This window comes from Nonomuraea sp. GTA35 (assembly GCF_041950525.1).
In the GTDB taxonomy this organism is placed as follows: domain Bacteria; phylum Actinomycetota; class Actinomycetes; order Streptosporangiales; family Streptosporangiaceae; genus Nonomuraea.
On the sequence record NZ_JBGNUV010000003.1, the window covers coordinates 284,190 to 340,160 of the forward strand.

General features: G+C 71.0%; 52 protein-coding genes (2 of these 52 running past the window's edge). 21 read left to right on the forward strand and 31 right to left on the reverse strand.

Features of this window, described 5'->3' with window-relative positions; all coding sequences use genetic code 11:
• A protein-coding gene (locus tag ACBJ32_RS14465; protein ID WP_375127140.1) for an RHS repeat domain-containing protein crosses the window boundary here: on the reverse strand, positions 1–3,754 show its 5' portion. The gene continues 2,324 nt to the left of window position 1, outside the view; the window shows 3,754 of its 6,078 coding nt (coding positions 1–3,754); its start codon is at positions 3,752–3,754; its stop codon lies beyond the left edge, outside the window.
• 536 nt (positions 3,755–4,290) lie between these two features.
• Here ACBJ32_RS14465 and ACBJ32_RS14470 point away from each other — a divergent pair.
• The 4 genes from ACBJ32_RS14470 (at position 4,291) to ACBJ32_RS14485 (ending at position 7,507) form a co-directional block, all read left to right on the forward strand.
• Entirely contained in the window at positions 4,291–4,563 is a 273-nt protein-coding gene (locus ACBJ32_RS14470) for a DUF1876 domain-containing protein (RefSeq protein ID WP_375127141.1), read from the forward strand.
• 120 nt (positions 4,564–4,683) lie between these two features.
• Positions 4,684–5,028: a hypothetical protein gene (locus ACBJ32_RS14475; RefSeq protein ID WP_375127142.1), complete on the forward strand. Its 345-nt coding sequence runs from the start codon at positions 4,684–4,686 to the stop codon at positions 5,026–5,028.
• A 38-nt stretch (positions 5,029–5,066) separates the two neighbouring features.
• Positions 5,067–5,936 carry a UTP--glucose-1-phosphate uridylyltransferase gene (locus ACBJ32_RS14480; RefSeq protein WP_375127143.1) on the forward strand — a complete coding sequence of 290 codons (870 nt, stop codon included), beginning with the start codon at positions 5,067–5,069 and terminating at the stop codon, positions 5,934–5,936.
• Positions 5,937–5,968: 32 nt separating this feature from the next.
• Positions 5,969–7,507, forward strand: coding sequence for an aldehyde dehydrogenase family protein (locus ACBJ32_RS14485; RefSeq protein WP_375127144.1), 1,539 nt, complete (start codon positions 5,969–5,971; stop codon positions 7,505–7,507).
• Positions 7,508–7,556: 49 nt separating this feature from the next.
• On the opposite strand, the gene glnII is transcribed toward ACBJ32_RS14485, so the two are convergent.
• The 3 genes from glnII to ACBJ32_RS14500 form a co-directional block, all read right to left on the reverse strand.
• Positions 7,557–8,576, reverse strand: coding sequence for a glutamine synthetase (gene glnII / locus ACBJ32_RS14490; protein WP_375127145.1), 1,020 nt, complete (start codon positions 8,574–8,576; stop codon positions 7,557–7,559).
• 112 nt (positions 8,577–8,688) lie between these two features.
• Positions 8,689–9,159 carry a hypothetical protein gene (locus ACBJ32_RS14495; RefSeq protein ID WP_375127146.1) on the reverse strand — a complete coding sequence of 157 codons (471 nt, stop codon included), beginning with the start codon at positions 9,157–9,159 and terminating at the stop codon, positions 8,689–8,691.
• A 31-nt stretch (positions 9,160–9,190) separates the two neighbouring features.
• The gene (locus ACBJ32_RS14500; protein WP_357869079.1) at positions 9,191–10,282 is read right to left on the reverse strand and encodes an FAD-dependent oxidoreductase; all 1,092 of its coding nucleotides are present in this window, start codon (positions 10,280–10,282) and stop codon (positions 9,191–9,193) included.
• Between the two features lie 108 nt (positions 10,283–10,390).
• Here ACBJ32_RS14500 and ACBJ32_RS14505 point away from each other — a divergent pair, with 108 nt between their 5' ends.
• The gene (locus ACBJ32_RS14505; RefSeq protein ID WP_375127147.1) at positions 10,391–11,563 is read left to right on the forward strand and encodes a TerC family protein; all 1,173 of its coding nucleotides are present in this window, start codon (positions 10,391–10,393) and stop codon (positions 11,561–11,563) included.
• 61 nt (positions 11,564–11,624) lie between these two features.
• Here ACBJ32_RS14505 and ACBJ32_RS14510 read toward each other — a convergent pair whose 3' ends face one another.
• Both ACBJ32_RS14510 and ACBJ32_RS14515 read right to left on the reverse strand, forming a co-directional pair.
• A complete protein-coding gene (locus ACBJ32_RS14510; RefSeq protein ID WP_375127148.1) occupies positions 11,625–14,822 on the reverse strand; it encodes an AAA family ATPase in 3,198 nt (1,065 codons plus the stop codon).
• A gap of 10 nt (positions 14,823–14,832) precedes the next feature.
• The gene (locus ACBJ32_RS14515; protein ID WP_375127149.1) at positions 14,833–15,510 is read right to left on the reverse strand and encodes a lipoprotein; all 678 of its coding nucleotides are present in this window, start codon (positions 15,508–15,510) and stop codon (positions 14,833–14,835) included.
• Positions 15,511–15,758: 248 nt separating this feature from the next.
• On the opposite strand from ACBJ32_RS14515, the gene ACBJ32_RS14520 reads away from it, so the two are divergent.
• Positions 15,759–16,094 carry a carboxymuconolactone decarboxylase family protein gene (locus ACBJ32_RS14520; RefSeq protein WP_357869067.1) on the forward strand — a complete coding sequence of 112 codons (336 nt, stop codon included), beginning with the start codon at positions 15,759–15,761 and terminating at the stop codon, positions 16,092–16,094.
• Here ACBJ32_RS14520 and ACBJ32_RS14525 read toward each other — a convergent pair.
• The gene (locus tag ACBJ32_RS14525) at positions 16,054–17,226 is read right to left on the reverse strand and encodes a PQQ-dependent sugar dehydrogenase (RefSeq protein WP_375127150.1); all 1,173 of its coding nucleotides are present in this window, start codon (positions 17,224–17,226) and stop codon (positions 16,054–16,056) included. The two genes, ACBJ32_RS14520 and ACBJ32_RS14525, sit on opposite strands and share 41 nt — an antisense overlap.
• A 26-nt stretch (positions 17,227–17,252) precedes the next feature.
• Between ACBJ32_RS14525 and ACBJ32_RS14530 the strand changes: the two genes are divergently transcribed.
• The gene (locus ACBJ32_RS14530; RefSeq protein ID WP_357869062.1) at positions 17,253–17,999 is read left to right on the forward strand and encodes an SDR family oxidoreductase; all 747 of its coding nucleotides are present in this window, start codon (positions 17,253–17,255) and stop codon (positions 17,997–17,999) included.
• Positions 18,000–18,122: 123 nt separating this feature from the next.
• Here the strand turns inward: ACBJ32_RS14530 and ACBJ32_RS14535 are convergent, their stop codons facing one another.
• Positions 18,123–19,337 (reverse strand): ABC transporter ATP-binding protein, encoded by a 1,215-nt coding sequence (locus ACBJ32_RS14535; RefSeq protein WP_375127151.1) that lies wholly within the window; start codon positions 19,335–19,337, stop codon positions 18,123–18,125.
• Between the two features lie 202 nt (positions 19,338–19,539).
• On the opposite strand from ACBJ32_RS14535, the gene ACBJ32_RS14540 reads away from it, so the two are divergent.
• Entirely contained in the window at positions 19,540–20,631 is a 1,092-nt protein-coding gene (locus ACBJ32_RS14540; protein WP_375127152.1) for a LacI family DNA-binding transcriptional regulator, read from the forward strand.
• 31 nt (positions 20,632–20,662) lie between these two features.
• On the opposite strand, the gene ACBJ32_RS14545 is transcribed toward ACBJ32_RS14540, so the two are convergent.
• Entirely contained in the window at positions 20,663–21,208 is a 546-nt protein-coding gene (locus ACBJ32_RS14545) for a TetR/AcrR family transcriptional regulator (RefSeq protein ID WP_375127153.1), read from the reverse strand.
• Positions 21,209–21,327: 119 nt separating this feature from the next.
• On the opposite strand from ACBJ32_RS14545, the gene ACBJ32_RS14550 reads away from it, so the two are divergent.
• Positions 21,328–22,509: a serine hydrolase domain-containing protein gene (locus ACBJ32_RS14550; protein WP_375127154.1), complete on the forward strand. Its 1,182-nt coding sequence runs from the start codon at positions 21,328–21,330 to the stop codon at positions 22,507–22,509.
• Here ACBJ32_RS14550 and ACBJ32_RS14555 read toward each other — a convergent pair.
• The gene (locus ACBJ32_RS14555) at positions 22,491–23,621 is read right to left on the reverse strand and encodes a hypothetical protein (RefSeq protein ID WP_375127155.1); all 1,131 of its coding nucleotides are present in this window, start codon (positions 23,619–23,621) and stop codon (positions 22,491–22,493) included. The two genes, ACBJ32_RS14550 and ACBJ32_RS14555, sit on opposite strands and share 19 nt — an antisense overlap.
• A 114-nt stretch (positions 23,622–23,735) precedes the next feature.
• Here ACBJ32_RS14555 and ACBJ32_RS14560 point away from each other — a divergent pair, with 114 nt between their 5' ends.
• Both ACBJ32_RS14560 and ACBJ32_RS14565 read left to right on the forward strand, forming a co-directional pair.
• The gene (locus ACBJ32_RS14560) at positions 23,736–26,819 is read left to right on the forward strand and encodes an AAA family ATPase (RefSeq protein ID WP_375127156.1); all 3,084 of its coding nucleotides are present in this window, start codon (positions 23,736–23,738) and stop codon (positions 26,817–26,819) included.
• 14 nt (positions 26,820–26,833) lie between these two features.
• The gene (locus tag ACBJ32_RS14565) at positions 26,834–27,718 is read left to right on the forward strand and encodes an alpha/beta fold hydrolase (RefSeq protein ID WP_375127157.1); all 885 of its coding nucleotides are present in this window, start codon (positions 26,834–26,836) and stop codon (positions 27,716–27,718) included.
• Here the strand turns inward: ACBJ32_RS14565 and ACBJ32_RS14570 are convergent.
• On the reverse strand, positions 27,715–28,200 hold the full coding sequence (locus tag ACBJ32_RS14570) for a glutathione peroxidase (RefSeq protein ID WP_357869041.1): 486 nt from the start codon (positions 28,198–28,200) through the stop codon (positions 27,715–27,717). The genes ACBJ32_RS14565 and ACBJ32_RS14570 overlap by 4 nt on opposite strands.
• Before the next feature lie 187 nt (positions 28,201–28,387).
• Here ACBJ32_RS14570 and ACBJ32_RS14575 point away from each other — a divergent pair, with 187 nt between their 5' ends.
• Together ACBJ32_RS14575 and ACBJ32_RS14580 are read left to right on the forward strand one after the other, a co-directional pair.
• Positions 28,388–28,783, forward strand: a complete 396-nt coding sequence (locus tag ACBJ32_RS14575; RefSeq protein ID WP_357869038.1) for a transglycosylase SLT domain-containing protein — start codon at positions 28,388–28,390, stop codon at positions 28,781–28,783.
• Positions 28,784–29,119: 336 nt separating this feature from the next.
• The gene (locus tag ACBJ32_RS14580; RefSeq protein WP_375127158.1) at positions 29,120–29,614 is read left to right on the forward strand and encodes a lytic transglycosylase domain-containing protein; all 495 of its coding nucleotides are present in this window, start codon (positions 29,120–29,122) and stop codon (positions 29,612–29,614) included.
• Positions 29,615–29,641: 27 nt separating this feature from the next.
• Here ACBJ32_RS14580 and ACBJ32_RS14585 read toward each other — a convergent pair whose 3' ends face one another.
• Positions 29,642–30,289, reverse strand: coding sequence for a TetR/AcrR family transcriptional regulator (locus tag ACBJ32_RS14585; protein WP_375127159.1), 648 nt, complete (start codon positions 30,287–30,289; stop codon positions 29,642–29,644).
• Between the two features lie 65 nt (positions 30,290–30,354).
• On the opposite strand from ACBJ32_RS14585, the gene ACBJ32_RS14590 reads away from it, so the two are divergent.
• On the forward strand, positions 30,355–33,444 hold the full coding sequence (locus tag ACBJ32_RS14590; protein WP_375127160.1) for an NACHT domain-containing protein: 3,090 nt from the start codon (positions 30,355–30,357) through the stop codon (positions 33,442–33,444).
• Here ACBJ32_RS14590 and ACBJ32_RS14595 read toward each other — a convergent pair.
• Both ACBJ32_RS14595 and ACBJ32_RS14600 read right to left on the reverse strand, forming a co-directional pair.
• On the reverse strand, positions 33,340–34,653 hold the full coding sequence (locus ACBJ32_RS14595) for a sensor histidine kinase (RefSeq protein ID WP_375127161.1): 1,314 nt from the start codon (positions 34,651–34,653) through the stop codon (positions 33,340–33,342). The genes ACBJ32_RS14590 and ACBJ32_RS14595 overlap by 105 nt on opposite strands.
• A gap of 36 nt (positions 34,654–34,689) precedes the next feature.
• On the reverse strand, positions 34,690–35,169 hold the full coding sequence (locus ACBJ32_RS14600) for a nucleoside deaminase (RefSeq protein ID WP_375127162.1): 480 nt from the start codon (positions 35,167–35,169) through the stop codon (positions 34,690–34,692).
• Positions 35,170–35,356: 187 nt separating this feature from the next.
• Here ACBJ32_RS14600 and ACBJ32_RS14605 point away from each other — a divergent pair, with 187 nt between their 5' ends.
• Together ACBJ32_RS14605 and ACBJ32_RS14610 are read left to right on the forward strand one after the other, a co-directional pair.
• Complete coding sequence (locus ACBJ32_RS14605) at positions 35,357–37,081, forward strand: ABC transporter ATP-binding protein (RefSeq protein WP_375127163.1); 1,725 nt, start codon at positions 35,357–35,359, stop codon at positions 37,079–37,081.
• On the forward strand, positions 37,078–38,922 hold the full coding sequence (locus ACBJ32_RS14610; protein ID WP_375127164.1) for an ABC transporter ATP-binding protein: 1,845 nt from the start codon (positions 37,078–37,080) through the stop codon (positions 38,920–38,922). The genes ACBJ32_RS14605 and ACBJ32_RS14610 overlap by 4 nt, the downstream gene beginning before the upstream one ends.
• A gap of 6 nt (positions 38,923–38,928) precedes the next feature.
• Here ACBJ32_RS14610 and ACBJ32_RS14615 read toward each other — a convergent pair whose 3' ends face one another.
• From ACBJ32_RS14615 to ACBJ32_RS14640, 6 genes are read right to left on the reverse strand one after another with little or no spacing between them, the layout of a single operon-like run.
• Positions 38,929–39,438 (reverse strand): hypothetical protein, encoded by a 510-nt coding sequence (locus tag ACBJ32_RS14615; RefSeq protein ID WP_375127165.1) that lies wholly within the window; start codon positions 39,436–39,438, stop codon positions 38,929–38,931.
• A gap of 56 nt (positions 39,439–39,494) precedes the next feature.
• Positions 39,495–39,797 carry a hypothetical protein gene (locus ACBJ32_RS14620; protein ID WP_357869013.1) on the reverse strand — a complete coding sequence of 101 codons (303 nt, stop codon included), beginning with the start codon at positions 39,795–39,797 and terminating at the stop codon, positions 39,495–39,497.
• A gap of 59 nt (positions 39,798–39,856) precedes the next feature.
• Positions 39,857–40,192 carry a DUF202 domain-containing protein gene (locus ACBJ32_RS14625; RefSeq protein ID WP_375127166.1) on the reverse strand — a complete coding sequence of 112 codons (336 nt, stop codon included), beginning with the start codon at positions 40,190–40,192 and terminating at the stop codon, positions 39,857–39,859.
• Positions 40,193–40,196: 4 nt separating this feature from the next.
• A complete protein-coding gene (locus ACBJ32_RS14630; protein WP_357869007.1) occupies positions 40,197–40,523 on the reverse strand; it encodes a DUF202 domain-containing protein in 327 nt (108 codons plus the stop codon).
• Positions 40,524–40,581: 58 nt separating this feature from the next.
• Complete coding sequence (locus tag ACBJ32_RS14635) at positions 40,582–40,968, reverse strand: hypothetical protein (protein ID WP_357869004.1); 387 nt, start codon at positions 40,966–40,968, stop codon at positions 40,582–40,584.
• Between the two features lie 21 nt (positions 40,969–40,989).
• Positions 40,990–41,943 carry an alpha/beta fold hydrolase gene (locus ACBJ32_RS14640; protein ID WP_375127167.1) on the reverse strand — a complete coding sequence of 318 codons (954 nt, stop codon included), beginning with the start codon at positions 41,941–41,943 and terminating at the stop codon, positions 40,990–40,992.
• Between the two features lie 118 nt (positions 41,944–42,061).
• On the opposite strand from ACBJ32_RS14640, the gene ACBJ32_RS14645 reads away from it, so the two are divergent.
• The 3 genes from ACBJ32_RS14645 to ACBJ32_RS14655 all read left to right on the forward strand — a co-directional run bounded on the left by ACBJ32_RS14645 (position 42,062) and on the right by ACBJ32_RS14655 (position 45,734).
• A complete protein-coding gene (locus ACBJ32_RS14645) occupies positions 42,062–42,532 on the forward strand; it encodes a hypothetical protein (protein ID WP_375127168.1) in 471 nt (156 codons plus the stop codon).
• Positions 42,533–42,651: 119 nt separating this feature from the next.
• Positions 42,652–43,596, forward strand: a complete 945-nt coding sequence (gene bla / locus ACBJ32_RS14650; RefSeq protein WP_375127169.1) for a class A beta-lactamase — start codon at positions 42,652–42,654, stop codon at positions 43,594–43,596.
• Positions 43,596–45,734: a transglycosylase domain-containing protein gene (locus tag ACBJ32_RS14655; RefSeq protein WP_375127170.1), complete on the forward strand. Its 2,139-nt coding sequence runs from the start codon at positions 43,596–43,598 to the stop codon at positions 45,732–45,734. The genes bla and ACBJ32_RS14655 overlap by 1 nt, the downstream gene beginning before the upstream one ends.
• Before the next feature lie 106 nt (positions 45,735–45,840).
• On the opposite strand, the gene ACBJ32_RS14660 is transcribed toward ACBJ32_RS14655, so the two are convergent.
• Both ACBJ32_RS14660 and ACBJ32_RS14665 read right to left on the reverse strand, forming a co-directional pair.
• Positions 45,841–46,395 carry a PIN domain-containing protein gene (locus ACBJ32_RS14660; RefSeq protein WP_375127171.1) on the reverse strand — a complete coding sequence of 185 codons (555 nt, stop codon included), beginning with the start codon at positions 46,393–46,395 and terminating at the stop codon, positions 45,841–45,843.
• Between the two features lie 3 nt (positions 46,396–46,398).
• Positions 46,399–46,854, reverse strand: a complete 456-nt coding sequence (locus ACBJ32_RS14665; RefSeq protein WP_375127172.1) for an excisionase family DNA-binding protein — start codon at positions 46,852–46,854, stop codon at positions 46,399–46,401.
• A gap of 127 nt (positions 46,855–46,981) precedes the next feature.
• Here ACBJ32_RS14665 and ACBJ32_RS14670 point away from each other — a divergent pair, with 127 nt between their 5' ends.
• Positions 46,982–47,377, forward strand: coding sequence for a hypothetical protein (locus ACBJ32_RS14670; protein ID WP_375127173.1), 396 nt, complete (start codon positions 46,982–46,984; stop codon positions 47,375–47,377).
• Positions 47,378–47,416: 39 nt separating this feature from the next.
• Positions 47,417–48,229: an endonuclease/exonuclease/phosphatase family protein gene (locus ACBJ32_RS14675; protein ID WP_375127174.1), complete on the forward strand. Its 813-nt coding sequence runs from the start codon at positions 47,417–47,419 to the stop codon at positions 48,227–48,229.
• A gap of 1 nt (position 48,230) precedes the next feature.
• Here the strand turns inward: ACBJ32_RS14675 and ACBJ32_RS14680 are convergent, their stop codons facing one another.
• The 9 genes from ACBJ32_RS14680 to ACBJ32_RS14720 form a co-directional block, all read right to left on the reverse strand.
• The gene (locus ACBJ32_RS14680; RefSeq protein ID WP_375127175.1) at positions 48,231–48,758 is read right to left on the reverse strand and encodes a DinB family protein; all 528 of its coding nucleotides are present in this window, start codon (positions 48,756–48,758) and stop codon (positions 48,231–48,233) included.
• 54 nt (positions 48,759–48,812) lie between these two features.
• A complete protein-coding gene (locus tag ACBJ32_RS14685; protein ID WP_375127176.1) occupies positions 48,813–49,361 on the reverse strand; it encodes a GntR family transcriptional regulator in 549 nt (182 codons plus the stop codon).
• A 222-nt stretch (positions 49,362–49,583) separates the two neighbouring features.
• Complete coding sequence (locus ACBJ32_RS14690; protein WP_375127177.1) at positions 49,584–50,198, reverse strand: hypothetical protein; 615 nt, start codon at positions 50,196–50,198, stop codon at positions 49,584–49,586.
• Positions 50,195–50,419, reverse strand: a complete 225-nt coding sequence (locus ACBJ32_RS14695; protein WP_375127178.1) for a hypothetical protein — start codon at positions 50,417–50,419, stop codon at positions 50,195–50,197. Before ACBJ32_RS14695 ends, ACBJ32_RS14690 begins: the two co-directional genes overlap by 4 nt.
• 130 nt (positions 50,420–50,549) lie before the next feature.
• On the reverse strand, positions 50,550–51,695 hold the full coding sequence (locus ACBJ32_RS14700; RefSeq protein WP_375127179.1) for an ABC transporter substrate-binding protein: 1,146 nt from the start codon (positions 51,693–51,695) through the stop codon (positions 50,550–50,552).
• A gap of 165 nt (positions 51,696–51,860) precedes the next feature.
• Positions 51,861–53,024, reverse strand: a complete 1,164-nt coding sequence (locus tag ACBJ32_RS14705; protein ID WP_375127180.1) for a branched-chain amino acid ABC transporter permease — start codon at positions 53,022–53,024, stop codon at positions 51,861–51,863.
• Entirely contained in the window at positions 53,021–53,908 is an 888-nt protein-coding gene (locus ACBJ32_RS14710; protein WP_375127181.1) for a branched-chain amino acid ABC transporter permease, read from the reverse strand. Before ACBJ32_RS14710 ends, ACBJ32_RS14705 begins: the two co-directional genes overlap by 4 nt.
• The gene (locus ACBJ32_RS14715; RefSeq protein WP_375127182.1) at positions 53,905–55,752 is read right to left on the reverse strand and encodes an AMP-dependent synthetase/ligase; all 1,848 of its coding nucleotides are present in this window, start codon (positions 55,750–55,752) and stop codon (positions 53,905–53,907) included. The genes ACBJ32_RS14710 and ACBJ32_RS14715 overlap by 4 nt, the downstream gene beginning before the upstream one ends.
• A protein-coding gene (locus ACBJ32_RS14720) for an ABC transporter ATP-binding protein (RefSeq protein ID WP_357868961.1) crosses the window boundary here: on the reverse strand, positions 55,749–55,971 show its 3' end. 542 nt of this gene lie beyond the right edge of the window; the window shows 223 of its 765 coding nt (coding positions 543–765); its start codon lies beyond the right edge, outside the window; its stop codon occupies positions 55,749–55,751. Before ACBJ32_RS14720 ends, ACBJ32_RS14715 begins: the two co-directional genes overlap by 4 nt.

Below are 55,971 nucleotides of genomic sequence, written 5' to 3' on the forward strand. Positions count from 1 at the left end.
TGACGCCCTTGTCCGGGTCCTCGGTCTTGATCTCCCGGCCGCGGAAGTCGTAGTGGTGGCGCCAGACGTTGCCCGCCGGGTCGGTCACCGTGGACAGGCGTCCCGCGTGGTCGTAGGCGTACTTGGTGGACTCGTACTCGCCGGTCGGGGTCGCGCCCTTGTACTGGCGCAGCTCGATCAGCCGGTCCTCGGCGTCGCCGATGCGGGTCGTCGCCGTGCCGCCCGGCGGCGGGGTGATGTGGATCCGGTCACCCTCCTCCTTGGCGGTGACGCGGTACTTCTCCGCGCCCTTCACCTTGAAGACCTCGGCGTTCTTCTCGCCCGTGCCGTCGAACAGCGACACGACCTGGCTCGGCACGGCGGCGTCGGCCACCGCCAGCAGCGCGGTGGACGGCGTTCCCGTGGCGAAGTAGCCGGTGTTCTGCTTGTACTCCTCGCCCTGGGAGTTGTAGAAGGTGTCGGTGATCGTGCGGCCGTCGCGCAGCGCCGGGTCCTGCGTCTGGTCGTCGGTGGGCGCGGGTTCCTGGGTCTGGCGCTCGCGCATCAGGCCGTCGTACAGCTCGTGGCTGACGGTGTAGCCGCCGTCCGCGCGCAGCGTCCTGGTGGTGACGACGCTGGGCCCGTCGGAACGCACCGTGTAGGAGTACTCGGTGCTGGGCGACTGCCCTGCCGCCTTGCTGCGGTCGGGCTGCCAGACCTTGATCAGGCGGCCCAGCGCGTCGTACTCCAGGTCGACGCGGCGGTTGTTGGCGTCGATCTCGGAGACGGGCTCGCCCCAGGCCGGTTCGAGCTGGGTGCGCTCCAGGTGGCCGAGCTGGTTCGTCTCCGTGGTCTCCCTCGCCGGGGCACCGGCGGCGGGACTGTAGGCGGTCACGGACTTGGTGCCGACCGGGTCGGTCTCGCTGGTCTCCCGGCCGTAGGCGTCGTAGGTGTGGGTGCTGCCGGTGATCGTCTGGCCGTCGGCCGAGACGACCTCCTGGACCGCGGTCACGTCGCCCTTGGTCGGGGGCTGGCCGTTCGCCTGGCCGTCGTACTGGACCTTCTCGTCGGAGAGCACCTCACCGGCGGCCAGCGTGGAGACCGCGGTGCCGCAGCCGGCCGCGACCTTCTGGACACGGCTGGGGTAGTCGAGCATCCAGGACGTGTCGTTGCGGGCGTAGGTGTAGCGGGTGCACTCGTCGTCGTCCGTGCTGGCCAGGTCACCCTTCTCGTCCACCTGCAGGAGCAGGCCCTTGGTGTCGTACTCGCGTTCCTCGCCGGTGCGCCGCCACTTGCCGCCGGGCATCGCGGCGCGGGTGACCATGGACTTGGGCTGGACCACGTACGCGGCCTTGGTGACGCCGCCCTGCGTGGACTCGGCCGTCTTGACCGACCACGGCTGCTGCGCGGTCGCGGTCAGGAGCGTTCCGCCGTCGCCGTCGAAGAGGATCTCCTCCCGCTCGAACCCGGCGAGCTGGTCCAGGTCGTCCAGCTTGACGCCCTCGGAGTCCTCCACCTGCGCGACGCGCTTGGAGCCGTCGGCCTGCTTGTCGCCGTGCATGCCGCGGAAGTAGCGGAACTCCGTCAGCGTGCGCTTGGTGTCCTGCCCGTCACCCTCGCGCACCCGTACCCTGCCGAACCCGCGGAAGTCCGACCACGTACGGTGCTCGGGCTTGACCAGGACGTTCTCGGCGTAGCGCCAGGCGGCGCCGTCCAGGTACTCGTAGTCGGTGACCACGTTCGGGGAGCCGGCGACCCGGTCGACCTCGACGGTCTGGGTGACCAGGTACTTGTGGAACCAGTCGGTGACCTCGGCCTCGTTCGGCGGGGCCCAGCGCTGCGGGAAGCAGCGCCTGGTGTTCTTGTCCGCCGCCGGTACGTCGCCCGGCTTGCAGTCGGCCGCCGAGTAGTTGATCCGCAGCTCGCCGCCGGACTCGTTGTTGATGGCCTGCACCCGCCACTTGACCAGCGGGGCGCGGCCCTCCAGGGCGTCCACCCGGTTGGGCAGCTGCACGCCGGTGAACTTCACCGGGGGCAGCGTGATCGTGCCGCCCACGTGGCCGGTCTGCTGGATCGAGGCCAGCCACAGCGCCGGGCTCATGCCGTCACCCGAGGCGGGGAACTGGTGGGCCAGCGCCCAGGAGTCCACCGGGTAGTACTGCCCGGCGGCGTTGAGCACCTGGGTGGTGACCTTGGTCAGCCGCTTGCGCGTGAAGAACGTCGGCGCCAGGCGGTCGACGCACTTCACTCCCGCGTCGCAGATCTGGTCGAACGGGACGTCCGGCCAGTGGCTCGCGGTCTCCTTCTTCAGCTCGGCGGGCGCGCAGGTGACGGTGCCGCTGGGCAGGCAGCGCTCGGCGGTCTCGAACAGCACCCGGGCGGCCGGCGTCCTGGTGAACAGCTCGTTCTTCAGGTAGCCGTAGTCGATGCGGGTGAGGTAAGCGCCGCGCACGTACGGGGTGCCCAGCTCCGGCTTCATGTTGCGGCCGTAGTGGTTGGTCTCCTGGGCGTACCAGTAGGTGGTGGCGTTGCCGTGGGTGTCCACCTCGGAGTCGAGGTTCCACCGGTAGGCCTGCTGGCACCAGGCGTTGGCCGGGGTGCTGCTGTAGCAGGGCTCACCGCTGTTGTTGCCGAACACCGGCACCGTCTGCACCGACTTGGTCTCGGCCTTGCCGCTCACCCAGCCGGGCAGGCGGTTGAGGCCGAAGGTGTACTGGGTGCCGTCCGGTGTGGTCACCCGCCAGTGCTCGCCGTTGTTGTCGCCGTTCGTGGCACCGGTCAGCGCCTCGATCCGGGTGCCGTCGTCGCGCTTGGGCCGCCACTGCTTGGTCGTGGCGTCCTTGACCAGCTCGACCGACGAGTCGCCCATGGACATGATGGCGTTGTCCTGGTCCCAGCACAGGTCGCCGGTCTTCTTGCCGTCGATCATGCAGGACTTGTAGCGGCGCTCGATGTAGCCGCCCGGGTTCAGCTCGAAGCCCTCACCGGCCCAGGACGCCTGGTTGTTGGTGGAGGCGGTGCGCCCGTCCACGCTCTGCGAGGAGTAGCCCAGCGACACGCCCGGCTCCTCGCCGCCCAGCGACGGAGGCGTACGCAGGTCGTAGCTCCAGGTGAAGTCGCCCGACTGGGTGCCGACGCTCCAGTCCGACGAGGCCGCCAGGGAGGTGGCCGCGTGGTCGCCCGACGGGCCGGACGCCGCCGCGGTCAGCGCGTACAGGCCGCCCGTCTCGACCTCGGCGGTCACCGTGCCGCTCGTGGCGTTGTTGTCGCTCTTCACCGGCTGCGGCGCGGCGCAGCCGGCCGCGCCGGTCAGCGCGCACTCCTCCAGCTTCACCAGGCGCAGCCGGGAGCCGTAGTCACCGCCGTAGGCGTACCGGAAGCCGGAGTAGTCCACCTCCAGGCGGGTCTTGACCGGCTTGGCCGCGGCCGCCGCCGCCACCCCCTGCCCCGGCGTGACGCGCATCGCCAGGCCGAGACGGTCGGTGTCGAGCAGCTCGACGCTGATCGGGGCCGTCGCCTGCGCCGCCTTGGCCGTCCCCGGCGCCAGCTTCACCGGGAAGCCGGCCTTCAGGGTGGTGACCGAGCCGCCCAGCTCCGCCTTCTGCGGCTTGGGCCAGGTGACGGCGGGCGCCGCCTTCCAGGCCTGCTTGGCGACGGGATCCGCCAGCGGCGGCTTGACGGGCACCTTCCCGCCCGTCACCGGCGTCTCCTTCTGCACGGCCGGCGCCGAGCGCGGGGCCGCGTAGGCGGGCATGGCGTACGCCATCTCCACCATCAGGACGATCGAGAGAACAGGGGCCAGCCTGCGGGGCCAGCGCGATTCGGGTTTGGCTTCCCGCGTCGCGAAACGATTCCACGACGAGTCGGGGCGATCCGGTTCCTGGGGGGTTGGTTGCAGGCCGTTCCATCGGGAGTCAGGCAGGTCTAACTCACTCGGCTGATCCATTGAGCTCCTCCGGGGGTTACGGGGAGACCGGCTGAGCGAGCTGTGCGGTGCTCAGCCAGCCGTCGACAGTCGCGAGAGCCCGGTGGGGTCTCGCTGCTCGAGGAGACGATCTTGACGGCGCGGCCAGCCTTTCCCTGGCTCCATGACACGATCACCGCCGATGATCGAATCGTCACCTCCGGGCCCCCGTTGGTCCAGACTTTTGCGCTTTCTGCTCAAATCTTCTTCAGAGGTAAGGCCCTCTCTGAAATTTTTCGCCCGGCCCGGCCTTCCCGAGCGGAGGAGCGAACGCGGTCAGCCGGGCATCACCGTCCTGACCGGCTGATCGCCAGGTTTACCGGCGGCCTGCCGGTAAGGGGCGGGACATGGACACCAAGGAATGGACCGTGCGCATCGCGCTCACCGAGGCCGGTGACGACACCTCGGCGCAGGCGACGCTGACCACCGCGAAAGGCGAGCAGGTGACCGGGACCGGCCGGGCGCGCCGCAATCCGGCGGACCCGTCGAAGCCGGTGATCGGGGACGAGCTGGCCGCCTCGCGCGCGCTGGCCGACCTGGCACATCACCTGGCGGTCATCGCAAATCACGATATTTCGGAGTCGGCCGCGGAATCCCCGCCTCCCACCCGCTCGTGGTGATCACGGTGCTCGACGCGTACGGCGCGCGCCGCCCACCTCGCGGGCGCCCCGCCCGGCGGCGCGGTCGCCCAGTGGCCGGTGCTGCGGCACACGGCCGGCTGAACCTGCCATTGACCCTTCATGGGCAAGATGCACGCCGACGAGGCGGAAATCGACGTTTCTCTGGTACGCCGCCTGCTGGCCGCGCAGTTCCCGCAAGGGGCGGATCTGCCCGTCGAACCGTTCCCCTCCTCCGGGACGGTCGACGCGGTCTACCGGCTGGGCGAACACCTGTCCGTACGCCTGCCGCGCATCGAGAACGGCGTCGGCGACGCGACGTGGGCGCGCGGCAGGGGCTGGGCGCTGTCGATGGCGCTCATCCAGCTCCCCTACTACCTGCACACCAGCCCGGGGATCGCGGCCAACGCCAGGTACGTGATCGGCCAGGTACCGGCCGGCAGGATCACGGACCGGCCCCTGGGGTAACGTCCGTCCCGTCGCGCCGACCGCACAAGGAGAGACCCATGATCCGCAAGGCCGTGATCCCGGTGGCCGGGCTGGGCACCCGGTTGCTGCCCCTGACGAAGGCGCTGCCCAAGGAGATGCTGCCGATCGGCGACAAGCCGGTCATCGAGCACACCATCCGCGAGCTCGTGGACTCCGGCATCGACGAGATCACCATCGTGACCTCGGCCCGCAAGGAGCTCGTCCAGCGGCATTTCGCCCCTGACGGCGACCTGGAGCGGGAGCTGCGCGCGTCCGGCAAGGACGACCTGGCCGACGCGGTGGCCGAGCTGTCGTCGCTGGCCCACATCACGTACCTGTACCAGCGCGGCCCGTACGGCAACGGCACGCCGGTGCTGAACGCCGCGCGGGTCATCGGCGACGAGCCGTTCATGGTGTTGTGGGCCGACGACGTGTTCGTGGCCGAGGTGCCCCGCGCCAGGCAGCTCAAGGCCGCCTACGCCGCCACGCGCGCCCCGGTGCTGGCCCTGATGCCGATGGCGGTCGAGGACGCCGCCCGCTACGGCGTGCCGATCGTCGAGGAGGACCTCGGCGGCGGCCGCCTGCGCATCTCGGGGCTGGTGGAGAAGCCGCGCCCGGAGGAGGCCCCCTCCCAGTACGCCGCCATCGGCGGTTACGTCGTCACCCCCGGGGTGGTCGCCGAGCTGGAGGCCGCCACGCGCCGCTGGCACGAGCATCCCGAGGGCGAGATCTACCTCACCGACGCCCTGCACCGCCACGCCGCGGCCAACCCGGTGTACGGCCAGGTCATCGACGGCACCTGGTGGGACACCGGCTCGCCGCTCAACTACCTGCGGGCGCAGTTCGCCGCGGCGCTGGCCGATCCGGTCTACGGGCCGGAGCTGCGCAAACTGGCGCGGGAGAGCTAGCGTCTACGAAAGAACTTACGAGGAGGGCACCGGTGAGCCGACAAATCGTTTCCATCGTGGGCGGCAAGGACGCGCAGGCCGCGAGCACGTACGAGTCGATCAACCCCGCCCGCACGGGCGAGGTCGTGGCGCGGGTCGGCCTGGCGGACGCGGAGACGTTCGCCGCGGCCTGCCGCACCGCCAAGGAGGCGCAGCGCGAGTGGGCCAAGGTGCCCGCGCCGGTGCGCGGCCGGGTGATCGCCTCGATCGGGCGGCTGGTGGAGGCCAACACCGAGCGGCTGGCCAGGCTGGTGACCGAGGAGATCGGCAAGCCGTACGCCGAGGCGCTGGGCGAGGTCAGGGAGATCGTGGACACCTGCGACTTCTTCCTGGGCGAGGGCCGCAGGCTGTACGGGCAGACGGTCCCGTCGGAGATGCCGGACAAGAACCTGTTCACGTTCAGGAACCCGATCGGCGTGGCGGCGGTGGTGACGGCGGGCAACTTCCCGGTGGCCGTCCCGTCGTGGTACCTCGTCCCGGCGCTGCTGTGCGGCAACGCCGTGGTGTGGAAGCCCGCCGAGTACGCCGCCGCCTCCGCGCACGCCCTGTTCCGGCTGTTCACGGCGGCGGGCCTGCCCGACGGCGTGCTGAACGTCGTCTTCGCCGGCGGCGCCGACACCTTCAGCGGCCTGGAGCGGGCGCTCGGCGAGGGCACGGTGCAGAAGGTGGGTTTCACCGGCTCCAGCGAGGTGGGCAGGAAGATCGGCGAGCTGACGGGCCGCCACCTGCAGTCGGCCTGCCTGGAGCTGGGCGGCAAGAACCCGATGGTGATCATGCCGGACGCCGATCTCGACCTCGCCGTCGAGGGCGCGCTGTTCTCCGGCTTCGGCACCGCCGGCCAGCGCTGCACCAGCCTGGGCACGGTGATCGTGCACGAGAGCGTGCACGAGGCGTTCGTGGAGCGGTTCGCGCGGGCGGTCGGCGCGGCCAGGATCGGCGACCCGGGCCAGGACGTGCTGGCGGGGCCGCTGCTGGACCACAAGTTCGCCGAGCGGTACGAGGAGTACCTGACCTGGATCGAGCCGCACCACCGGGTCGTCACCGGGGCGACCGGCCGGATCACGAAGGACAACCCGCGCGGCGGCTTCGACGGCGGCGACGGGCTCTACTACCACCCGGTCGTGGTGGACGGCGTGCGCCCTGGAGACCGGCTGTTCATGGAGGAGACGTTCGGCCCGATCGTGGGCGTGACCGCGTTCTCCACCATGCGGGAGGCGCTCGACCTGGCCAACCTGCCCGGTTACGGCCTGTCGAGCTCCATCTACACCACGAACCCGCAGCACGCCTTCCGCTTCAGGGAGGGCATCTCGGCGGGCATGGTCAGCGTCAACAACTCCACCTCGGGTGCCGAGGCGCACCTGCCGTTCGGCGGCAACGGCAAGTCGGGCAACGGCAGCCGCCAGTCGGGCATGTGGGTGCTCGACCAGTTCACCCGCTGGCAGGCGATGAACTGGGACCACTCGGGGCGCCTGCAGAAGGCGCAGATGGACGTGGCGGACATCGTCCCCGACCTGGACTTCCGCCTGGCATGAGCGAAGCGGGGCCCCTCTCGCGAAGGGCCCCGCTCCCGCCGCAGGACGATCAGACCTGGCCGGCCTTCTCCAGGGCGGCGCAGCAGGTGTTCACCAGCAGGCGGGTGACCACGTACGGGTCCACGTTGGCGTTCGGGCGGCGGTCCTCGATGTAACCCTTCTTGTCCACCTCGACCTGCCACGGAATGCGCACGGAGGCGCCGCGGTTGGAGACGCCGTAGCTGTACTTGTTCCACGGGGCGGTCTCGTGGTGGCCGGTGAGGCGCAGCTCGATGTCGGCGCCGTACTGGGTGACGTGCTCCATCGGCTTGTCACCCTCGCCGAGCGCCTCGCAGGCGGTGATGATGGCCTCGTAGCTCTCGCGCATGGCCTTGGTGGAGAAGTTGGTGTGCGCGCCGGCGCCGTTCCAGTCGCCACGGGCGGGCTTGGGGTCGAGGGTGGCCTCGACGCCGTACTCCTCGGCGGTCCGGTAGAGCAGGTAGCGGGCGACCCACATGTGGTCGGAGACCTCGAGCGGGCCCGCCGGGCCGATCTGGAACTCCCACTGGCCGGGCATGACCTCGGCGTTGATGCCGGAGATCGCGAGGCCGGCGGCGAGGCAGCGGTCGAGGTGCAGCTCGACGATCTCGCGGCCGAACACGGCCTCGGCGCCGACACCGCAGTAGTAGTGGCCCTGCGGGGCGGGGAAGCCGCCCTCGGGGAAGCCGAGCGGGCGGCTGCCCTTGAAGAAGGTGTACTCCTGCTCGATGCCGAACCAGGACTCCTGGGCGGCGTACTGCTCGGCGATCGGGCGCAGCAGGGCGCGGGTGTTGCTGACGTGCGGGTCGCCGTTGATCTCCTCGACCTCGCACAGGACCAGCTTGTTGTCGCCGCCGCGGATCGGGTCGGGGCAGACGAACACGGGGCGGAGCACGCGGTCCGACGAGTGACCCTCGGCCTGGTTGGTGCTGGAGCCGTCGAAGCCCCAGACCGGAGGCTCGGCTCCGTCGGCAAGGATCTTGGTCTTCGAGCGCAGCAGAGCCGTGGGCTCGGTGCCGTCGATCCAGATGTACTCAGCCTTGTAGCTCACGGCGGTCCTTTCGGGGTTTTTCTCAGCCACGCCGAGTCTTATGGATGGCCGTTTCCCGGTTTTTGCCCGAATGTGAACGCCGTGTTAAGCGGAACGTTTTACCTCGCTGAGGTCACCGCTCCCGCACGGTTCCGTCGGCCGCGACTGTGAGCGTCACCTGGGGAGCGCCTTCCCCGCAGTCGGGCCCGTTGGGGAAGGTGGCCCTCGGCGTCACCCTGATCGTACGGGTCAGCACCGGCTCGGAGCCGCCGTCGCCGAGCGTCAGCCGTACCTCGACCGGCCGCTTCGGCAGCCCGCTGATCGTGCCGAACCCGAACTTGCCGCCCGTGCGCACCGCCGTCGCCGAGCAGGCCTCGCCCTCGCAGGTATGCCCGGTCACCCGCGTGGACGGCATCAGCTCACCGCTCGATCGCCTGCACGCGCCGTCCCAGCAGACCTCCATCGCCAGGTGACGGGCGCGAGCCGCGACCGCCCGGTCCACCTCGACGTGGACGCCCTCCAGGCCGGCTCTCAGCGTGCAGGGCGCCTGGCCGTACGAGCAGGCGGTCAGGCAGGCGAGCAGGAGGAGGGTGAGTCTGAGCACACCCGTAAGACGTGCGGCGGCCGTGCCCGGTTCAGGGGGCGAAGGGGGCCAGCTCCGGCACCGTCGTCCCGTCCAGGATCGAGCGGGCCAGCGCGTCCCCCGTGAACGGCGCCATCGTCAGCCCCGCCGCGCCGAACCCCGTCACCACGTGCAGCCCGTCCTCCCCCGGCAGCGGCCCGGCGATCGGCACCTGCTCCGACGGCAGCGGCCGCAGCCCGACCCGCGTCTCGATGAGCGTCGCGTCCGCCAGCCCCGGCGCGATCCGCAACGCGTCGGACAGCACCTGCCACTGCCCGCGCGCCGTCACCCGCGCGTCGAACCCGCTGCCCGTCTCCCTGGTCGCCCCCACCGCCACCCGCGAGTCGTCGAAGGCCACCATGTAGTGGTGCGACAGCGGGTGCACCGACGGCCAGCCGCTGGTGTCGACGCCGTCGAGGCGCAGGTGGGTGATCTGGCCGCGCTGCGGCTCGACCGCCAGGCGCAGGCCGCGGGGCTCCAGCAGCTCGTTGGCCCAGGCGCCGGAGGCCACCAGCACGGCGTCGGCCTCCAGCACGCCGGAGTCCACCTCCACCAGGGGCGGGCCCTGGGGGCGCAGCCTGGCCCGCCCGCGCACCTGCCGGGCTCCGTGGTGCACCGCGCCCTGGAGCAGCGCGTCGCGCATGGTGCGCCCGTCCACCCGGCCGCCGCCGGGGACGAACACGCCCTCCAGGGTGTCGGCCAGCACCGGGAACAGGGCGCGTACCTCGTCGTTGCCGATGCGCCGCACCTCGCCGACGATCCCGCCGGCGTCGCGGGCGCGCGCCTCGACCAGGGCCTGCGCCTCGTCCAGCCGCGCCGGGTCCTCGTGCACGAGCAGCTCGCCGGTGCGGCGGTAGTCGGTACGCTCCACGCCCGCCTCGGCCAGCAGCCCGATGACCTCGGGGTAGTAGGCGGCGCCGGCCGCGTACAGGTCGTAGAAGGGCCCCTCAACGGCGGAGGCCCACGGCGCGATGATGCCGGCGCTGGCCGCCGTGGCCTGCCCGGCCTCGCCCGAGTCGACGACCGTGACGGCCGCGCCCCTGCGGGCCAGCGCGAAGGCGGCGCTCGCGCCGGCGATGCCGCCGCCGATGACGATCACATGCATGATCTCCTTCCTACCGCACGGCGCATGGGCTCCGGCCCACCGGGTACCACCTGCGACGACACGCGTCCGCAGTCGCCTCCCCCACGACGGCCGGCACAGGGAGCCTTGGTGCACGTTTCCGCCGCGGTGTGGTGGCTGACGATCCTGGGGATCGTCGGGCTGCTGCTGTTCGACTTCTTCTTCCACGTCCGCAAGTCGCACGTGCCCACGCTGCGCGAGGCGTCGATCTGGTCGGCCCTGTACGTGGGGATCGCCCTGCTGTTCGGCGCCGGGGTCTGGATCTTCGGCGGCTCGGACCCGGGGGCGGAGTACTTCGCCGGTTACGTGACCGAGAAGGCGCTGTCGGTCGACAACCTGTTCGTCTTCCTCGTCATCATGTCGAGCTTCAAGGTGCCGCGCGCCGACCAGCAGAAGGCGCTGCTGTTCGGCATCGCCTTCTCGCTGCTGGCCAGGAGCGGGTTCATCCTGGTCGGCGCGGCCCTGATCAACATGTTCTCCTGGGTGTTCTACCTGTTCGGGCTCATCCTGCTGCTCACGGCGGGCAACCTGCTCAAGCCGGAGGGCGAGGAGAGCCACTCCCCCGACAACCTCATGGTGCGCGTGGCCCGGCGGCTGCTGCGCACCAGTGACACCTATGACGGCGACAAGCTGTTCACCGTCCAGGACGGCAGGCGGGTCATGACGCCCATGCTGCTCGTCATGATCGCCATCGGCGGGACCGACATCCTGTTCGCGCTGGACTCGATCCCGGCCATCTTCGGCCTCACCCAGAACGTCTACCTCGTCTTCACCGCCACCGCGTTCTCCCTGCTGGGGCTGCGGCAGCTCTACTTCCTCATCGACGGGCTGCTGGACCGGCTGATCTACCTCTCCTACGGCCTGGCCTTCATCCTCGCCTTCATCGGGGTGAAGCTGATCCTGCACGCGCTGCACGAGAACAACGTGCCGTTCGTCAACGACGGCGAGCCGGTGCCGGTGATGGAGATCAGCACGGGCCTGTCCCTGTCGGTGATCATCGGCGTGCTGGCGGTCACGGTGGTGGCCTCGCTGGCCAGCGCCAGGGGCCGGGCGCAGAACACGGTGTCGACGGTGCGCCGGCACGCCCAGCAGTACCTGGACGTCGAGCACGACCCCGAGCTGCGCGCGGAGCTCTTCGCCAGGCTGCTGGCCGGGGAGGAGCAGCTCAGGCGGCTGCCGGAGAAGTTCAGGAGGCAGATCCGCGATGAGGACAAGCTGATGGCGCTGCTGCGCCGCGCCCACGAGGAGCACGACCGCGAGTGAGGCCGGCACGAGCGGGCCGGGGCGCTCGCTGGAACGCCCCGGCCCGCACGCGGCCTTCCGGTCAGGTACGGCGGTCGGTGCCGTTGCCGTCGTAGCCGAGCAGCCGCATGGCCGTGTCCGGGTCCATGGCCGCGGCCAGGAGCTGGGCGCGGGCGTGGGCCTGGTCGCGTTCGTGCTCCGCCTTGGCCTGCGCCGTACGGATGCCCTTGATCGCGACGAACGCCAGCCCCGCGCCCACGATCCCCGCGACGACCACGACGAACAGCAGGAGCAGCAGCCCCGGCGAGGCCACGCCGGACGCCGCGGACCCGGAGCCGTTGCCGTTACCGCCCGCCAGCGTGCCCGTCACCGCGAGCGCCGCGATGATCGACAGCACCACGAGCCCGAGCAGGCTGGCGATGACCAGCCAGATCCGGCCCACGGCCCGCCGCGTCGCAGGCGGCGCGGCGGCGGGGGCGGGGGCGCCCACGACGACGGACACCGGCGGCTCCGCCGGCGCGGGCGGCTGGGCGGGGCCGGCCCAGGGCACGAACTCCGGCCGATCGGACTGCTCGGCGGGCAGGCCCGAAGCGGCGACCTGGCCCGAAACGGCAGCCGAGCCCGAAACGGCAGCCGGGGCCGAGGCCGCGGGCGGCGCGAAGGTGACAGGCGGCCCGGAGGCGGCAGGGGGTTGCTGCGCGAGCGGCACGGGCGGCCCCACGGGCGGGGTCAGGGGAAGAGGCGCGCCCGCAGGCGACGGCGGCGGCCCCTGGGCCACCGCCGCCGAACCGGGCCCGGGTGCCTGCAGCACAGGCGGCGAACCGAGCCCAGGAGCCTGGAGCACCGTCGGCGCGGTCTGGACGATCACGGCGCCGGGAGCGCTACCGAAGGCGGCCGGCACCGCCTCGACCGGCTCCTGGTGCCCCGGCAGCTCGCGGTCGATCCGGCTGTGCTCCTTGTGCGCCCTGACCGCGTCCCGGTGGTAGTCCTCCAGCTCCTGGTAGAGCTCGTCGGAGGCGTAGATGCTGCCGTCGAGCAGCGGCCCCGGCTCCCCGCGGATGATGGCGACCACGTCGTCGCCGTTGAGCGTCTTGTGCGTCTCCAGCGCGTGCGCCAGGCAGAGCACCTGCCTGCGGTGCTCCTGCAGCAGTTCCTCGGTCTTCTCCAGCAGCCGCACCAGGTTGAACTCGATGCGCTCGCCCAGCACGTCGGGCGTCATGTCGGGCTGGTTCCTGCTCGGCTCCCTGTCGGTGATGCCGATGGCGCCGCCGCCACCGGCCTTGCGCACGGCCTTGCCGCCCATGATCTCCAGCTCCTGGAGCGCGGGCAGCGACGTGACGCCCGAGCCCATGCCCCAGTACGACTCCATCATCGCCGTCAGGTACGTGGCGGAGTACAGGTCGCCGGAGACGCCCGAGGAGTTGTCCTCGCCGAAGAACATGCGCTCGCCCGCCAGCGAGGCCAGGGAGACCATGATGTCCGCCTCGTGCTCGGACTTCCACCGGGTGAACTGGTCCTCGGGCTTGATCGAGGCGACCATGCCCAGGTAGTCGGCGCCCTTCTCGATGGTGGCGATGTCGATCTCGAGGTGGAAGCGGGTGACGTAGGCGACGACGGCGTGGCAGGCCTCGTGCACGGCCACGGCGTGCCGCTCGCGCTCGATGTACTCGACGTCCTCGGGCGGGCCGAGCTGCTTGAGCCGCTTGGCGCGCAGCACGTCCGACCAGGTGATGACCTCGCGGCCGTCCCTGATGGCGGTGATGAGCGACTCGTTGACCAGGTCCTTGATGGTGGCGCCGGTGGCGTACGGGGTGATCGTGGCCAGCTTGTCGATCTGCTCGGGGGTGAGCTCGTGCTCGACCTTGTCGAAGTAACCCTGGTAGGTGCGCACCCGCCCGGCCTTGGACGGGTAGCCGACCTTGTAGATGCGGTCGATGCGGCCCGGCCGCAGCAGCGCCTCGTCCAGCGCGTCGGGCCGGTTGGTGGCCATCATGACGAGGATGCGGTACTTGGGCGGCGGCTTGGGCCGCATGCCGAGCAGCCGGCGCACCAGCCGGTTGAAGAACCCGCGCGGCTTCTTGAGCCCGGACAGCTCGGTGAGCAGCGCCTGCAGCGTGCCGGGGTCGCCGCTGTTCATCATGCCCCCGCCCATGAAGAAGCGGTCGCGCAGCCCCGGCTCCTCCTCGGCGTGGCGCCCGCCCTTGAAGGCGAGCACCTGGCGGGTGGCCTCGGACAGGTAGTTCATGCCGTGGCAGCCGTCGAGGCCGGAGTGGCCGGCGAAGCCGCCGCCCTGTCCGGGCGGGCCCTGCTGGGCCAGCCTGCCGCGCTTGCCGAGCGAGTCGGCCTCGTCGAAGAAGACGATCACGCCGCCGTACCGCAGGGCCAGCTTGCGCAGCTTCCTGAACAGCGACTTGACCTTGAGGATGCCGATGCCCATGAACATGTTCGTGAACGCGCCCGGATCCACGAACACGTACGGCTTGCCGGTCTCACCGGCGACGGCCTCGGCCATGAGGGTCTTGCCGGTTCCCGGCGGGCCCCACAGCAGCAGGCCGCTGGGGACGTACCCGCCGCGCCTCTCGATCTCGTCGGGCCGCTCCAGGAACACGATGTTCTCCTGGACGCGCTCGACCACGTGGTCCTGGCCCCACACGTCGTGGAAGCGGGTCTTGATGTCGTCGGGAAAGTACGTCTCGACGCCGCCCCTGGACAGGAACCAGAACAGGCCCACGAACTGGATGATGATGACGAAGAACAGGAAGACGATCTGCAGGAGGAACGGCAGCGCCTGCCAGAGCAGCGCGGGCGCCTGGAGCAGCGCGGTGAACGGGCTGACGTCCAGCACCGCCCCCAGCACCAGGGCGATCAGCGTGACGAAGAACACGATCTTGAGCGCCCGCGCCAGGCGGAACCGCGTCCAGTCGTCGAAGCGGCGGTGCGTCCAGCGTTCGAACCCGCCGAAGACCTTCTGGCTCCAGAAGCGGTGGTAGCCCGACCAGTGCTCGCTGACGAAGAAGTGCAGCTGCCTGATGATCTCCGCGCCGAGCAGCCAGAAGATCCACTGGTAGGCGATCGCGATCTGCTGCGCGGCCTCGGGGAAGGAGATGACGCCCTCGAAGTCGGCCATCACCTTCCAGGTCAGGACGAGGTAGGCCAGCACGAGGACGACGAGGAACTTGCTCCGGTCCCAGAGCTGCATCTTCTTCCTGGTCACGGATTCGGGATCATTGGGCCCGCTGCCGGGGGCGCGCAGCCCTTCATGGTGAATCGTGGTGGTCAATGATGCTCCCTCATCCGGGCAGCCGGAGCAGCTTGAACGAACTCGCGATCTTGTCGAACTCGGCGGTGCGCTTCGCGAAGCAGACCGACTGGCAGCCGATGAGCATGACGGAGACCGTGGCGCCCTTCTCGTCGAGGATGGCGGTGTGGTCGAACGTCTGGACGTCGTTGCCGATCTGGTAGTTGAAGCGGACGCGGACTCCCCTGGCGCCGCCGTCGAGGGTCAGCACCTCATCGCTGATGGGCTCGAAGCGGTTGAACATGGGCGGCTGGTTCATGGCCATCGCCTGCTGCAGGTAGGCGGTGCGCATCTCCTCGGTCACCGGAAGGATGAAGTCGCGCAGCCTGTTCAGGGAGATCGAGTCCCGTTGCTCCTCGGTGAGCTGGTGCACGGTGGCGTAGACGAACGGCTCCGTCGAGCCCAGGAGATGGTTGACCGATGGATCCGCTGACTGGTCGAAGGCCGTCGACCAGACCCGCTGCGCCCGCAGCAGCGCGGCCTGCGAGCGGGGATGGTCGCCGGACAGGTACAGCTCGATGGGATGGGCGTCGAGCTGCGTGAACGAGGCGGGCACCCTGAAGTAGGTGGTGCCGCTCTTGTCGCGTACGTAGGTGAACTCCGGCTGTCCGCAGGCGGACAGCATCAGGACCGCGGCCATGAGCGCGATCAAAGCCCGTGTCTTTTTCACCAGGGCTTACCTCCGCATGACGGACCGACGGAGTTGTTGTGCCCGCTTTGGAGGGAAATCAGCTCGCCGTGCGGTGAGAAATCTTGACCAAATCTTGGCCAAGCATTGGCTTTACTTGTTACAGACCAAAACGGCGTCCGCGCAGGGGCTGCGGCGCTCCGCTACAACGTTCATGCAACCCCCATTGGTACATCCCGGTAAGTAGCGAAAGATATGAGGATCCCTATCGACCACCCCTGGAGCGGACCATGACAGAACCCGCGATGGAGACCGTGGACTCCTTCGGCATCACGGCCGAACGTCAGTTCGCCGACCTGTGGTCACGGTCGGTGCTGACGGTGCGGGAGCGCCGCCTGCTCCTCCTCGGGCTGCTCGTCGGCCAGGGGCTGCACGAGATGACCGACGTCCAGCTCGACGTGGCGCTGCGCGCCGGCGAGCTGAGCGAGGCCGAGCTGCGGGAGGTGGCGGTCTTCCTCACCCACTACGCGGGCTGGGCCAGGGGCGCCAAGCTGAACGACCAGGTGGAGTCGCTGATCGAGCGGGTCAGGCGGGCTCGATCCGATAGATCGGACCCTGCAGGCTGAGCGCGTACAACTCGCCGTCGGGGCCCTCCCCGAACGACGAGAGCTGATCCACCCGGCCGACCTCGGCCGAGTCCGCCACGTCGGCCGCGGGCGCGGCCCTGACCCATCCGGCGCAGAAGTCGCCGTACAGGAACTGCCCCTTCAGCCAGGGGATCCGCTCGCCGCGGTAGACGTACCCGGCGATCACCGAGCAGTTGCCGCCCTCGTTCAGCGGGTAGACGATCACCGGCTCGACGAGGTCGCGGGCCTGGCCGTCGCGGAAGCGCGCCCTGCCCTCGCGCAGGTTCCAGCCGTAGTTCTCGCCGCCCTTGGAGCTCGCGGGCTGGTGGTCGACCTCCTCCCACGCGTTCTGCCCGACGTCGCCGATCCACAGGTCGCCGGTGCCGCGGTCGAAGCTGAACCGCCAGGGGTTGCGCAGGCCGTAGGCCCAGATCTCGCCGCGCGCGCCCCGCCTGCCGGCGAACGGGTTGTCCTCCGGGATCTCGTACGGGTCGCCGCGCGGGTCGATGCGCACGATCTTGCCGAGCAGCGTGCCCAGGTCCTGGCCGTTGCCCTCGGGGTCGCCCGCGCTGCCGCCGTCGCCGAAGGCGATGTAGAGGTAGCCGTCGGGGCCGAAGGCGAGCTGGCCGCCGTTGTGGTTGGCGAACGGCTGGTCCTGCTTGAGCACGTCGCGCCTGCCGGTCGCGCGCTCGCCGTCGTAGGCCCACTCGGTGATGTGGGTGTGGCCCTGCGCGTCGGTCCAGTCGAGGTAGACCCAGCGGCCCGTGGGGTGGAACGCGACGCCGAGCAGCCCCTGCTCGTTGCCCGTGCTCACCTCGCGGGACAGGTCGATCACGGTCCTGCCGTCGGTGGTGCGCAGCCGGCCCGTCTGCTCGGCCACGTAGAGCCGGTCGTCGCCCTCGCGCACGGCGAACGCCACCGGCTGCTCCAGCTTGGCGATCTCGGTGAAGCGCAGCTCGCCCCGCTCGGGCGCGGGCGTGCTCGTCTGCGGCTCGGGCAGGCCGGTGCGCGGCGAGGGCGCGGGGGCGGTGGCCGTGGGGGCGCGGGTGGCCGACCCGGCGGGTTGCTCGGGCGTGCATGCGGTGAGGGCCATGAGGAGCATCCCGGCCACGACGAGGCGCACGTTGCCCATCCTGCCATGACCGTTAAGGTGCAGGCATGCCAACCGCACTGATCACTGGCGCGACGGCCGGCATCGGCGCCGCCTTCGCCCGTCACCTGGCCGCCGAGGCCTACTCGCTCGTCCTCGTGGCGCGCGACGAGCTCCGCCTCGCCAAGGTCGCCGACCAGCTCAAGCTCAGGTACGGCGTGGGCGTCGAGGTGCTGCCCGCCGACCTGTCGACCGAGGAGGGCCTGGCCAGGGTCGAGTCGAGGCTGCGCGAGGGCGTCGATCTGCTGGTCAACAACGCCGGCTTCGGCAACGCGGGCAACTTCCCGCACGTGCCGGTCGAGAACGAGGTCCGCATGCTCAAGGTGCACTGCGAGGCCGTGCTGCGGCTGACGCTGGCGGCGCTGCCCGGCATGCGGGAGCGGGAGCGGGGCGCGATCGTGAACGTCGCGTCCGTGGCGGCGTTCTTCACGCGGGGCACCTACAGCGCGTCCAAGGCGTGGGTGGTGAACTTCAGCGAGTCGGCCGCGAGCACGGTCGGCCCGCGCATCAGGGTCATGGCGCTGTGCCCCGGCTTCGTCCGCACCGAGTTCCACCAGCGGGCCTCGATGGACGCCTCGGGCATCCCCTGGTTCCTGTGGCTGAAGGCCGACGACGTGGTGCGCGAGGCGATGCGCGACCTGGCGCTGGGCAGGCGGGTGTCGGTGCCCGACTTGCGCTACAAGCTCATCGTGGCGATCGGCCGGCTCGTGCCGCGCCGCCTGCAGGCCATGGTGTCGCAGCGGATCGGCCGCTGACGGCCGTACGGGAAGGCCCGCGGACGGCCGTACGGGAAAAAGGGACGGGCCCCCGCCGCGGGAGGGGGTCGCGGTGGGGGCCCAGGCGGTCGCGGGCTCACGCCCGCGGCCGGGAATGTGGTGTCAGCGGTTGGCCTCGTGGCCGATCGACAGGCCGGAGGCCGGGTCGAAGAAGTGCAGGTTGTGCGTGTCGACGACCAGGTCGATGCTCTGGCCGGGGCGCACGTGGCTGCGGGCGTTGACGCGGGCGGTCCACAGGGACTTGTCGCCCGACAGCGGCAGCGTGGCGTCCTCTTCGTCACCCGCGTCGGCGGCGGCGACGGTGTCCTTGTGCTCGACCGGCGGGGCGTCGATCAGGAACAGCACGTTGATCTCGGAGCCCAGCTCCTCGGTGACCTCCGCCTTGACCGGGAGCGTGGCCCAGCCGTTGGCGTGGTTGCCGGCGGAGGCGGCGTCCTCGAAGTCGGAGGGGCGGATGCCGAGGATGATCTTCTTGCCGATGTACTGGTCGAGGCCCGGCTTCTCGGAGAAGGTCGCCTCGGGGATCGACAGCTTGATGTCGGCGAAGGTCACGGCGGCGCCGCCGTCGCCGCGGACCAGCTCGGCGGTCACGAAGTTCATCGACGGCGAGCCCATGAAGCCGGCGACGAACAGGTTGACCGGCTTGTCGAACAGGTTCTGCGGGGTGTCGACCTGCTGCAGCAGACCGTCGCGCAGCACGCAGACGCGGTCGCCGAGGGTCATGGCCTCGACCTGGTCGTGCGTGACGTAGACGGTGGTGACGCCGAGGCGCTCGTGCATCTGGTTGAGCGAGGCGCGCATGGAGACGCGGAGCTTGGCGTCCAGGTTGGACAGCGGCTCGTCCATGAGGAAGGCCTGCGGCTCACGGACGATGGCGCGGCCCATGGCGACACGCTGGCGCTGACCACCGGACAGGGCGGCCGGCTTGCGCTTGAGGTAGGTCTCCAGGCCGAGCATCTTGGCGGCCTCGTTGACCCGCTTCTGGATCTCCGGCTTGGGCATCTTGCGGAGCTTGAGGCCGAAGGCGAGGTTCTCCTCGACCGTCATGTGCGGGTAGAGCGCGTAGTTCTGGAAGACCATCGCGATGTCGCGGTCCTTCGGCGGGAGGTGGTTGACCACCTTGTCGCCGATGGCGATCTCGCCACCGCTGATGTCCTCCAGACCCGCGATCATCCGGAGCGCGGTCGACTTACCGCAACCGGACGGGCCGACCAGCACCATGAACTCGCCATCCTTGATCTCAAGGTTGAGCCCGTTCACGGCCTTCACGCCACCGGCGTAGATCTTGTCGACGTTCGTCAGAACGATGGATGCCATGACATTCCTTCGCGCTCCAGGGCGGATGGCCCGGATGGTCCCGTCAGATTCGCCCGCACGGAGCGAATCTCCCCACTCGGCGTGGATACGTTTTCAAGCATCTCACCCGAAACGGACATCGGTGTCAAGGGTTACGGCATGACCAGCCCTTGTACTCACAGGCGACTTCCAGTTTCCCGGAAACCATGATGGAATCGTTTCCATGGAGAGGCGGGCGACGATCAAGGATGTGGCCGAGGCGGCCGGCGTGGGCGTCGCCACCGTCTCCCGGGTGCTGTCGGGCGGCTCGGCCAGCCCGCAGACCAGGGAGCGGGTCCTGGCCGTGGCCGCCCAGCTCGACTACCGCCCCAGCGCGCTCGGCCGCAACCTGCGCCAGCGCCGCACCGGCGGCATGGGCCTGCTCGTCCCCGACCTGACCGACACCTTCTACGCGCAGCTCGCCGAGGGCGTGCTCGCCTGCGCCCGCTCGGCCGGCGAGCCCGTCGTGCTCGGCTCCACGGCCGGCGACCCCGAGCAGGAGGCCGAGCTGATCGGCATGCTGCTGGAGCAGAGCGTCGACCGCCTCATCGCCGTCCCCTCGGGCGAGGAGGACACCTGGGCCCCGGCGATCCGCGCGGGCATGACGGTGGTCTTCGCCGACCGCCTCCCTGCCCGGCCGTCCCCCGAGGAGGAGGACCCCGCCGCCGCGACCGTCAGCGACCTCATGCTCCTGGACGGGATCGCCGCTCCGCCGCCCGCCCCCCTGCCCGCTCCCGGCCGCTCGCCCGAGCCGCCGTCGCTGCCGTCCGTGCTGGCCGACGACCGGGCGGGCATCCGCACGGCGGTCCGCTACCTGCGCGGCCTGGGCCACAGGCGCATCGCCTTCCTCGGCGGCCCCGGCCACGACCGGCGGGTGTCGGCGTTCAGGGAGGCGGTGGGCTCGCCGGTGGACGAGGAGCTGGTCGTGTTCGGCACGGGCAGCCGCGACTCGGCCTACGCCGCCGCCTCGGGCCTGTTCCAGAGCCGCCCCGACCTGTCGGCGGTGGTCGCCGGGGGGAACGTGCTCGGCGAGGCCGCGGTGCTGGCGGCCAGGGAGCTGGACCTGCGGGTGCCGCGCGACGTGTCCCTCGTGATGTACGACGACGTGCCCTGGGCCGAGCTGTGCTCGCCGCCCCTGACCGTGATCGCCCAGCCGGGCCGCGACATGGGTTACCGGGCGGCCGAGCTGGTGCTGCGGTCGGCCGGCCGCAGGGCGCGCTCCATCGTGCTGCCCACGGAGCTCATCGTCAGAGGGAGCTGCGGCCCGCGCCGCTAGCCGGGGCCGACGCCCGCGGACCGCGGAGCCGTCAGCCGGGGGCCAGGATCGCGCCCGCGCCGCGCAGGAGCTCGGCACGCAGGTCGGCGGCCGGGACGTCGGGGAGCTGACCGATCGGGTCGGCGACGGCCGCCAGCGCCTGGGCCGCGCGTACCCGTTGCCGCCAGTCAGGGCTGGGCCCCGCCAGCAGCTCCACGGCCCGGTTCATCAGCCCCACCACCCGCGACATGATCTCGGTCGTCTCGTCGCCGTACACGGAGGCGTCGCGGAGCAGCAGGGCCATCGTCTCCCGGTGCGCCAGGATCACGTCCAGGCAGCCCTCCAGCACCGCCCGCCGCACCTCCTCCGGTTCGGCGCGGGACGACGCGGCCCCGATCACCGCCTCCAGCTCGTCGATCGGGGGCCCCACCAGGCTCGCCAGCAGCTCGCTCTTGCTGCGGAAGTGGTGGTACAGCGACGGCTTGGTGATCCCGACGCGCTCGGCGATGTCACGCATGGAGGCGGCGCGGTACGTCTGCGCGGTGAACAGCTCCCGCGCCGTCTCGATGATCCGCGACCTGGTGTCGTCCCCGGCCAACGATGCCCCTTCCCTCACGAGAGCCGTCAGCATAGCAGCGGTTGCCTACCTTCCGGTCGGTAGGCTACCGTCGCCTTCACCCTACCGACCGGAAGGTAAGGAGAAGGGAGAGCGGAACCATGACGACGATCGAGGGCACGGTGGCACCGGGCCTCGAACCGGTGCGGGAGGCGTTCGAGCGCAACTTCGCCGACGGCGGCGAGGTGGGCGCGGGGCTCACCGTCTACCGGTACGGCGAACCGGTGGTGGACCTCTGGGGCGGCCTCGCGGACCCCGCCACCCGCCGCCCCTGGCGGCGCGACACCATCGCGCCCCTCGCCTCCACCTGCAAGGCCTTCGCGTCCGGCGCGCTCCTCCTGCTGGCCGAGCGCGCCGAGATCGACCTGGAGGCCCCGGTGGCGCGTTACTGGCCGGAGTTCGCGCAGCAGGGCAAGGGCCGGATCACCGTACGCACGCTGCTCAGCCACCGCGCCGGCCTGCCGAGCCTGCACATGCGGCCCATCACCTGGGAGGACCTGCGGGACTGGACGCCGATCACCGAAGCGCTCGCGGCGGCGGCCCCCGAGTGGCCGCCGGGCACCGCGCACGGCTACCACGGGGTCAGCATCGGCCACCTCGCGGGCGAGCTCGTCCGCAGGGTGTCAGGAGTGACGCTGAGCGAGTTCCTGGCGCGGGAGATCACGGGGCCGCTCGGGCTCGACTGCTACGTGCGGGTGCCCGACGCCGCGATGTCGCGCCTGGCCACGGTGGTGGTCCCCGACGCCGAGTCCGTCCGCCTGGGCATGGAGGTGCCGGAGCTGGCCGGGTTCGTCGAGGCGCTGCACGATCCCGGCTCGTTGTCCTACCGGGCCCTGTACGGCAGCGTCGCCCTCGGCTGGGACGCGGCGAACGAGCGGCGCACGTACCAGGTGGAGAGCCCCTCCATGGACGGCGTCGCCTCCGCCCACTCCCTGGCCCGCTACTTCGCCGCGCTGATCGGCCCCGTCGACGGCGTGCGGCTGCTGGGCCCGGACCTGCTCGACCGGGTGCGCACGCCACAGGCCGACGGCATCGACCAGGTGCTGCGCGTGCGGACCGCCTGGGGCATCGGCTTCGCCGTGCCCGGCGGCCCGTTCTGGCCCGCGCCCGAGCGTCTCACCGGCCTGTTCGGGCAGAGCGGCGCGACCGGCTCGTTCGCCTTCGCCGACCCCGCACGCGGCCTGGCCTTCGGGTACGTGCCCAACCGCGGCTCCGAGCTGCTGGAGGGCGGTGACTTCCGGGTGCGCTCGCTGGTCGAGGCCCTCTACCGGAGCCCGGTGTAGCGGCGCGGCAGGATCATCACGGGGTTGTCGTCGAGGATCACCTCGGGCGGCCCGAACCGCGCCGCGACCTCCCGGATCTCCGGCTCGTCGAGCAGCAGCAGCCGCCCCCGCTCGACGAACGTCTCCCCGTCCACGACCACGGTCGGCCGGTCCACCTGGCAGTCGCAGTGCGCGAACCCGGGCCCCGTCGTGACCGGCACGCCGTCGGTCAGCCCGTCGAGGCCGCAGTAGAACGCCCCGGCGTGCTTCTCCCGCTCGAACTGCGTGCCGCCGGCGACGCGCACCTTCGGGTTCAGCCCGAACAGGGCGTGGCGCATGTAGAAGCCGCCGGGCGCGTAGCGGCGCAGCTGCTCGGCGGCGGCCCCGCCCTCGATCTTGCGGACCAGGTTGCCCTCCAGCGTGATGCGCAGCGGCTCCTCCGGCACGCCGGTGACGGTGCTGTCCTCGACGACGAGCACGCCCTCGGTGCCGGTCGGCCAGAAGTTCACGCCGCCGTACGGGAACGGCCGCCAGTCGCCCGGCCGCAGCCCGCCGGGCCCGGGGTCCTCGAAGGTGAGGCCGGAGAACGTCAGGTCCGTGCCGCGCGCGGAGGTCACCCTGATCGAGGAGGCCGCGCGGAGCCGGCGCAGCGCCCCGGCCACCAGCGCGTGGAAGACCTCCACGGGCAGCCGCGCGCCGGTCAGCAGCGCGCCGGCCGTGGCGGTCATGTGCAGGGACAGGAAGCGGACGGAGCGGGACCTGATCTGGTCGAAGAACAGCGGCTCCGTGTGCACCTCGCCCCACCAGGTGCCGCTGATCACGACGTCCGCCTCGTGGAAGGCGGCCGTCTCGATCGGCAGCGGCGCCTCGCGGTCCCAGCCTCCCGCGCTGAACGGCGGCACCGACAGGATGCGCACGTCGGCGCCGCGCAGCGTGGCCGCGGCGGCGATGGCCTGCACGACGACCGGGTCGACGGTGTGCTCCATCATCAGCAGCACCCGCTCGCCCGCGGCCAGCCGGACGTACTCGCACAGGTTGTGCACGCCGGGCATCAGCTCGACGATCGAGTACGGGGCCACGGCCGGCTCGGCGACATAGCTGAACGGCGATGCCGCATACGGATTTGTCGTCATTCGCGAGCCCCCTCGGCCTTTGCATCTCGGAGCATTCGATACCCACAGTGACGAATGCGTACCCTGCGTGTGCGACGTTCGCCCCTGCCGGCGGCGGCCCTACAGTGGGCGTCTGTGCTGTTCGGTAGATCGGCGGAGATCGCCGCCATCGAGGACGTCATCTCCCGGGCCCGCGGCGGCGCGGGCGCCGCGCTCGTGTTGCGCGGCGAGGCCGGCGTGGGCAAGACGGCCCTGCTGGACCTGGCGGCCGCGCGGGGCGGGGCCATGCGGGTGCTGCGCACGACCGGCGTCGAGCCCGAGTCGGACCTCGCCTTCGCCGCCCTGCACCAGCTGCTGCGGCCGGCGGCCGGGCTGCTGGACGCGCTCCCCGAGCCGCAGCGCGAGGCCGTGCGCGGGGCCCTCGGGCTGGGCGGGGGCGCGTCCGGTGACCGGTTCCTGCTGGCGGCGGGGGTGCTGTCGCTGCTGAGCGAGGCCGCCGTGCCGGACGGGCTGGTGTGCGTGGTGGACGACTTCCAGTGGGCGGACCGCGCCTCGGCCGACGCGCTGCTGTTCGCCGCCAGACGGCTCGGCACGGAGCGGATCGCGATGTTGCTGGCGGTACGGGGGGACGCTCCGGTCAAGGGCGTGCCGTCACTGCCCATCGGCGGCCTGCCCGAGGCGGCGGCCACCGACCTCCTGGACGCCGCCACCCGCCACCCCGCCTCCCCTTTCCCGGACGCCACTCGCCATCCCGCCTCCTCTTCCCCGGACGCCGCCCCGCGGACCGGCACCGGGCCCGGTGGAGCGGGCGTTCCGGCGCTCGCCGAACCCGGGGGTGGCGAGGGCGGCGCGATGGCGCCTGCCGTGAAGCGTGAGCTCGTGGCGCTGACCAGGGGCAACCCCCTGGCCCTGCGCGAGACCGTACGGCGGTTGAGCCCCGGGCAGCTCGCCGGCCGCGAGCCGCTGCCCGACCCGCTGCCGGGCGGCGCGCGGCTCTTCGGGGAGCAGGTGGCGGCGTTGCCGGCGGGTGCCCGGCTGGTGGCCCTGCTCGCGGCCGTCGAGGGCGACCTGGACGTGGTGCTGCGAGCCGCCGGGCGGATGGGCGCGGGCCGGGAGGCACTGCACGAGCTGGAGGCGGCCGGCCTGGCTCGGGTCGAGGGCGCGTCCGTACGGTTCCGCCACCCGCTCGTCCGGTCGGCCGTGCACGAGTCCGCGACCCCGGCGGACCGCCGCGAGGCGCACCGGGTGCTGGCCGGGGAGTCGGACGGGGACCGCCGCGCCTGGCACCTGGCGGCGGCCGCGCTCGGCCAGGACGAGTCCGTCGCCGCCGCGCTCGCCGAGACCGCCGCCCGGGCCCGCGACCGCGGCGGCTACGGCGACGCCGCCACCGCCCTGGTCAGGGCCGCCGAGCTGACCCCCGACAGGGCGGCCAGGGCGGCCCGGCTCAAGGACGCCGCGGTGGCCGCCTGGCTGGGGGGCCGCCCGGGACAGGCGGAGTCGCTGCTGGCCGAGGCCCGGGAGCACGCGGCCGGTGATGCCGCGCTGGGGATGGAGCTGGCCCAGTTGCGCGGCCGGTTCGAGCTGAACTCCGGCAGCGCCGCCGAGGCCGTGCGGATCCTGGCCGCGGGCGACAGCCTGGACATGCTGGCCGACGCCGCCGAGGCGGCCTCGTACGCGGGCGACACCGCCGCCATCGTCGAGATCGGCCGCCGCGCGGCGGCGCACCCGGAGGGGTTCCTGCGCGACGTCCTGACCGGCATCGGCCTGACCCTCTCCGGCGGCGCCTTTGCCGACCCCCACGACAGCACGCCGGCCCCTCACGGGCAGGCACACCTGCACGACGACACTCAGGCTGCTCACGGGCAGGCGCACCTGGACGGCGCCGCGCAGGCCTCCGGCGAGCGCACACGGGCCGAGAGCGAACGCGCACACGCCGAGGGCGAGCGCGCGTCCGCGCATCCCCACGACACCGCGCACGCCCTCCTGAGGCGGGCGCTGGCGAGGACCGGGGAGCTGACGGAGGCGGCCGGGTTCCTGTGGGCGACGGCGGCGGCCAGCTACCTGGGTGAGGCCGACCTGTCGGCCGAGCTGGCCGCGCGGGCCGGCCGGGTGGCCAGGGTGTCGGGCATGGTCGGGCAGCTGCCGGTGGTGCTGGAGTTCGTGGCCACCGCCGAGCGGATCGCCGGCCGGCTGGCGGAGAGCCAGGCCGTCTCCGACGAGGGCCTGGAGCTGGCCCGCGAGGCCGGCTACAGCAACACGGTGGCCGCGCACCTGGCCAACCTGGCGGTGCTGGCGGCGCTGCGCGGCGAGGAGGACGAGTGCCGCCGGCTGGCCCAGGAGGCGCTGGCCATCGCGCTCCCCCACCGGGTGGGCCTGCGCGCGGGCGTGGCCGCGTACGCGCTGGCCATGCTGGACCTGGGGATGGGCCGGTTCGCCGCGGCGCACGACCGGTTCACCGCGATCGCGGCGGCGGGGCCGGGCGCGGGGCATCCGACGGTGGTGTGGCGCTCGACGCCGGACCGGATCGAGGCCGCGGTGGGCGCGGGCCACCTGGAGGCGGCGGGGGCGGCGCTGGAGGCGTACGAGCGGTGGTCGGCGCACGCGGCCACGGCCGAGTCGCGTGCGCTGCTGGCCAGGTGCCGGGCCCAGGTCACGGGCGGGCACGAGGGTTTCGAGGAGGCGCTGCGGCTGCACGCGAACCCGTACGAGGCGGCCAGGACCGCGCTGCTGCTGGGCGAGCGGCTGCGCAGGACGCACCGGCCGGGCGAGGCGCGCCCGCACCTGCGGGCGGCGCTGGAGACGTTCCAGCGGGCGGGCGCGCGGCCGTGGGCGCGGCGCGCGCACGGCGAGCTGCGCGCGGCGGGCGAGAGCGGGGCAGGCCTGAGCGGCGCGGACCTCAGCGGGGCGAACTTCAGCGGAACGGGCCTCAGCGGAACGGGCCGGACCGGGTCGGACCGGAGCGGGCCGGGCGAGAGCGGGCCCGGCGAGAGCGCCGAGCCCGCCCGCGGCCCGTCGCTGGACGTGCTGACCCCGCAGGAGCTGCGCATCGCCGGGCTGGTCGCCGACGGCCTGTCCAGCAAGGAGATCGCCGCGCAGCTCTTCCTCAGCCCGCGTACGGTCGAGTACCACCTCTACAAGATCTATCCGAAGCTGGGCATCGGCACCCGTACTGAACTGGCGCGGCTAGTAGTTCTACGGAAGGCACCCGTAAGCCGGTAGGACATGCTTTGAGCATGCAAAACGACATCTGGAGTGAAGAGTTCGGCAACGCCGCCGACGAGCCGATTCTGTTGATCATGGGTTCGATGTCGCAGGGGATCCTGTGGCCGGACGAGTTCGTGGGCAGGCTGACCGCCGGCGGGCGGCGGGTGATCCGCTACGACCACCGCGACACGGGCCGCTCCCGCACCGTGGACTTCGAGAAGGAGCCGTACACCTGGGACGACGTCAAGGACGACGTGCTGCGGGTGATGGACGCGCACGGCCTGGAGAGCGCGCACCTGGTCTGCCACTCGGCGGGCGGGCTGCTGGGCCAGCTGATCGCGGTGGAGCGGCCGGAGCGGGTGCGCACGCTCACCGTCATCGGCTCCTCGCCGCTGGGCGAGCGTGAGGGCATGGTGGTGATGCGGGCGCTGATGGGCCAGCCGCAGCCGGAGGGCAGCCTGCCGGAGCCGACGCCGGAGTTCGTGGCCTTCTACCGCGAGCTGATCGCCACCCCGCCGCCCGCCGGCCGGCGCGAGCGGATCGAGGTGATGATCGCCGAGCAGCGCGTGCTGCACGGCGATGCGCTGCCGTTCGACGAGGACGCCGCGCGCCACCTGCAGGAGCGCATCTATGACCGGGCCCGCGACCTGGACGCCGTGGCCAATCACCGCCTGGCGGCGGCGGCCAGGCCGGACTTCGAGCCGGTGGGCGTGCTGCACCTGGTCAAGGCGCCCACCCTGGTCATCGAGGGCACCCACGAGCCGTGCAAGCCCGGACACGGCGCGCTCATCGCCGAGCGGATCCCGGGCGCGCGGCTGATGATGATCGAGGGCATGGGGCACACGCTGCCGCCGGAGGTGCACGAGGAGCTGGCGCGGGCCGTCCTCGCGCACACCTCCTCGGCGAACGGCTAGAGCAGCCGCTCGATCGCCGAGGTGATCGCCGGGTCCTCCGGGGTGATGCGGGGACGGAAGCGGGCCACGACCTGGCCCTGGCCGTCCACGAGGAACTTCTCGAAGTTCCACTGCACGTCGCCCGCCTCTCCCTGCTCGTCGGGCGTCCGGATCAGCTCGGCGTACAGGGGGTGGCGGCCGGGGCCGTTCACCTCGGACTTCTCCAGCAGTGGGAAGTCCACCCCGTAGGTGGTGGAGCAGAAGTGCTGGATCTCCTTGGCCGTGCCGGGCTCCTGCCCGGCGAACTGGTTGCACGGCATGCCGATCACGGTGAAGCCGCGCGGGCCGTACTGCTCCTGGAGCTTGACCAGGCCGGTGTATTGCGGGGTGAGGCCGCATCGCGAGGCCACGTTGACGATGAGGGCGGGCTTGCCCGAAGCCAGCTCTGCCAGCGTGGTCGGCTCGTTCGTCAGAGTGCGAAGCGGGATGTCGCTGAGGCTCATGGTTCGACCCTACAGAACGAGTCAGGCCGAAATTGTGACGCAGTCCTCATTTTTCCGACAAACACGCATGAAAAGGTATATATCGAGATCTTTACTGACGATCTACGTTTCCATGGTCAATTCGCTGTAAAGGGAGCCTATCGGGCAGGGTGGCGCGGTCCACGAACCCCCTCGAAAGGGAACCCGCATGCCCATGCTCCGCCGTACCGGCGTCCTGGTCCTGACCGCCACCCTGGTGGCGGCGGGCGGCGCCTCGGCCGCACAGGCGCAGAGCTCCCAGACCAGCGGCAGGAACAAGACCATCGCCAAGGCCATGGTGGCCGCGCGTGGCTGGGACAGCACCCAGTTCAGATGCCTGGTGAAGCTCTGGCACCGCGAGAGCGGATGGAACCACCGCGCCGGCAACGGCTCGGGCGCCTACGGCATCCCGCAGGCGCTCCCCGGCCACAAGATGGCCTCGTCAGGACGTGACTGGCGGACCAACCCGCGCACGCAGATCAAGTGGGGTCTCGGCTACATCAAGCAGCGTTACGGGTCGCCGTGTCGCGCCTGGGGGCACTTCCAATCCCACGGTTGGTACTGAGCCAAACCCCAGGCTTGCTCGCTGTTTCCGGCAAGGGCCGCCCTATCGGGCGGCGACCGGGCAATCCCGGCCCAGCGAGCCGCCCTTTTATCCGCAACGGTCACACAAACACCTGTCCTTCGCGTGTCTTGGTGTATGACCCGCGGTGACAGCGCGTAATAGGAATCGTGCTAGAGGACACGTCGCGGTGCCCTCCGGGCCGCCCAGCACGACCGGGCGGAGGCAAGATGCGTCCCGGAGGGCCGCGCGGACCCTCTGCGTCCGAGCCACGGACGCGGACGGCGGGGCGCCCGTGCAGGGCGCCTGTCCGCACGCGACCCGACAGCAAGGATCGCCTTGGACAGCAAACGCGCGCTCAGCGGCACACTCGTTTCCGTCACCGCTTTCACCGCACTCGGCGCAACGGCCGCCCTGGCCGAATCGCAACCGCCGATCAGGGCGACGACCGCCCTGGCCGAGTCGAAGCAGCCGATCAGGACCGGGATCTGGACCACGTCGGCGCGACCGAAGATGGCGGCCGTCCGGCCCGCCAGCAGGAACAAGAAGATCGCCTTGGACCACGTCGTGCAGCGAGCCTGGAACTATCGCGAGTTCCGCTGCCTGGACAACCTGTGGACCAGGGAGAGCAACTGGAACCACCGGGCGCTCAACCACTCATCCGGCGCGTACGGCATCCCGCAGGCCCTGCCGGCCGGAAAGATGAGCGGCGCCGGCCGTGACTGGAAGTCCAACCCGGAGACCCAGATCCGCTGGGGTCTGGCCTACATCAAGGGGAGGTACGGCAGGCCTTGCGGCGCCTGGGGGCACTGGAAATCGCACAACTGGTACTAGCCGGCTCAGGAGGGCACCCGGAGCGGCTCACCGGGTGCCCTCCCGACGCCCCGCGTACGCCTCGATCGCCTTGATCAGCAGTTCGAGCCCGAACTCGAACTCCTCCTCGTGATCGCACTGGTCGAGCAGCGCGGACAGCGAGCTGACCTCGGGGAACAGCCCGGGATCCACCCCGTCGGCCCTGATCGTCCTGGTCTGCACGGGCGCGAACGTCGGCGTCACCCCGACCTCCCTCAGCAGCGAGCCGACGATGTAGGCGATGAACATCCGCAACATCCGCACCGCGTCCGCCCCGTCGAACCCGGCGCTGCGCAGCGTGGCCAGCGCCCGCTCGACGGGCAGCAGCCCGGCGGCGGAGTGCAGCTGGCGGCTGACCACCAGCATCGTGGAGCGCGGGTGGTGGTGGGCGATCTGCCGGAACGCCCTGGCCTGCATGCGCACCCGGTCGGTCCAGTGGGCGTCGGGGTCGTCGGTGAACTCGATCTGGCTCAGCACCGCCTCGGCCACCCCGTCGAGCAGGGCGTCCTTGCCGGGCACGTGGTTGTAGAGCGACATGACGCCCACGCCCAGCTCGGCCGCGATGCGACGCATGGAGATCGCGTCGGCGCCCTCCCGCTCGATGAGGCCGATGGCGGCGGCGACGATGCGTGCCCGGGACAGGGGCTCGGTGCTCATAGCTCATTCTATGGACGGCCGGTAACCGGCCCCGCGATGCCGCGCGTTTCGGCAGACTTGGAGGCGTGCGCCAGATCCTGACCTATCACGACGCCTTGGTCCTGCTCGGCGGGCCCAGCAGGATCACGAACCTCCTCGACAGGGCGTCGTCCCTGGCACTGTTCGGGATGCAGGCCGTCGACCTGTTCGACGCCCGCGCGGAGGCGGTGCGGCTCGGCGACGCCTTCATCCGGACGCTGCGCGACAAGGTCAAGGGCCTGAGCAGGTACGACGCGACGCAGCGGCTGGTCGCGGCCCACTCGGTCATCGTGGCCACCGCCTACCTGGAGGCGCTGGCCGAGGTGGACGTGCTGCGCGAGCTCACTCCGGAGGACCAGCGCCGGATCACCCGGACCGACGGCCACCCCATCCGGATCGTTCCCCTGCCGCTGCCCACCCCGGCCCACCCCTACGAGTACGTGCTGGGCGAACTCGAGACCCTCTACCGGACGGTGTTCACCGACCCGCTGCTCAGCTTCGTGCAGGGTCTCGCCGTGTGGGACACCTGGGACGAGACCACCCGGAGCAGGCTCTTCGACGAGGTGCCCGCCCGCGCGCTCCAGCGCTACGAGGAGCTGTTCCGCCGGCTCGCCGCCGAGTTCCCCGAGGTCGCGTGCTGGTCCGACCGGATCGATCACCAAGCCACCAGGGCCGAGCTGTCACGGGGCCTGGCGGGCATCCACGAGCAGCTCGCCAGGATCCCCTCCAGCCGCACCCTGTCCGACCGGCTGGCGGCGTTGCTCCGGTCGAACAAGGCGGCGCTCAAGCGGCCGATCGTCTCCTCGGCCCGCATGCCGGCCGGGATGGCGATCCCCACCCTGGACGAGGGCTACGTCAACCCGGGCTACCGCCTGATGTCCGGCGCCCATCGCTCGATCGCGCTGGAGGAGGACTGGGCGAGGCTCCCCCACCGCCGCGACCTGGACGCCTTCCTGTCCGGCCACCTCACGCTTCCCCAGGCCACCGAGGCTCCCCTCCTGGTGCTCGGCCAGCCGGGCGCGGGCAAGTCCGTGCTGACGCGCATGCTCGCCGCCCGCCTGCCCGCCACCGAGTTCCTCCCGCTCAGGGTCGAGCTGCGCGGGGTCCCGGCCGACGCCGACGTGCTCGCACAGATCGAGCACGGCATCAGGGCCGCGCTGGACGAGCAGATGTCCTGGCCGGAGTTCGCCTACGCCGCCGAGGGCGCGCTGCCGGTCGTCATGCTGGACGGGTTCGACGAGCTGCTGCAGGCGACGGGCGTGAACCAGACCGACTACCTGGAGCGGGTCGCCCAGTTCCAGCGTGACCAGGCGGAGAAGGACCGCGCGCTGGCGGTCGTCGTCACCTCCAGGATCGCCGTCGCCGACCGGGCGCGGCTGCCCGAAGGCTCGTACGTCATCCGGCTGGAGCCCTTCGGGGACGACCAGATCCGCCGGTGGGTCACCACCTGGAACGACGCCAACCACGAGTACTTCCTCGGCCGCGGGCTGCTGCCGCTGTCGCTGGACCGGGTGCTGGCGGTGCCGAAGCTCGGCGAGCAGCCGCTGCTGCTGCTCATGCTCGCCCTCTACGACGCCGACGCCAACGCCCTGCGGCACCTGCGCGAGGACCTCCACGAGGCGGAGCTGTACGAGCGGCTGCTGCACGACTTCGCCGTCCGCGAGGTCGGCAAGTCCCGCCCGCACCTCGCGGACGACGACCTGGGGCAGGCCGTGGAGGACGAGCTGCGGCGCCTGTCGATCACGGCGTTCGCGATGTTCAACCGCGGCCTGCAGTGGATCGCCGAGCAGGACCTGGACGCCGACCTGCGGGCGCTGCGACCGCAGGAGGCACACCGCCCGCGGGGCCTGCGCCGCCCCCTGAGCCCGGCGGAGGGCGTGATCGGCGGCTTCTTCTTCATCCACACGACGCAGGCGCTGCGCGACGAGCAGCGGCTCAAGACCTACGAGTTCCTGCACGCGACGTTCGGCGAGTACCTGGTCGCCCGCATGGTCGTCAGGGAGCTCGTCGAGATGGCGGAGGAGCTGGCGTTCGCCGAGTCCCGCCGCCGGCCTGTCCGGGCGAGCGACGACCTGCTCCAGGCGCTGCTGTCGTTCGCGGCCCTGAGCGTGCGCGCCCCCACCGTGGACTTCCTCAGGCACGGCATCGCGAGCCAGGTGCCCGGCAACCGGCGCGCGCTGCTGACGCGTCACCTGTGCGAGCTGTTCGCGCAGTCGCTCCAGGCCGGGCCCGGCGCCGCCTACGACGCGTACCAGCCCGTGCGGGCCGAGCTGACCGCGCGTTGCGCCGCCTACAGCGTCAACCTGATGCTGCTCGCCGTGCTGTCGTCGGACGAGCCCCTGTCGGGCGCCGAGCTGTTCGACGTCGAGCAGCCCGAGCACGCGAACGAGCGCTGGCGCAGGATCGCCCGGCTGTGGCACTCCCAGCTCAGCAGGGCGGAGTGGGACTCGCTCATGCGCACGATCTGGGTCCGCCACTTCCTGAACGGCGGGAGCAGGTCGATGCGGCTGGAGTTCAACCGGAGCCCGGCCTTCGACCTGCGCGAGATGAGCCTGTTCACCTGGCCCGGCGAGGTCATGGCGGGCTACCCCTACCAGCACAGGGCCACCGGCGGGGCACCGACGAGCGGCTGGATGCGTGAGATCTCCTTCCGCGACGACACCGCGCTCGCGCACCTCTTCCTCGACCTGCTTCCTTACGCGGCCGAGATCGGCGGGCGGCTCGACGCGCAACCGGGCAGCCCCGTCGCGCACCTGCTGAGGCTCCTGCTGAGCGGCACCCCCCACCGTGACCTGTACCTGGCCGCCCTGGAGCACCCGCCGAACCGGCGCTACACCGAGCGGGTGCTGAGGCAGCTGGAGGCGGACGTGCACCGGATGCCGACAGGCGACGTGATCACGATCCTGCACGCCGTCCTCGACGCGCACGACGCGCACGACACGGGGCAGGACAAGAGGCACCACCAGCGCCGGCGCCGCGTCATCGAGGTGCTGGAGCAGCGGCCCGACCTCGACCCCGAGGAGCTGCGCGCCCTACTCGCGCGGCAGCCGCATGACCAGCCGGGTCTCCGGCCCGTCCTCGATCCGGAGGTCTCCCCCGTGGGCCCTGGCGATGTCGCGGGCGATCGGCAGCCCTAGCCCGCTCCCGCCGGTGTCCCGCGACCGCGTGCGATCCAACCGGGTGAACCGCTCGAAAACGCGCTCCCGCAACTCCTCGGGGATCCCCGGCCCGTCGTCGGCCACCTCCAGCACCGCCTCGTCCCCGCTCCCCCGCACCGACACCCGCACCGCCGAGTCCCCGTACCGATCGGCGTTGGACAGCAGGTTCGTCAGCACCCTGGCCAGCCGCAACCGGCTGCCCTCCACGAACACCCCGGGCTCCACGCGCAGGGTCACCGGCAGCCGCGCGGGCCGCCGCGCCACCTCCTCCTCCACCAGCCGCCCCAGGTCGATCCGCTCCCTGCCGATCTCCGTGCCCGCGTCCAGGCGGGCCATCAGCAGCAGGTCCCCGACGATGTCCGCCAGCCGCTGGGCGTCGACCATGGCGGCCAGCCAGTCGGCCTCGGTCCGCTCCTCCAGCCCCGCCTCCAGCCGTACCATCAGCCCCGCGATCGGCGTGCGCAGCTCATGGGAGGCGTCGGAGACGAACCGGCGGTGCCGCTCCACGGCGTCCTCCAGCCGGCTCAGCGTGTCGTTGACGGTGACGGCCAGCTCGGCCACCTCGTCCTCGCTGGGGGGCACCTCCACCCGCCGGCTGAGGTCCTCCGCGCTGATCCGTTCGAGGCCCCGGCGGATGCGTTCCACGGGGGCCAGCACGTGCCCGACCCCGTACCAGGCGGCCCAGCCCAGCAGGGCCACCAGCGCGGCGGCGGATCCGTACAACATGGCCGGCAGGAAGGACGAGCGCAGCAGGAACGGCTCGCGCACCGCCGCGTAGGCCACGGCCGGCCCGTACGCGGTGGAACGGTTGCTGGTCCCCACCACGACCACGCAGCCCTCGGGCCGGCACACCCGGCCGTTGACGCGCGAGTCCCCGCCGGAGGGCCTGGCCGAGGTGAGCGGCGGCTGGCCGGCGAGCGCCGCGCTGGCCGCCACGACGCGGCCCTCGGCGTCCACGACCTGCAGCAGGCCGACGCTGTCCTGCGGCGGGATGTGGCCGGGGAAGGGCTGGTCGTCGATCATCATGGTGACGCGGCGGCTGGCCTTGGCGGCCTGCTCCATGAGGTCGGCCCTGGCCTGCACCGGGTACGTCGCCGAGATCACCGTCACTCCGCCCAGGATGAGGAGCCCGAAGGAGACCACCGTCGCGATCGTCACCCGGGCCCTGATGGAGCGACCGTGCACCATGTGTCCGACTATGTCACGGAGCGTACAAACAGCAGGTCAAACGGATGTGTAGAAGCGGCGGTGCAGCTCGCGTACCTCCTCGGCCAGCTCGGGCACGGGCCCTTCCACGATCACTCCCGGCGCGATCTCGCCGACCGGCAGCGTGCGCACGGGCGGCGCGGGCGCCCCCAGCTCGGCCAGCCAGCCGGCGAGCTGGGCCGAGGAGGCGACGTACACGATGCGCCCGAGCCCCACCCAGGCGTGCGCCGCGGCGCACATGGGGCAGTGCTCGCCGGAGGTGTAGACGGTGGCGGCGGCACGCTCCCCGGGCGTCAGGTGCTCGGCGGACCAGCGGGCGAGGGCGAACTCCGGATGCCGGGTGCGGTCGCCGGAGGCCACCCGGTTGTGGTCCTCGGCCAGCACCGCCCCGTCGCCGGACACCAGCACCGAGCCGAACGGCTCGTCACCCACCTCCAGTGCCCGGGTGGCCAGCTCGACACAGCGCCGCAGGTACGGCAGCTCCGATGGCTCGATCATGACAACTCCAACATAGGTATCGGCCCGCCGAAAGTGCATGAGCATTCATGTTTCCGCACGTCATGTACAGAAATCCGACCTTGGGGCCACAGAAAATCGGTTGATCCCACGTATTAGCCTAGAAGGGATGCCTCCCGATACGCAGAAACCTCGCCGTCCCCTGCTGTCTTCCAACTCCCTGTGGCGGATGAAGCCGTACCTCCGCCCGTACGTCGCCAGACTGATCGTCATCTGGCTGACCGCACTCGTCGGTGTCGCTCTCGTCATCGTGTTCCCCCTCATCATCAAGACCGTCATCGACGGTCCCGTCGAACACGGTGACTCCGGCGCGCTGCTGCCCCTCGGGCTGCTCGCGATCGGCGTCGGCGCACTCGAGGCGCTGCTGATCCTCTTCCGGCGCTACATCCAGGTCAAACCGGTGCTCGGCCTGGAGACCGCCGTCCGCGACGACCTGTACGAGCACCTGCAACGCCTGCCCATGGGCTTCCACGGCGACTGGCAGTCCGGGCAGCTCTTATCGCGGGCCACGACGGACCTTTCGACGATCCGCCGCTTCCTCGGCTTCGGCGCCCTGTTCCTGGTCATGAACGTGCTGCAGGTCATCACGGTCACCGTGCTGCTGCTGAACATGTACTGGCCGCTGGGCCTGCTGGTGCTGGCCTCGGTGGTGCCGATCGTGTGGACGTCGCAGCGCTTCGAGAAGCGCTACATCAAGATCTCCCGTCAGGTCCAGGACGAGCAGGGCGACCTCGCCACGCTCGTCGAGGAGTCCGCGATCGGCATCCGCACGATCAAGGCGTTCGGCCGCCGCCACCACGTCTACGACCAGTACGACGACGCGGCGCGCAAGGTCTACGGCTCCTCGATGGACAAGGTGCGCCTGTCGGCCAAGTTCTTCTCCTTCCTGGAGATCGTCCCCAACATCACGCTGGCCCTGGTGCTGCTGATCGGCGCGCTGGCGGTCGGCTCCGGCACCCTGACCCTGGGCGCGCTGATCGCCTTCACCACGCTGATGCTGCAGCTCGTGTGGCCCGTGGCGAGCCTGGGCTACCTCCTGGTCATGGCCCAGGAGGCGATGACCTCCGCCGACCGGCTCATGGAGGTCATGGACACCGTCCCGGCCATCGAGGGCGGCACCGGCACGATCGAGGAGCCGCGCGGCCACCTGCGCTTCGAGGGGGTCGGCTTCCGCTTCGCCGACTCCGAGGAGCCGGTGCTGAACGACGTCTGGCTGGAGGTCCGGCCGGGCGAGACGGTCGCCGTCGTGGGCCCGACCGGGGCGGGCAAGACCACGCTGACCGCGCTGGTGCCCCGCCTGATCGACCCCACCTCCGGCCGGGTCACGATCGACGGGCACGACGTGCGCGACCTCGATCTGAAGACCCTGCGCTCGGTGGTCGCCACCGCGTTCGAGGAGCCCACGCTGTTCTCGATGAGCGTGCGCGAGAACCTCAAGCTCGGCCGGCCCGACGCCACCGAGGAGGAGCTGGAGCAGGCCATCCAGACCGCGCAGGCCATGTTCGTGCACGACCTGCCATGGGGCCTCGACACCCGCATCGGCGAGCAGGGGCTCTCCCTGTCCGGCGGGCAGCGGCAGCGCCTCGCGCTGGCCAGGGCGGTGCTGAGCAAGCCACGCATCCTCGTGCTCGACGACACGCTGTCGGCGCTCGACGCCGAGACCGAGGCCCTGGTGGAGGAGGCGCTGCGGCACGTGCTGCGCGACGCGACCGGCATCGTGGTCGCCCACCGCGCCTCCACCGTGCTGCTGGCCGACAAGGTGGCGCTGCTGCGCGACGGCACGATCACGCACGTCGGGCAGCATCGCGAGCTGCTGGCGCAGGTGCCCGAGTACCGGGAACTGCTGGCCCAGGACGCCGACTTCGACGACGCGGCGGAAGGAGCGCTTCGATGACCACGACGGTCCAGGAGAAGAGCGGTTCCTGGCGCGGCGTCGCCTCCGAGGATCAGGAGGAGCTGTCGGACAAGGTGTCCGTGCTGCTTCGGGCGCGCTCGCGGCGGCTGCTCGGCGACCTGCTGCGGCCGTACAAGAAGAGGATCGCGCTACTCGTACTGATCATCGTGATCTCCAACGCGGCCGGGCTGTCGATCCCCTACCTGGTCTCGGTGGGCATCGACCACGGCATCCCGCCGATCACGAACGGCTCCGGCTCCGGAGTCCTGGTGACGGTGGTCGGGGTGATCCTGGCGGCCGCGGTCACGCAGGCGCTCACCCGGCAGGCGTTCCTGCGCCTGATGGGCGCGGTCGGCCAGAGCATCCTGCTGACGCTGCGCAGGAGGGTGTTCGACCACTTCCAGCGGCTGTCGCTGAACTTCCACGAGAAGTACACCTCGGGCCGGGTGATCTCCCGGCTGACCTCCGACATCGAGGCCATCGCCGAGCTGGTGCAGTCGGGGTTCGACGCGCTGGTCAAGGCCGTGCTGACGCTGGTGGGCACGGCGGTGCTGCTGCTGGTGCTGGACGTGCACCTCGGCCTGGTGGCGCTGATCCCGATCCCGCTGCTGCTGCTGTTCACCAAGTGGTTCCAGCGGCAGTCGGCCACGGTCTACCGGCGGACCCGCGAGACGGTCGCCTTGGTGATCGTTCACTTCGTGGAGTCGATGATCGGAATCCGCGCGGTGCAGGCCTTCCGCAGGGAACCGCGCAACCAGGAGATCTTCGAGCAGCTCAACGACGACTACCGCGACGCGAACGCGCGCAGCATGATCCTCGGCGCGACGTTCATGACCGGCGTCAAGCTGATCGGCAACATGACGATCGGCGCGGTGCTGCTCTACGGCGGCTACCTGGCCCTGCGCGGCGAGGTCTCCCCCGGCGTGCTGGCCGGCTTCATGCTGTACCTGCGCTCGTTCTACGAGCCGATGCAGGAGATCAGCCAGTTCTACAACACGCTGCAGTCGGCCGGCGCGGCGCTGGAGAAGCTGTCGGGCGTGCTGGAGGAGGAGCCCTCCGTGCCCGAGCCGCGCGAGCCGGCGGCGCTGCCGGAGGGCAGGGCGCGGGGCAAGGTGCGCTTCGACGGCGTCGAGTTCGCCTACGTCAAGGAGATGCCGATCCTGCCCCGCCTGGACCTGACGATCCCGGCGGGACAGAGCGTGGCGCTGGTCGGCGCCACGGGCGCGGGCAAGACGACGCTGGCCAAGCTCATCTCCCGCTTCTACGACCCGACGGAGGGGCGCGTGCTGCTCGACGGCGTGGACCTGCGGCGGCTCGACGAGCCGACGCTGCGCCAGGCCGTGGTCATGGTGACGCAGGAGAACTTCCTGTTCAACGGCACGGTCGCGGACAACATCAGGTTCGGCAGGCCCGACGCCACGGACCGGCAGGTACGCGAGGCGGCCAAGGCCATCGGCGCGCACGAGTTCATCTCCGGCCTCCCCCAGGGCTACGACACCGAGGTGGGCAAGCACGGCGGCCGGATGTCGGCCGGGCAGCGGCAGCTCGTCGCCTTCGCCCGGGCGTTCCTGGCGGATCCGGCCGTGCTGATCCTCGACGAGGCCACCTCCAGCCTCGACGTGCCGAGCGAGCGGCTGGTGCAGCGGGCGCTGCGCACGATCCTGGCCGAGCGCACGGCGCTGATCATCGCGCACCGGCTGTCGACCGTGGAGATCGCCGACCGGGTGCTGGTGATGGAGCGCGGCCGGATCGTCGAGGACGGGCCGCCTGAGCAGCTCATCGCCGCCGCGGGCCGCTTCGCCGGGCTGCACCGGGCGTGGCTGGAGAGCCTCAGCTCCTAGGCGGCCCTAGGGCTGGGGGTGCGCCGCGGCCATGGCGTTGGCGTACAGCTCGTACCCGACGAACAGGGCCAGCGGCACGCCCAGCGCGACCAGCAGCCTGCCGGGCAGGCGCGTCCGCTCCGGAAGAGGAGCGGGTGTCCTGTCCGGCGGCGCCGCCGGACAGGACACCCGCTCGGTCTCGGGCTCGGACTTGGACTCGGTCTCGGGCTCGGGCCCGGGGTGGCGGGTCGGGTACCCGGAGGGGAACCAGGTCACGCGGTACGCGCCGCAGGCCGGGCAGCAGGCGCTCGACCAGGGCGGCGGCACGGGAACTCCCGAGCTGAGCCAGAGGTCGCCCCCGTTGCCGTAGTCGTCGCAGAGGTGTCTGACGACGAATTCCTCTTCCCAGACGTGCAGGCAGCGCAGGCATTCGAAGGGCCACGTCTCGCAGGTGTCGAACCCGGGCACAAGGACCACCCCCGGCTTGTCGGTCGCCGTGTCACCGAAAGTGTCCGCCCGGCTACGATTCCCCTTCAAGACGGGCTCCTGACACCGGCGGCCACGAAATCCTTACCGGTTGTCAGGTTGCGGAGTCAGTACAGCGGTTTCGGCACCGGGCTCAGCAGCGGCGTCGCGTCGGGCACGACAGGCTCGGCCGGTGGGATCAGCTCCGGATGGCGTGCCAGGTAGCCGTCCGGGAACGTGGTCGCCTGCTCGGAGCCGCACTGCGGGCAGACGGCGCCCGACGACGGCGGCGGGACGCGCAGCCCGGCGCGCAGCCAGACCTCCCCCTCGTTGCCATGGTCGTCCTCGCTGCGCCTGACGACGTAGTCCTCCTGCCAGACGTGCCAGCAGCCCCGGCACTCGAAGGGCACATTTCTCAGTTCTTCTTCCACCTTGCGGTCACCCCCTGATTTCGAGTGTCCGCCTCCTCCGGATAAATCCGCAACCAGGCTCACCGAATGGTGAAGACAAAGGTGAGAGCGCCCGCGACCACGCCCAACGTGCCGAGCCAGGCGAGCAGCGCGTCGAGCCCGGCGTCCAGGGGCCTGCCGGCGTGCAGGGCGGCCTGTACCCGGCGGTAACGCAGCCGCGTCCTGATCAGGAGCACGCCGCCGCAGAGCGCGGACAGGGCGAAGGCGGCGGTGGCGAGCGCGGGCAGGCCGTGACGGACCGCGAGCCCGGCCGCGCCGAGCCCGCCGGTGGACAGGGCCACGGCGGTGCGCACCCAGGCCATCCGGGTGCGCTCGCTCTGCAGCCCCCGGTCCCAGATCTCCTCTTCGGCCGTCATGCGGTCACGCGGACAGGATGATCAGGACGAGCGCGATGACGGCCACGGCGGCGACGCCGTACCCGAAGACGGCCGCGAGCGCGGGCGGCGGGAGCGGCGCCTGCTGGCGCAGCGCGCGCTGGATGTTGCGCCAGCGGGGGTAGGCCATGCCCGCCGCGAGCGCGGAGAGGGTGACCAGCACGATGGCCAGCCCGGTACGGATCCACGGCACGAACACATCGGACGGCACGGCCGCCATGGCCACCCCACCCGCGCTGAGCGCCAGCGCCGTGCTCAGCCAGGTGAGGAAGGTGCGTTCGTTGGCCAAGGTGAAACGCGGGTCGGGTTCCATGAGAAAAACGCTAATTCGTACCCATTTCCCCTAGAGAAGCCGGGATTATCCGAGCACGTCAGCTACAGGCCTGGGCCACCTTCTCCACATAGGCGGCGCCTTCGGAGGTCACCTTCTGCACCGCGTCCACGGCGTCGTTGGCGTCCTGGACGGTGATGCTGGTCAAGGTGCTGGCCATGCTGTCGGTGGCCTCCTTGAGCGTGGTGTTGGCGGCCTGGTCGGCCACGCCGTTCAGCTTGTTCGCGGCGTCGTCGATGGCCTTGTCCATGGCCTGCGGGTCGTTGGTGAGCTTGCTGATCTCCGCACCCAGCTCAGTTATGATCTTGGGGGCTTCGAGGCACGCCTGGGCCTTGTCGATGGTGCTGTTGACCTCGCTGCACCCGGCAGCCAGGACGCCTGCGGCGAACAGGGCCAGCGGCAGGAACCGGCTCTTGAGATGTCGCATACCTCGACCCTACCCAAGGGTTCACTCACCTGCGGTCACTCCGCGCAACCAATCGATCACCAACCGGTTGACCTCCTCGGGCCGTTCCTGCTGGACCCAGTGCCCGCAGCCGTCCAGGAGGTGGGCACCGGCCAGGCCGGGCAGCGTCCGGGGGAACGCCTCGATGGCACCGGCCATCCAGGTGGTGCTGGCGTCCAGCGCCCCGCCGATGAACAGCGCGGGCTGGGTGATCGGCGCGCCGTCCCAGGCCGCCAGGTCCTCCCAGTCCCTGTCCACGTTGCGGTAGCGGTTCAGGGCTCCGGTCAGGCCGGTCCGCTCGAACTCGCCCGCGTACACGTCCAGGTCGGCCTCCGTCAGCCAGGACGGCAGGGTGTCCTGGGGGAAGCGGTCGCGCAGCCGGCCGCCCCTGGGCACGAAGTAGGCGCCCTGCCCCTCTCCCGACAGGGCGGCGTAGAAGCCGGCCAGCCAGCCGCGCACGTCCGGCTCGATCTCGGCCTCGGCGCGGCCCTCGGCCTGGAAGTAGCCGACGTAGAACTCCTCGTCGCCGCCCATCGCGGCGAACGCGTCGGTGGGGCGGTGCGGGCCGCGCGGCGCGTACGGGACGCTCAGCAGGCCGACGGCCCGGAACAGGTCGGGCCTGAGCAGGGCGCTGTTCGCGGCGATCGAGGAACCCCAGTCGTGACCGACGATCACGGCCGAGCTCTCGCCGAGCCCGCGCACGACGGCGGCGTTGTCGGCGACGTGGGCCAGCATCCGGTAGTCCGCAACGCGGGCGGGCGCGGAGGAGCGGCCGTAGCCGCGCACGTCGACGGCCACCGCGCGGAAGCCCGCCGCGGCGAGGGCGGGCAGCTGGTGGCGCCAGGAGTACCACGACTCGGGGAAGCCGTGGACCAGCAGGACCAGCGGCCCGCTGCCCTGCTCGACCACGTGGATCCGGCCTCCCGGCACCTCGACCAGGCGGTGGGTCTGTGACATGTGCGTGCCTCCCTTTCGTTCCCAGGCACTATCCGGCCCGCAGGGCGCGTCAGGCGAATCCTGTTGCCGTTTCAGCAAGGTCTGGACAAGCCCTCCGGCGGGACCGCAGATTCCAGGCATGCCCTCGGAAGATCATCCCCACCGGCAGCGCGACGGGATCCGGGCGCTGCTCGGCGGCAACCGCGACTTGTACGCGGTCGCGCTGTGGACGAGGGTGCTCAGCACCGTGCTGTTCCCCGCCCAGAAGGCGCAGCTGCCCCAGGTCGTGCCCAAGGAGCAGCTCGTACGCGCCAACGCGCTGCACGGGCAGAGCGGCCAGATGGCCCGGCTCGTGGGGGCGATGGCCGCCGGGGTGCCCGCCGCCGCCTCGATGGCCGGCCTCATGACGCTGGCCCAGACCCGCGCGCCCGCCGACCGCACGGGCGCCGTCTTCGGCGTGCTCGTCAGCGCCCGCGCCGCCACGGGGCTGCTCGGGATGACGCTCGCGGGCGCGCTCGGCGACCGGTTCGGCATCGTGCCGACCCTGTGCCTGCACGCCGCGGGCCTCGTCGCCGCCGGCCTCCTGGCATTGCTGCTCATCCGCCGCTGACCTGCACTCATAAGACATCGGATATCGCTCGTTTCGCGATATCGCTATTAGACATGACGTGATCGCATCTGCTTTGCTCCTCACCTCCGGACCCATCGCACGACAGCGAGGACATACGCATGCGACACCTCCGCACCCGGGCCGCGCTCCAGGCGGCCGCCGCCCTGACCGTCTCCCTCGTGGCGGGCGGCGCTCTCACCACGGGCACGGCCTCGGCTGCCACCCCCGCCACCCAGCAGGTGGCGTCGCCGGACGCGGCGCAGGCGCGGGTCAAGAAGGAGCTGCGCGCGCTGGAGGCGTCCTTCAAGGGCCGCATCGGCGCGTACGCCATCGACACCGCGACCGGCAAGACCGTCGGATACCGTTCCGGCGAACGTTTCCCGCTGCTGTCCACGTTCAAGGCGCCGCTGTGCGCGGCCGCGCTGCACAGGGCCCGCACCTCCGAGCCCGGGCTGATGGAGAAGGTCGTCAAGTGGACGGCCGCCGACCTCAAGCCCAACTCCCCCACCACCGAGAAGCACGTCGAGGACGGCCTGAGCGTCGCCAGGCTCTGCGAGGCGACCATCACCGAGAGCGACAACACCGCGGCCAACATGATCCTCAAGCAGATCGGCGGGCCCGCGGGGCTGACGAGGTACTTCCGCTCGCTCAAGGACCCGATCTCCCGGCTCGACCGCTACGAGACCGAGCTGAACGACTGGACCGCCAAGGAGAAGCGCGACACCACCACGCCCGCGGCCATCGCCCGTGACCTGCGCCTGCTCACGGCGGGCAACGCGCTGCAGGCCAAGGACCGCGAGCAGCTCAACGCCTGGCTGATCGCGAACAAGACCGGCGACGCGCGCATCCGCGCCGGCCTGCCCAAGACCTGGAAGATCGGCGACAAGACGGGCACGAACGCCGAGATCGGCGGCGCCAACGACATCGCCGTCGTCTGGCCGTCCGGCACGTCCAGCGCGCCGATCATCCTGGCCGTCTACACCCACCGCACGGTGGCCGCCGCGGACGACGCGACCGTCGCGAAGACCGCCACGATCCTGGCCCGCGGGCTCGGCAGGCTCTGATGTCGCGTCGGGGGACGAACATCGTGCGCCTGGCCGCCGCGGGCGCGGCGGCGGGCCTGGTGGTGGCCGCGATCGCGGTCCCGGCCGTCGGGGGCGCCGGGCTCGGCTTCGTGACGGCGGCGGGCGAGGTGAACCTCAAGCCGCTCGACCTGGCCGAGCCGCCGCCGGCGGAGGTCACGATCGTGCGGGACGCCAGGGGCGGGGAGATCGCCCGCTTCTACGAGGAGTACCGCGAGGTCGTCGGGTTCGACGAGATCGCCGGGACGATGAAGACGGCGATCGTGGCGATCGAGGACTTCCGCTTCTACGAGCACGGGGCCATCGACATCGAGGGCACGCTGCGCGCGCTGGCCACGAACCTGCAGTCCGGCAAGGTGAGCCAGGGCGGGTCCAGCATCACCCAGCAGTACGTCAAGCAGGTGCTGCTCAACTCGGCCGACACCGAGGAGGAGCGGAACGCGGCCGTCGAGGCGAGCTACGCGCGCAAGCTCAACGAGTTGCGGTACGCGATGGGCATCGAGAAGAAGTACACCAAGGACGAGATTCTCGCCAAATATCTGAACATCGCGTACTTCGGCGCCAGCGCGTACGGCGTGGAGGCGGCGGCCAGGCGCTTCTTCGGCGTCTCCGCGGCCAACCTCACCCTCCCCCAGGCCGCCACGCTGGCCGGCGCCGTCCAGGACCCCAACGCCACGGACCCGAACCTGGGCAAGCAGCAGCGCGAGCGCCTGCTCAAGCGGCGCAACGTCGTCCTGGACCGGATGGCCGAGCTGGGCAAGATCACCGCGGCCGAGGCGGCCCAGGCGAAGGCCGCCAAGCTCGGCTACAAGGGCACCAGCATCCCGGGCGGCTGCGAGAGCAGCCAGTACCCGTACTTCTGCCTCTACGTCCGCCACGAGATCCTCGGCAACCCGGACTTCGGCCGCACCGCCAAGGCCAGGCTCACGATGCTCAACCGCGGCGGCCTGACGATCACGACCACGCTCGACCCGGCCATGCAGGCGGCGGCCGACCGGGCGCTCAAGCGGTACGTGCACCCGTCGGACGCCCCCGTCGCCGCCCAGGCCCTGGTCGAACCCGGCACGGGCGCGATCAAGGCCATGGCGGCCAGCCGGCGCTACGGCCGGAACGCGGCCAAGAACGAGATCTCCTACAACGTCGTGGCCAACACCGCCCACGGCGGCGGCATCGGCTTCCAGCCCGGCTCCACGTTCAAGACGTTCACCCTCATCACGGCCCTGCAGCAGGGCATGAAGCTGGACGACGGCATCGCGGCGGGCGCGGGCTACCGGGCGCCCGCGTACTCGACGTTCAAGACGTGCAAGGGCCAGAACATCGGCGACCCGACCCACACCGTCACCAACGACGAGGGCTCCCCCGGCTGGAAGACCCTCAGGACCGGCACGTGGGACTCGGTGAACACGTTCTTCATGGAGCTGGAGGAGCGGGTCGGCCTCTGCGAGACGGTCACGACGGCCAAGTCGCTCGGCATCCGGCGCGCGGACGGCAAGAAGCTGCAGGAGTACGAGACGTTCACGCTCGGCATCAACGAGTCCGACCCCGTCACGGTGGCCACGGCGTACGCGGCGATCGCCGCCCGCGGCACGTACTGCGCCCCGCTGGCGATCACCAAGATCACCGACCGCGACGGCAAGACCACCCGCTACCGCCCGAAATGCCGCCAGGCTCTGGACCCGGGCATCGCGGTCGCGACAGCCGAAGTCCTGTCGGGCGTCTTCACCGAGGGCACGATGAGCGGCGTCGGCGGCCTCGACCGCGACGCGGCCGGCAAGACGGGCACCACGGACGACTACGCCTCGGCCTGGTTCGCCGGCTTCACCCCCGACCTGGCGGGCGCGGTGAGCCTGGGCGACCCGCGCGGCTCCCAGCAGCACAAGCTGACGGGCGTCACGATCGGCGGCCGGTACTACGGGGCGGTCCAGGGGGCCAGCATCCCCGGCCCCATCTGGCGCGACACGATGCTGTCGGCGCTGCGCGGCGTGCCCGCCACGTCGTTCACGCCGATCGACGAGGCCCGCTTCGAGGGCTGCTCGGAGAGCTGCCGCCCCGACAAGGGGCCGAAGGACGGCGAGGCCACCCCGGAGGTGACCCTGGCTCCCGAAGACGTCCTGGAGTAGGCGAGCGTAACGGCTGACCCGCGTCCTCGCCCGACGAGGACGCGGGTCGGCCGACTGGCACGTCGAAGATGGGCACGCAAATGCAGGAGAGCCTCAGGTCCGCCCCCTAGCCGGCGCGCAAGGCGGTGACAGACTCCACCAGGCCCGCGCTCTCAAGTGCATCGAGCACGTCCCCGACGGTCTCCGGCGGATTGGTCCGCGAGTCGGCGATCTGCTGCACGCATGCCCAGACGATGCGATGGTCGAGATCGATCTGATCCAGGACGAAGTCATCAGGGGACTTGGCCTCGATGCCCCAAACGGCCATGTCCTGTGCGGGAAAGTCCTTCAGGTTCGAGGTGACGATGACCTGCGCGCCGCATTTGATCGCCGCGGCCAGCACATGCCGGTCACCAGGATCGGGCAGCTTCAAGCCTTCGATCAGCGGCTCGTAGCCCTCCACCAGGCTGTCTCTGACCGCGGCATTCATCAGGCGGCGCAACCTGGCCAGTTTCTCCCGCGGAATGTCGGGCCGGTTGGCCGCGAGATTGTCCTCCATCTCATCGAGAATGCCGCGGCTCCATCTCGCGCGTATCCGGCCTGCCATGGCGATGCGGATGAGCAGGTCACGGAGCGTGTTGCCGTACAGCACGTTCGCGTCGTAGAGCACCACGAAGGCCATGGATCAGATACCTAGCTCTTGCCCTAGCGCCGAAAGCTCGTCGGCGGCGGCCCGGCGCTTGGCGTCGTCGTGGCGCTTGTAGTCCTGCAGCGCCTCACACGTGATGCGACGGTGTTTACCCACAAGCCGGAAGGGGATCTCGCCTGATTCGAGAAGCTTGATCAAGTAGGGCCGCGACACGTTGAGCATGTCCGCCGCCTGCTGCGTGGTCAGTTCGGCGTTCGACGGTATGACGGTCACACCGCGCCCCTGAGCCGCCTGAGCAAGGATGAAGACGAGCAGACTTACAGCACTCCGCGGCAGGATCAGCGCGTCTTCCCCACCATGCTCCCCGGCGACCGGGATGGCGCTCTGCTCGGGATGGCGCAGCAGGTAATCCTTGATCCGGCGCATGGCGCGACCGGCCACCTCGGCGTCGATGGTGCCGGGTTCGAGACGCTTCGCCTGGACTTCCGTCATCGCCGTTACCTCCTAAACGAAGTATCCGCAATGAACGAAGCAAACGCAAGCCTCGACATGCCCGTCCTTGCCCTCGTGCCGGGCCCTCCCCAGCACGGATCCGTCCCTTGTCGTACAGAATGATCGCGTGACTCAGGACCTACAGGTCGAACACATGCCGGTCACCGCGCACATCGCCAGGTTCATCCTGACCCTCCAGATGGGCGCCGGCTTCGCGGGGATCGCCCTCTGCGTCTACCTCTTCGCCTCATCCGGCTTCGCCGCCCCCTTCCTGCTGCTCCTGCTCGCATCTGCCGCCGTCACGGCGCTCCTGTGGCTGGTGGTGGCCCGCTGGCCGTCCCGCAGGAGGCCGGTACGCTGGGCGGCCATCGCCATCCAGGCGGCCACCGGTGCCCTGATCCTCGCCAAGCCCCTGTTCGACAGCGACATCAGCTTGTTCAGCACGCTCTTCCAGAGCGCCGTCCCGGCGGCGACCGTCATCCTGCTCGCCGTCCCCTCCACGGCTCGCTGGTTCGGCCGCTGATCCCGTTCTCGATCTCCTCGTCCGGGTAGCGCCGGAGGCATGCGCGTCGCCACACTCAACCTCTGGGCCCGCCACGGCTCCTGGAGCAGGCGCAGGCAACTCCTGATCGACGGGTTGCGCGACCTGGACCCGGACCTCGTCGCCCTGCAGGAGTCCGTCGTGACGGACGACTACGACCAGGTCGTCGACCTGCTGGGCCCCGGCTACCACGTCGTCCACCAGGAAGGCGGCGAAGCCGACGGCACGCGGGCCTCGATCGCCAGCCGCTGGCCCCTGCGCGAGGTCCGGCAGATGCGTCTGGACGTCACCTCCCGGGTGGACCCGTCGGAGTTCGCGGGGTGGGTCGGGCTGGCCGAGGTGCTGGTCCCGGAGTTGCGGGGGGTGCCGCTGCTGTTCGTCAACCACAAGCCCTCCTTCCGGCTCGGCCACGAGCACGAGCGCGAGCTGCAGGCCGTCCGGGCGGCCAGGCTGGTCGAGGAGGTCGCCGGGGATGGGGACCGCGTGCACGTGGTGGTGGCGGGGGACTTCGACGCGCCGCCCGAGTCCGCCGGCGTCCGGTTCTGGGCCGGGCTGCAATCCCTGGAGGGGATGAGCGTGGCCTACCGCGACGTGTGGCGGTGGGCGCACCCCGACGCGCCCGGGCACACGTTCACGCCGGTCAACCCGCTGGTGCGGAGCGGGAACTGGCCGCTGGAAACGGGCCGGCGCATCGACTACCTCTTCGTACGGTGCCACGGCAACGGGCCCACGCTGCGGCTGGTGAACTGCCGGCAGATCTTCGACCATCCGGTGGACGGCGTCTGGGCCAGCGACCACTTCGGCCTCATGGCGGATCTCGAGGCGATGCCGTGACTCAGCGGAGGCCGGCGGCGCGCAGCAGCCGTAGCTGACCGATCTCCGTGACGTTCTTCATCAGCTCGGCGTTGACCCAGGCGAGCATGTGCGCCACGGTGTGCCCGGACTCCTCCGGCCACGGGAACGGCGCCGCAGCCTCCAGGTCACTGTCGGTGAGCCGCCCCAGCACCGCCAGCCACTCCTCCCGCAGCCCGCGCAGCCACGCGACGGCGCTCTCCCCGTCACCCGGCCACCTGACCTCCGACCTGTCGCGCAGCGCCCGGCCCCGCGCGTGATCGATGGTCACGCTCCACCACCAGCCGATGTGCCAGCTCACCCAGGCGATCGTCGGCACGGGAACGGGGTCGGGCTCGGTCTCCGCCCAGTCCGGCTCCCACACCCCCGCGGCGTCGCGGCGCACGGTCCAGCAGGTGCGGGCGGGCTCCCACAGGAAGTCCTCCGGCCGCAGCCGTTCCAGGTGGTACTCGAACAGTGACCAGGTGAACTCGAACTGCCAGCGCAGCAGCTCACATCGCGATCCGGACATCGGCCGATGCTCGCACGCCCCGGCCCCGGCCGTAAAACGGTTTATGAGCGGGCCTCAGAACTCGTCGTGGCCCGAGACCTGAGCGATGGAGAAGACGTGCCGGCTCGCGGCGCAGATCGTTTCCAGCACGTGGACGGGGGTGTCCGCGGTGGAGTAGCTCGCCCGCAGCACCTGGACGATCCACTCCCCCGGATCGAGCTCCAGCGTCTCCCGCTCGAACGCCACCGGCGGCCGGGCGACCAGGCTCTCCTCCGCGCGGCCGAACGTGTGACCGAGGGCGACGAGCGCGGACTGCAGCGACGGCCGCACGAAGTCCGGCTCGGCGAGCCGGGTGCCGCCGAAGAGGTCGGCGCGGAAGTAGCTCGTGGCGATGCGTACGGGGACGTCGTTCGCGGTCATCATCTTGCGCCGCGCCACGACGTCCGTGCCCGGCTCGATCCGCAGGCAGGCCGCCACGTGGTCGCCGGCCGGTTCCAGCCCGACGTACAACATCCGGCGACCGGCCTTCAGGCCCTGACGCTGCGCCTCCGACAGGAACAACGACGCTGAGCCCCGCACGGCGGGCTCCGTCGGCAACGTCCGCCGCACGAGCACGCGCGGCACGCCGGAAGCCTGACCCCCGGGAGCTGGTCCTGCGGGACCGCTGCCCTGGACTCCTTCCCGCCTCGGCGTCTCGTCGCCCATGCGAATCTCGCCTCCTGTCGAATCCGGCACGCCGCAGGCACTCTAGTGCCCTGCCGCGACGCCCCTGCGCGGGCCCTCGGCCGTCGCCCGGCCCGGGGTCCAGGTCAGCCGGCACGTCGTGCGACGGTGTTCGTTGTACGGTCAGGCGTCTGTCAGCCGCCGTCGTGCGCCGTGCCGCAGTTGCTCACCCAACGCCCTCAGCCTGTTCAACTTACGGTCCGGCGGATCGCCCGCGGACACCTCGAGCAGATAGGACTTGAACAGCGCTTCCGTGTCGCCCGTCGTGTGAAGCCGATCAAGCAATTCCCGCAGAGAACGAGTACTGGCGTCCTCGGCAGATGCGGTCGTCCCCTTCTCCTCCTCGTTCAGGAGCTTTCCGACTGCTTGATGTGACATGCCGAGGAGGTAACCGATGTCGCGGTGAACGTAACCTCTTCGCGCCAAATCAGCCACCGTTGCATGCGTCGCTTCGGCGGCCTTCTGCCTGACGACAGTCGCCGCGAGGCGGGTCATCAGCGTAGCTTCCAGTTCCGTTGCGACCTCATCATCGGCCACGGTCAAGTCGAACTCGGCATCGACCTCGGAGACGTCCGCATTCAGCATCGTGACCACGAGATCCCTCGCCATGTCCTCGGCTTGTTCCAAGCGCTTGACCTGCGTGTGGAAGCTCCGCTTCAGGCCGGGTCCGGAGACGGTCAAGGCCCACCAGTCATCACTCCTGCTGGCGGTGATCGTGTAGGTGTCACGCTTGCTCACTGCTGCTCCTGCTCCTTCGCGACCTCGACAAGAATGCTTTCCCAGTTCTCCAGGATTCCCTTGGCCGTACGTTCGTTGACCTCCGAATGGCGCGGGACAGGCATCGCCTCCGATCCGGCATGCCACTTGGTGTGGCTGCCGCCTTCGGTGGAGTGGACAGATACGCCGTACTCTTTGGCCAGCCTGCGCATCCGCCGCTCCAGGTCCCGCTTTTTCATCACCACTGTAGGCTACCGAGGTTGCAGTCTTTCAGGCAACTTAGGTTGCAGAGTGTCAACCGGGCCGGAGAGGGGTTCAGAGCACACAACGGCCCGGTCGGTGATCGAGCGACGGGTGGGGGCGCGGGCCCACCTACAGCTTGGAGAAGCAGGGGCCGTCGAAGGTGTAGGCCTGGGCCGTCGGCCCCGTGAAGAAGTCCTTGACCATGGTGACACCCGTCGTCGCCTTGTCGTCCACCTTGTTGATCAGCGTCTGCCTGAAGACCGCCGACTGGTCCGCGAAGTTGCCCGCCTCCGCCGGCAGCATGCCCTCGTAGTCCACCGTCTTCAGCGTCTTCACCGCCGCCAGCAGGCCGCTCCTGCTCACGTTCCCGCCGGCCACCATCGCGTCCAGGGCCGCCTTCATGGGGTACGCCCACGCCCATCCCGAGGTGTAGCCGTCGTTGGGGGTGACGCCGGGGAGCGCTTCCCGCATCGCCTTGTGGCCGGGGGTGTCGGCGTCCCAGGGCTTGCCGGGGGCCGACTGCTCGTACAGGGCCTTCAGGGCGGGGGCGGCGGGGGACTGCAGCAGGGCCGGGTTCCACGTCGGGCCCGTGCCGATGAAGCGCCCCTTGTACCCGGCCGCGGCCGACTGGCCGACGATCGTGGCGGCGTCCGCGGGGCCCGTGGTCAGGATGACCAGGTCGGGCTTGTTCTTGGTGATCTCGGTGATGGCGCGGCCCTGCTCGGTGGCGCCGGTCGGGGTTTCGACGTGGGTGAAGGTCAGGCCGCTGCGCTCGGCGGCCGCCTTGGCGCCGGCCGCGGCGTCCGCGCCGTAGTCGCCCGCCAGGTGGACGGCCATGACGGACTTCACCCGGTACGTGTCCACCGCGTAGTCGACCGAGTTCATCGCCTCCACGCAATAGTTCGACCCGGTCTCGACGATGACGTCCTCGAACTCCCAGGCCGAGGTCCACGACGCGGGGGCGGAGACGACGTTGTTGGCCTTGAGGTCGCCGATGATGGCGGCGGTCGTGGGCGAGCCGAGGGTCTGGGCGAGGCCGAGCACCTGGTCCTTGATCTCGTTGTAGACCTGCCGGTGCACCTCCGGGTTGTACTTGTTGTCCTTGACGTACCTGGTGACGTCCACCTCGTACTTGCCGCCGATGCCGCCCGCCTTGTTGACGCGCGCCCAGAAGGCCTTCTGGGCGTCGGTGATGGGGACGGCGAGCGCGGCGAAGGGGCCGGAGGTGAGGTCGGAGATGGTGCCGAGGTAGATGCAGCCCTTGTTCCTGTCCACGGCGGACGGGCAGGGCTCGGTGGTGACACCTGGAGCCTGGGCGGCGGGGCCGCCTCCACTGCCTTGGTCGTCCCCCCGGAAGACGCCGCATGCGGACAGAAGGGCCGCTATGGCGACAACAGGGACTGCATAGCGACTCTTCATGGAGAACCCTCCTGGAGCGAGCTAGTACGAGAAAGGCCAGGACTTCCAGTAGTTGCGGACCCGGATCCACAGGCCGAACAGGCCCCGTGGCTCGAAGATGAGGAACAGCACGATCAGCAGCCCGTACAGGACGGTCTCGACCTGGAACACGTTCGGTGTCTGCGTCGTGTCCCCGCTGATGAACGGCACCAGCGCCGGCAGCGACCTGGTCACCGGCTGCAGCAGCGAGATGAACAGCGCCCCCGCGACGGCCCCCGACACCGTCGCCACCCCGCCGATCAGCACCATCGCGATGAACTGCACCGACAGCAGCAGGTTGAACGACCCCGGCTCGACGTACCCGGAGATCGTGTACAGCAGCCCGCCCGCGCACCCGGCGTAGAACGACGAGACGCCGAAGGCGAGCACCTTGTAGCGGGTCAGCGGCACCCCGATGACGGCGGCGGCGATGTCGCGGTCGCGGATGGCGGCGAAGGCGCGGCCGATGCGGGAGCGCGCCAGGTTGCGGGCGGCCACGGCGAAGACGATGAGCAGCGTCAGCATGAGCGTGTAGAGGAGCTGCTCCTTGGTGCCGAGCGGCCCGTCCTGGTCCAGCCGTACGCCGAGGAGCTGCGGGATCGCCGCCTCCCTGCCCACTCCGGGCCCGCCGGTCAGCTCCTGCCACTCCTTGAAGATGTGCTCGCCCAGGAAGACCAGCCCGAGCGTGACGACGGCGAGGTAGAGGCCGCGCAGCCGGGTGGCCAGCGGCGCGACCAGCACCCCGGCCGCGGCGGCGACCAGGCCGGCGGCGGGCAGCCAGATCCACAGCTCGGCGACGCCGTACCCCACGTTCTCCCCATCAGGGGGACCCGACAGGGCGGCCGCCGTGTACGCGCCGATCGCGACGAAGAACGCGTGCCCGAGCGAGACCTGCCCGGCGTACCCGGTGACGATGTTGAGCCCGATCGCCCCGATGGCCAGCACGTACGCCCCCGCCAGCACCTCCAGCGACCGGTCCTGCAGCAGCACCGCCAGCGCGAACGCCACCAGCACCAGCAGCCCCGTCGACACCTTCTTGGCGGGCGTGTCGAGCAGCGCCATGTCCTGGGCGTAGGAGGTGTAGAGCAGCGGCCGGCCGCGCACCCGCCGGGACCGGCCGGTCGGTATGTCAGGAGGTGCCCCCGCGGAGGTCCGCGTCTCGGTCATACCCGCTCGACCTCCCGGGTCCCGAACAGCCCGTACGGCCGCACCAGCAGCACGAGCAGCATCACCACGTACGGCGACACGACCGCGAAGTTCTGCCCCAGCCACGGCGCGAACTCCCCCTGGTACGACTGGAACAGCGACTCCACCACGCCCACGACCAGCCCGCCCGCCACGGCCCCGCCCAGCGAGTCGAGCCCGCCCACGATGATCGCCGGCAGCGCCTTCAGCGCGATCACCCAGGTCATCTGCTCGATCCCCTGCCCGGTGCCGACGAACATCCCGGCGATCGCCGCCAGGAACCCGGCCAGCCCCCACGACAGCGCGAACACCGCCCCCACCGAAACCCCCTGGGCCAGCGCGATCTCCTGGTCGAAGGCCGCCGCCCGCATCGCCAGCCCGTAGCGCGTGTAGCGGAAGAACACGAACAGCAGCGCCACCAGCACGGCGGTGACCAGCATCATGGCCAGCCAGCGCGACTGCACGACCAGCGGCCCGAGCGAGACCTGCGTGAACCCCCACGGGTCCCCGACCTGGCGCACGTCCCGGCCGATGAAGGCGTTCACCACCACCCGCAGCACCACGTCGATGCCGAGCGTGATGATCGCCACGACGAACACCGGCCGGCCCACCATCGGCCTGATCGCCACCCGCTCGACGACCAGCGCCACGCCCGCGATGAGCAGCGCCGCCAGCAGCACGGCCGCATGGAAGCCGGTCACCCCGGCCAGGTAGCTGACCGCGACGGCCCCGGCCAGCATGAGGGCGGGCTGGGCGAAGCTGATCACCCGCGTGGCCTTGTAGATGATCACGAAGCCGAGCGCGAGCAGCGCGTACACCGACCCGTTCCCCAGGCCCCTGATCACCGACTCCAGCAACCCCTTCACCGGGCGTACATCCCTTCGACCAGGTCCTCGAAGAGCTTGGCGATGGCCGAGCGCTTGACCTTCTGCGTGGCGGTCAGCTCGCCGTCCTCGTGGTCGAGCTCCTTGGGCAGGAACGCGAACCGCTTGACCTGCTCCACGTACGCGAACCGCTCGTTCACCCCGTTCACGATCCCCTGGACCAGCTCGCGCACCTGCGGCTTGCCCGACAGATCCCGGTAGGTCGTGTACGGCAGGCCGCGCCGCCGCGCCCACTCCCCCACGGTGTCCAGCTCGATCCCGATCAGCGCCACCAGGTACGGCCGCTGGTCCCCGATCACCACGGCCTCCTTCACGTACGGCGACGCCTTCAGCGCGTTCTCGATCTCGCTGGGCGCGATGTTCTTGCCGCCGGCCGTGATGATGATGTCCTTCATGCGGTCGGTGATCCGCACGTGCGTGCCGTCCACCCACTCGCCCACGTCGCCGGTGCGCAGCCAGCCGTCCTCGTCCAGCACGTCGGCCGTGGCGCGCGGGTTGCGCCAGTAGCCGGCGAAGTTGCCCGGGTGCCTGGTCATGATCTCGCCGGTGGCCTCGTCGATCTTCAGCTCGATGCCGGGGTGCGGCTCGCCGACCGTGCCCAGGCGCACCCGTCCCGGGCGGTTGGCGGTGGCGACGGCGGTGTTCTCGCTCATGCCGTACACCTCGTGCATGGGCACGCCGATCCCCATGTAGAACTTGAGCACGTCCGGCGCGATCGGCGCGGCGCCGGAGGCGGCGTAGCGGACCCGCCGCATGCCGAGCCGCTCGCGCAGCGAGCGGTAGCAGAACACCCAGCCCGCCGCGTACGCCGCCCGCGTCCCCGGCGTGTGCCGGCCGCCGGTGCGCACCAGCGAGTCGCCGACCCGGTCGGCCACCCGCAGCCAGAGCCTGGTGAACGCCCGCTTCACCGGTGAGGCCGACTCCAGCCTGATGTTGACCTGCGCCAGGACCTTCTCCCAGATGCGCGGCACCCCGAACAGGATCGTCGGCTGCACCTCCCGCAGGTTGGCCTGGACGGTGTCGATGGACTCAGCGAAGTTCACCTGCACCCCGGCCGCCGAGTTGAACCACACGGTGAACGCCCGCTCGGCCACGTGGCACAGCGGCAGGTACGACAGCGCGAGATCGCGTTCCGAGGGCGGCGGGGAGGTGAAGCCGCCGCCCTCGACCAGGGTGAGCACGGCGAACTCGACGTTGGCGACGGTGAGCATCACGCCCTTGGGCGGGCCCGTGGTGCCGGAGGTGTAGATGAGCGTCATCACGTCGGAGGGCTCCGCCTCGGCCATGCGGCGCTCCACGGCGCCGGGGTGCGCGGCGCGGTGCTCCGCCCCGAGCGCGAGCAGCTCGGGCCAGGACATGAGCACGTCGTCGTCGTAGCGGCCGCGGATGCCGCGCGGCTCCAGGTAGACGATGCGCCGCAGCTCGGGGCACTCGTCGCGGACGGACAGCGCCTTGTCCACCTGCTCCTGGTCCTCGGCGAGGAGGATCTTGGCGCCGGAGTCGGCCAGCAGGTAGGCGACCTCAGCGGGCGGGTTCGTCGGGTACAGGCCGACCGTGATGGCGCGCGCGGCGACCGTGCCGAGATCGGCGTAAAGCCACTCCGGGCGGTTCTCGGAGTGCACGGCCACCCGGTCGCCCGGCTCGACGCCGAGCGCGAGCAGGGCGTGGGCGACCAGCTCGACCTGCGTCCAGTACGCGGCCCAGGTGACCTCCTGCCAGATGCCGAAGTCCTTGTGCCGCATGGCGACGGCCTCGGGGGCGCTCCTGGCGCGCTCGCGCACCCTCGTGACGATGGTGGCCGTCCCCACGGCGGTGCCCGCGCTCATGCGGTCCCTCCCAGGTACGCCTCGATGACCGCGGGGTCCTGCTGCACCTCGGCCGGGTCGCCGAGCGCGACAGGGCGGCCGAAGTCGAGCACGAGCACCCGGTCGGCCAGGTCCATGACCAGCGCCATGTCGTGGTCCACGAGCACCACGGGGATGCCCAGCTCGTCCCGGATGTCCATCACGAACCTGGCCATGTCCTCGGTCTCCTCCAGGTTCATG

What these genes read in the sequence shown, in the direction of transcription:
- ACBJ32_RS14470 (WP_375127141.1), top strand. Translation starts at nt 4,291, where the DNA reads ATGGACACCAAGGAATGGACCGTGCGCATCGCGCTCACCGAGGCCGGT.
- ACBJ32_RS14475 (WP_375127142.1), top strand. Translation starts at nt 4,684, where the DNA reads ATGGGCAAGATGCACGCCGACGAGGCGGAAATCGACGTTTCTCTGGTA.
- ACBJ32_RS14480 (WP_375127143.1), top strand. Translation starts at nt 5,067, where the DNA reads ATGATCCGCAAGGCCGTGATCCCGGTGGCCGGGCTGGGCACCCGGTTG.
- ACBJ32_RS14500 (WP_357869079.1), bottom strand. Translation starts at nt 10,282, where the DNA reads ATGCATGTGATCGTCATCGGCGGCGGCATCGCCGGCGCGAGCGCCGCC.
- ACBJ32_RS14520 (WP_357869067.1), top strand. Translation starts at nt 15,759, where the DNA reads ATGACAGAACCCGCGATGGAGACCGTGGACTCCTTCGGCATCACGGCC.
- ACBJ32_RS14525 (WP_375127150.1), bottom strand. Translation starts at nt 17,226, where the DNA reads ATGGGCAACGTGCGCCTCGTCGTGGCCGGGATGCTCCTCATGGCCCTC.
- ACBJ32_RS14530 (WP_357869062.1), top strand. Translation starts at nt 17,253, where the DNA reads ATGCCAACCGCACTGATCACTGGCGCGACGGCCGGCATCGGCGCCGCC.
- ACBJ32_RS14535 (WP_375127151.1), bottom strand. Translation starts at nt 19,337, where the DNA reads ATGGCATCCATCGTTCTGACGAACGTCGACAAGATCTACGCCGGTGGC.
- ACBJ32_RS14540 (WP_375127152.1), top strand. Translation starts at nt 19,540, where the DNA reads ATGGAGAGGCGGGCGACGATCAAGGATGTGGCCGAGGCGGCCGGCGTG.
- ACBJ32_RS14550 (WP_375127154.1), top strand. Translation starts at nt 21,328, where the DNA reads ATGACGACGATCGAGGGCACGGTGGCACCGGGCCTCGAACCGGTGCGG.
- ACBJ32_RS14555 (WP_375127155.1), bottom strand. Translation starts at nt 23,621, where the DNA reads ATGACGACAAATCCGTATGCGGCATCGCCGTTCAGCTATGTCGCCGAG.
- ACBJ32_RS14565 (WP_375127157.1), top strand. Translation starts at nt 26,834, where the DNA reads ATGCAAAACGACATCTGGAGTGAAGAGTTCGGCAACGCCGCCGACGAG.
- ACBJ32_RS14570 (WP_357869041.1), bottom strand. Translation starts at nt 28,200, where the DNA reads ATGAGCCTCAGCGACATCCCGCTTCGCACTCTGACGAACGAGCCGACC.
- ACBJ32_RS14575 (WP_357869038.1), top strand. Translation starts at nt 28,388, where the DNA reads ATGCCCATGCTCCGCCGTACCGGCGTCCTGGTCCTGACCGCCACCCTG.
- ACBJ32_RS14585 (WP_375127159.1), bottom strand. Translation starts at nt 30,289, where the DNA reads ATGAGCACCGAGCCCCTGTCCCGGGCACGCATCGTCGCCGCCGCCATC.
- ACBJ32_RS14595 (WP_375127161.1), bottom strand. Translation starts at nt 34,653, where the DNA reads ATGGTGCACGGTCGCTCCATCAGGGCCCGGGTGACGATCGCGACGGTG.
- ACBJ32_RS14600 (WP_375127162.1), bottom strand. Translation starts at nt 35,169, where the DNA reads ATGATCGAGCCATCGGAGCTGCCGTACCTGCGGCGCTGTGTCGAGCTG.
- ACBJ32_RS14605 (WP_375127163.1), top strand. Translation starts at nt 35,357, where the DNA reads ATGAAGCCGTACCTCCGCCCGTACGTCGCCAGACTGATCGTCATCTGG.
- ACBJ32_RS14610 (WP_375127164.1), top strand. Translation starts at nt 37,078, where the DNA reads ATGACCACGACGGTCCAGGAGAAGAGCGGTTCCTGGCGCGGCGTCGCC.
- ACBJ32_RS14625 (WP_375127166.1), bottom strand. Translation starts at nt 40,192, where the DNA reads ATGACGGCCGAAGAGGAGATCTGGGACCGGGGGCTGCAGAGCGAGCGC.
- ACBJ32_RS14630 (WP_357869007.1), bottom strand. Translation starts at nt 40,523, where the DNA reads ATGGAACCCGACCCGCGTTTCACCTTGGCCAACGAACGCACCTTCCTC.
- ACBJ32_RS14635 (WP_357869004.1), bottom strand. Translation starts at nt 40,968, where the DNA reads ATGCGACATCTCAAGAGCCGGTTCCTGCCGCTGGCCCTGTTCGCCGCA.
- ACBJ32_RS14640 (WP_375127167.1), bottom strand. Translation starts at nt 41,943, where the DNA reads ATGTCACAGACCCACCGCCTGGTCGAGGTGCCGGGAGGCCGGATCCAC.
- ACBJ32_RS14645 (WP_375127168.1), top strand. Translation starts at nt 42,062, where the DNA reads ATGCCCTCGGAAGATCATCCCCACCGGCAGCGCGACGGGATCCGGGCG.
- bla (WP_375127169.1), top strand. Translation starts at nt 42,652, where the DNA reads ATGCGACACCTCCGCACCCGGGCCGCGCTCCAGGCGGCCGCCGCCCTG.
- ACBJ32_RS14655 (WP_375127170.1), top strand. Translation starts at nt 43,596, where the DNA reads ATGTCGCGTCGGGGGACGAACATCGTGCGCCTGGCCGCCGCGGGCGCG.
- ACBJ32_RS14660 (WP_375127171.1), bottom strand. Translation starts at nt 46,395, where the DNA reads ATGGCCTTCGTGGTGCTCTACGACGCGAACGTGCTGTACGGCAACACG.
- ACBJ32_RS14665 (WP_375127172.1), bottom strand. Translation starts at nt 46,854, where the DNA reads ATGACGGAAGTCCAGGCGAAGCGTCTCGAACCCGGCACCATCGACGCC.
- ACBJ32_RS14675 (WP_375127174.1), top strand. Translation starts at nt 47,417, where the DNA reads ATGCGCGTCGCCACACTCAACCTCTGGGCCCGCCACGGCTCCTGGAGC.
- ACBJ32_RS14680 (WP_375127175.1), bottom strand. Translation starts at nt 48,758, where the DNA reads ATGTCCGGATCGCGATGTGAGCTGCTGCGCTGGCAGTTCGAGTTCACC.
- ACBJ32_RS14705 (WP_375127180.1), bottom strand. Translation starts at nt 53,024, where the DNA reads ATGACCGAGACGCGGACCTCCGCGGGGGCACCTCCTGACATACCGACC.
- ACBJ32_RS14715 (WP_375127182.1), bottom strand. Translation starts at nt 55,752, where the DNA reads ATGAGCGCGGGCACCGCCGTGGGGACGGCCACCATCGTCACGAGGGTG.